This window comes from Pseudomonas hydrolytica (genome assembly GCF_021495345.1).
GTDB classification, from domain to species: Bacteria; Pseudomonadota; Gammaproteobacteria; order Pseudomonadales; family Pseudomonadaceae; genus Aquipseudomonas; species Aquipseudomonas hydrolytica.
In genome coordinates this window covers 4,172,508-4,227,163 of record NZ_CP099397.1, presented here as the reverse complement: position 1 = coordinate 4,227,163, position 54,656 = coordinate 4,172,508, and the positions used below count along the sequence as shown (strand labels likewise).

The following is a 54,656-nucleotide window of genomic DNA, read 5'->3' as shown; positions in this document are numbered from 1 at the left end:
TGTTCCCGGTGCTCGATGAGGTGCCTGCATGAGGCCGGGCCAGCCATTCACCGACCTGCCCGCGCTGGCCGCTCATCTGCGCAGCGAGCTGGAGAACAAGAAGACCATCCTGCTCTATGCCTACAACGGCACGGGCAAGACGCGGCTGTCCATGGCCTTCAAGGACATGGGCAAACAGGCCGAGGCCCGCGATACCCTGTATTTCAACGCCTTCACTGAAGACCTGTTTCACTGGAACAACGATCTGGCAGGCGATGCGGACAGGCGCTTGCTGCTCAACAGGGATTCGCGATTCTTTCAGGGGCTGTTCGATCTGGAGATGGATAACCGCATTCGCCCATTGCTGCGGCGTTACGCGGATTTCGACTTCCGGATCGACACCGAGGGCCCAGAGTGGGCGGTGCGCTTTTCGCGCTTGGCGGATGGCCAGACCGTTGACAACATCAAGGTGTCACGCGGCGAGGAAAACATCTTCATCTGGTGTTTTTTCCTGGCGGTGGTGGAACTGGCGATGGACGCCGATATCGAGGCGTACCAATGGGTGAAGTACCTGTATATCGACGATCCGATCTCGTCGCTGGATGAACACAACGCCATCGCCGTCGCCAATCACTTGGCGCAGTTGCTCAAGCGGCAGGACAATCGGCTCAGGACAGTGCTCTCCACGCACCACACCTTGTTTTTCAATGTGCTCTGTAACGAGCTGGGCAAGGCGCGCCGCTATGTGATTAACAAGCACCCGGCTAACGGCGGCTATCTGCTGCGGCCCGAAGAGGGCGATACGCCCTTCTTCCACCACGTTGCGGCCTTGGCGGAACTCTATCAGGCCGTGCAGGAAGACCGTTTGTTCACGCACCACTTCAACATGCTGCGCACGATTCTGGAAAAGACGGCCAGCTTCCACGGGCACAAGTACTTCTCGGCCTGCATCAAGCAAGACGATGATGATCCGGACGGCGTTTTGCACGCCCGTTTGATCAACATCCTCAGCCACGGCAACTACTCGCTGTATGAGCCGCAGCAGATGCTCGATGAGAACAAGGCTTACTTCAAGAAGATTCTGAACGATTTCCTGAATCGCTACCCCTTCAATCCCGATTTGTTCCCTCAAGTTTCTGAGGTTGCAACAGCAGGTACCCCATGACTGAGTTCGAAAAACAAAAACTGGGCAAGACCCTCTGGGCCATCGCCGACCAGCTGCGTGGCGCGATGAATGCGGACGACTTCCGCGACTATATGCTGGCTTTTCTCTTCCTGCGCTATCTGTCGGACAACTACGAGGCCGCCGCGCAAAAGGAGCTGGGGGCGGACTATCCAGAGCTTCCTTCCGATGTGTTGAGGCAGACCGGCGTGAATACGCCACTTCAAGCGTGGTACGAGGAAAATCTGGACGACGTACCCGAATTCGAGAAGCAGATGCGCCGCAAGGTGCATTACGTTATCGAACCCCAATACCTGTGGGGCAACATCGCCGAGATGGCGCGCACGCAGGATGCCGAGCTGCTGCATACCTTGCAGAAAGGCTTCAAGTACATCGAGGAAGAGTCCTTCGCCAGCACCTTCCGTGGCTTGTTCTCAGAGATCAATCTGGCGTCGGACAAGCTGGGCAAGACCTACATCGAGCGCAATGCCCGCCTGTGCAAGATCATCGCCGAGATCGCCAAGGGGCTGGGGCAGTTCTCTACTGACAGTGACACGCTGGGTGATGCCTACGAGTACCTGATCGGCCAGTTTGCGGCAGGCTCGGGCAAAAAGGCCGGCGAGTTCTACACGCCGCAGCGCATTTCAGACATCCTGTCGGCCATCGTCACGCTGGACAGCCAGGAGCCAGCCACCGGCAAGCGCTCGCATCTGGATAGCGTTTTCGACTTTGCCTGCGGCTCGGGCTCCTTGCTGCTCAACGTGCGCCGCCTGATGGGGCCGCACGGCATTGGTAAGATTTACGGCCAGGAAAAGAACATCACCACCTACAACCTAGCTCGCATGAACATGCTGCTGCACGGGGTGAAGGACTCGGAGTTCGAGATTTTCCATGGCGATACCCTGCTCAACGAGTGGGATATGTTGCGCGAGACCAATCCGGCCAAAATGCCGAAGTTCGACGCGGTGGTGGCCAACCCGCCGTTCAGCTACCGCTGGGAGCCAAGCGAGGCGCTGGGCGAAGACGTGCGCTTCAAGAATTACGGCCTGGCACCGAAGTCCGCCGCTGACTTTGCCTTCCTGCTACATGGCTTCCATTTCCTCAAGCAAGACGGTGTGATGGCGATCATCCTGCCCCACGGTGTGCTGTTCCGGGGTGGGGCCGAGGCGCGCATTCGCACCAAACTGCTCAAGGATGGGCACATCGACACCGTGATCGGCCTACCAGCCAACCTGTTCTTCTCCACTGGCATACCGGTGTGCATCCTGGTGCTGAAAAAGTGCAAGAAGCCGGACGACGTGCTGTTCATCAATGCCGCCGAGCATTATGAGAAGGGCAAACGCCAGAACCAGCTCTTGCCGGAGCACATTGACCAAATTATCGACACCTACCGCTACCGCAAGGAAGCGCCGCGTTACTCGCGCCGGGTGAGCATGGAAGAAATCGAGAAGAACGATTACAACCTGAACATCTCGCGCTATGTGAGCACCGCGCAAACTGAGGAAGAGATCGACCTGGCAGCGGTTCATGCCGACCTGGTTGCCACCGAGAAGAAGATTGCAGATGCCAAGGCGCGCCACAATCAGTATCTGGCTGAGTTGGGGTTGCCACTGTTGCCTTGAGCCAAATACTGATGCTGGAAGATTGGTTCAGTCTGCCGCTTACCTGGAAACCCTTTTCCCTTCCAGCAACAGTCTGCGGCAGTAGCTCCATTCAACGAGCTGCCCGTTGTTGAAGAGAATGAGCATGGCGCAGAGCATGGCAAGTGTCATGCTCTGCGACAAATCTGGCATCAAGCGCTGTGTTTGCTTGCTTGCGTCGCGCTGCTCTGCAGCATCTTTGGTGATTGTCTGAAAGTCATTATTGATTTTGCAGGCAACTCCCAACTTGCCCAGTTGATTCAGCAAGCTCGCACCCTGCAGACCTAGCAAAAGCCGCTCAGATGTGCTGGTAGACGTCTGCCGCATCCCGCCTATCAGCTCATCAACTTGGGCAGCCAGCTGTCGCATCAGTTTCTTTTGCTGTTGCAAAGGCATGCTGTGTTGAAAGGCATCATCGAGCAGCAGCTCATCTATTTCCGAAAGCAGCGCAATGCTATTGGCAACCCGGCGATAACTGTCGGCCAATTTTTCAAGCTTGCGTGTCCTTGGGCTGTGTGTCTCCACCGAACAGTTGTTGGTGCCGAAGAGGGTGAGTTCAGCTAACTTCTCAAAGAAGTTCGACTGAATTTCGTGTGGCAGCGCCTTGAAATCGCGATGTTGCTGAATTTTTGCAATCAGGCGCTCCCTGAATAGTGAGCGTCCTGCCTCCGTGTCGGGCAGGTACTCACTATGTTCTACTGACTTCACCTGTGCTCTCCCGCTTCCAGATTTCGAGCTTGTCTGCCCATGCCTGCATCATGTCCCGCCGCTCTTCGAGGTAGGTGGCATGGTTATAGGTACGGCGTACCGAGTTTGGTTCTGAATGGGCAAGCTGCGCTTCGATGGCGTCGGCGCGGTAGCCCATCTCGTTCAGACGGGTGCTGCCTGTGGTTCTGGTGCCGTGTGGGCTGTAGGTGCCGCTCCAGCCCAGCACCTTGAGCGCCTGCCGGATCGAATGCACCGACATCGGCCTGTTGCGGTCATCCCTGCCGGGAAAGAGGTGCGTCCGGTCGCCGCTGATGGCGTGCAGGCGGCGCAGCATGTCTACGGCTTGCGACGGCAGCGGCACAACATGCTCGCGGCGGGCTTTCATGCGCCGGGCTGGGATCGTCCAAAGCGCCGCATCGAGATCAAATTCAGCCCATTCCGCCTCTGCTGTCTCGCTCGGGCGTGCCAGTGTCCACCACATCAACTGGATGCAGAAATTGACCTGATAGCCGCAGCGGTGGTTGTCGAAGTCGTTGAGCAGCTTGCCGATCTGCGCGGTGGTCAGCGCCGTCTTGTGCTGCGTCTTGTTGGCGGGCAGCGCCTTGCGGACGGGCCAGACAGGATCGTTGTCTGCCCGCAAGGTGGCGACCGCCAATTCGAAGATGCCGGACATGGTGCGTTTGGCTTCGGCGGCAACGGTCGGCGCACCGCGCTTCACGGTCTTGGTGAGGATGTCGAGAACGTGCGCCGAGGTGATGTCGCGCACCGGGAGCTTGCCGATGCTGGGGAAGACCACCCGCTCCAGCATGTCCAGGCGGCGTTTCTTGGTGATGTCTTCCCAGTCCCGCAGAGCCAGCCACTCTTTGGCAACGGTCTCAAAGGTATTGGCGGAATCCTGTTCGCGCTTGAGGCGCTCAAGCTGCCGATGCTGGACGGGGTTGATGCCTTGCTTGACCAGCTTCCGCGCTTCCTCGCACTTGTCCCGCGCTTCGGCAAGGCTGACGGTGGGGTAGTCGCCCAGCGCAAACCACGACCCCTTACCGCCCAGCTTGAAGCGGTAGCGCCAAGCCTTCACCCCATTGGGCTTCACTTCGAGGTAAAGGCCGCGAAGGTCATTCAGGCGGTAGAGCTGCTCCTTCGGTTTGGCAGCACGGCAGTGGGCATCTGTCAGCACGGTGTCACGAGATCGGCAATGAGGAACGACAGAAGGATCATATACACCATCTGTCGCCTCGTCCAATCTCCGTATACACCAGCGTAGTCACTTTACGCGAGCAAGGTCGGGCAATCTCATGCAATCCATAGAAACGAAAAACCCCGGAATTTCCGGGGTTCTAGCGCTTCTTTCTGGGTTCTAAGCAATCTTGTGAAATGCTGAGAAATGGCTCTCTAGGGTCAGACGTTGAAGCGGAAGTGCATTACGTCGCCGTCCTTGACGATGTAGTCCTTGCCTTCCAGGCGCCATTTGCCGGCTTCCTTGGCACCGCCTTCGCCCTTGTAGGCGATGAAGTCGTCGTAGGCGACCACTTCGGCGCGGATGAAGCCTTTCTCGAAGTCGGTGTGGATCACGGCAGCAGCCTGCGGGGCGGTGGCGCCGACGCGCACGGTCCAGGCGCGCACTTCCTTCACGCCGGCGGTGAAGTAGGTCTGCAGGTTGAGCAGCGAGTAACCGGCGCGGATCACGCGGTTCAGGCCCGGCTCTTCCATGCCCATGGTTTCGAGGAACATCTGCATCTCTTCGAGATCGTCCAGTTCGGCGATCTCGGCTTCGATCTTGTTGCACACCGGCACGACGATGGCGCCTTCTTCCTTGGCGATGGCATTCACCACGTCGAGGTGCGGGTTGTTCTCGAAGCCGTCTTCGGCGACGTTGGCGATGTACATCACCGGCTTGGTGGTGAGCAGGTGGAAGGTCCTGGCCAGGCGCTTCTCGTCGTCACCCAGGTCCTTGAGCAGGCTGCGCGCCGGCTTGCCTTCGGTGAGGTGGGGGATGAGCTTTTCCAGCAGGGCCTTCTGCGCTACGGATTCCTTGTCGCCACCCTTGGCGGTACGAGCGACGCGCTGCAGTTGCTTCTCGCAGCTGTCGAGGTCGGCCATGATCAGTTCCAGGTCGATGATCTCGATGTCGCGCTTGGGGTCGACGCTGTTAGCGACGTGAATGACGTTCTCGTCTTCGAAGCAGCGCACCACATGCGCAATCGCATCCGTCTCGCGGATGTTGGCGAGGAACTTGTTGCCCAGGCCTTCACCTTTCGACGCGCCCGCCACCAGGCCGGCAATGTCGACGAATTCCATGGTGGTGGGGATGACCTTCTCGGGCTTGACGATCTCGGCCAGGGCATCCAGGCGCGGGTCGGGCATGGGCACGATGCCGCTGTTCGGCTCGATGGTGCAGAAGGGGAAGTTTTCTGCGGCGATGCCGGATTTGGTGAGGGCGTTGAACAGGGTGGACTTGCCGACGTTGGGCAGGCCGACGATGCCGCAGTTGAATCCCATGATGTGTCCCTCGGGGGAAAGGTGGTTACTTGGTGGCCTTCTGGCTATGCAGTTTGCGCATGGCCACGGTCCAGTCGCCGGCGAGTATTTCCGGCAGGACGTCCAAGGCGAAGTCGATGCTCTGATCAAGCAGTTCCTGTTCGCTGCGTGGGGCGCGTCCGAGCACGTAGCCGGAGACCAGGCTGGCGTGCCCCGGATGGCCGATGCCGAGCCGCAGGCGATGGAAGTTATTCTGGTTGCCGAGCTGGGCGATGATGTCGCGCAGGCCGTTGTGCCCGCCGTGGCCGCCGCCCTGCTTGAGCTTGGCGATGCCGGGTGGCATGTCGAGTTCGTCGTGGGCCACCAGGATCTCTTCGGGTTTGATCTTGAAGAAATTGGCCAAGGCCGCCACGGACTGGCCGCTGCGGTTCATGTAGGTGGTGGGGATGAGCAGACGAACTTCGCGCCCCTGGTGGTTGAACTTGCCCACCAGGCCGAAATACTTGCGATCGACAGCAAGGTTGACGCGCTGGCTCTCGGCCACGCGCTCAACGAAAAGGGCCCCTGCATTGTGCCGGGTCTGGTCGTATTCGGGGCCGGGGTTACCCAGGCCAACGATCAGTTGTACGGCAGTCATACAGGAGCCCTTTCGAGGAAATCGCCCGGCGTGATCGCCTGCCGGGCGGGTTCCGCGCTGCGATTACTCGGCAGCGCCTTCGTCTTCAGCCTTCACGCGGGAAGCGTGAATGTTGGAGACAGCCAGGTCGTTACCGTGAGCCAGAGCAACCAGCTCAACGCCTTTCGGCAGCTTCAGGTCGGACATGTGGACGGTCTGGCCAACTTCTACGGCAGCCATGTCGACTTCGATGAATTCCGGCAGGTCTTTCGGCAGGCAGGAAACTTCGACTTCGTTGATGGTGTGGGAGATCTCGCCACCCTGCTGCTTCACGCCAACGGCGGTTGCTTCGTTGATGAAGTGCAGCGGTACGTGGGCGGTCAGCTTCTGGCCGGCAACGACGCGCTGGAAGTCAGCGTGCAGGACGAAGCCTTTGGCCGGGTGGCGCTGCAGGGCCTTGATCACGACGTTTTCGGTAGCACCGGCAACGTTGACAGCCAGAACGTGGCTGAAAGCGGCTTCGTTTTCCAGCAGCTTGGCCAGGTCTTTGGCCAGCAGGCTGATGGATTGCGGGGCCTTGTCGCCACCGTAGATCACGGCAGGAACCATGGACACGTTACGACGCAGGCGGCGGCTCGCACCTTTCCCCAGGTCGGAACGCACTTCGGCATTCAGGGCAAAATCAGTCATTTCATTTCTCCAAAATAACCAAACCGCCTTATGGCTTGCGACCAGCCTCGGGCGGTAGGGCAAAAAGCCCCGCACGAGGCGGGGCGCATTACGTCAGCGGGTTCCTTAACGGAACATCGCGCTGATCGATTCTTCGTTGCTGATGCGGCGAACCGCTTCGGCGACGACCGGGGCGATGTCGAGCTGGCGAATGCGCGAGCAGGACTGCGCCGCAGCGGACAGCGGGATGGTGTTGGTGACCACCAGCTCGTCCAGGACGGAATTCTCGATGTTCTCGATGGCACGGCCGGACAGCACCGGGTGGGTGCAGTAGGCGTAGACCTTGGCGGCGCCGCGCTCTTTCAGCGCCTTGGCGGCGTGGCACAGGGTACCGGCGGTGTCGACCATGTCGTCGACCAGGATGCAGGTACGGCCTTCCACGTCACCGATGATGTGCATCACTTCGGACTGGTTGGCCTTCTCGCGACGCTTGTCGATGATCGCCAGGTCGACGCCCAGGCTCTTGGCCACGGCGCGGGCACGAACGACGCCGCCGATATCGGGGGAGACGATCATCAGGTTGTCGAAGCGCTGGTCTTCGATGTCGTCGACCAGGACCGGGGAGCCGTAGATGTTGTCCACCGGAATGTCGAAGAAGCCCTGGATCTGGTCAGCGTGCAGGTCGACGGTCAGCACGCGGTCGATACCGACCACGGTGAGCATGTCGGCCACGACTTTGGCGCTGATCGCCACGCGAGCGGAACGCGGACGGCGATCCTGGCGGGCGTAACCGAAGTAGGGGATGACCGCGGTGATGCGGGTAGCCGAGGAACGGCGGAAGGCGTCGGCCATCACTACCAGCTCCATCAGGTTGTCGTTGGTGGGTGCACAGGTCGGCTGAATCAGGAACACGTCCTTGCCGCGGACGTTTTCGTTGATTTCGATCATGACTTCGCCGTCGGAGAACTTACCGACCGAAGCATCGCCGAGGGGGATGTGCAGCTGACGAACGATCCGTCGCGCCAGATCGGGGTTTGCGTTCCCCGTGAAGACCATCATCTTGGACACGCGCAGTACCTGCCGGCTGGGGTATACCTGGATGGGTATGGAAAATGGCAGGGGCGGCTGGATTCGAACCAACGCATGGCAGGATCAAAACCTGCTGCCTTACCGCTTGGCGACGCCCCTATATTCTGTGTCGAATGCTGTTTGACCCGGTTTGCGATGCCTCCCGAGGGAGGTTATGGCAGGGGCGGCTGGATTCGAACCAACGCATGGCAGGATCAAAACCTGCTGCCTTACCGCTTGGCGACGCCCCTGTATCGTATAACCGAATGCTGAGCATTCACTTCTTGGCCAATGCTTGGAGCCTGCGGTGCAGCATCGAGATGTTGCGACCTTGAGCGACAAAGCTCGGCAGAGTGCCTGGAAGTTGGCGGGCGACTTTATCAGCATCGTCCCGATTTGGGAAGCTCCCAAATATGCAAGCTCCAGTGCCGGTCAATCTAGCTGAAACAAATTTGTTCAACAAGATCAAAGCGTTACGAACCTCTGGATAACGCTTCTCGACCACCGGTTGGCAGTCGTTTCGACCACCCCCCGCAAGAAGGCTGCGAACTTTAATGGGCGGCGTATCGCGTGTCAACTCGGGCGCGCCGAAAACTTCTGCTGTGCTTACAAAGACTTGCGGTACGGCGACGAGGAACCAGGGTTCCTCCAGTTCCACCGGTGTCAGAAGCTCGCCGACGCCCTCGGCGAAGGCCGCGCGGCCACGCACGAATACCGGCACGTCGGCGCCCAGGGCCAGGCCCAGTTCGGCCAGGCGCTCTTCGCCCAGGCGGGTGTGCCACAGGTGGTCGAGGCCGAGCAGGGTGGTGGCGGCGTCCGAGCTGCCGCCGCCGATGCCGCCGCCCATGGGCAGGCGCTTGTCCAGCCAGATATCGGCGCCCAGTGCTGTGCCGGACGCTTCCTGCAGTCTTTTGGCCGCGCGCACGATCAGGTTGCTGTCGTGCGGTATGCCGTCGATGGGTGTATGCAGGCGAATCTCGCCGTCCTGGCGAACGCTGAAGCCGAGCTCGTCGCCGTGGTCGAGGAACTGGAACAGGGTCTGCAGCTGGTGATAGCCATCGGCACGGCGGCCAAGGATATGCAGCATCAGGTTGAGCTTGGCCGGGGCGGGCAGGATCAGTTCGGCGTGGGCGGGAACGGCGGTGCTGGTCATGGCGATGTCGTTGGTGGGCGTTCGTAGCCGTGATGAAATCCGGGTGTTGTAGGGGGTAATGCTTTTCACATAATCGTCTGCCAAGCGCAATCAATCCCCTCGCCCCTTTGGGGAGAGGGGGCTTTCAGTGGCGCGGAGTGTTTGACCCTCTCCCCCAACCCCTCTCCCATAAATGGGAGAGGGGAGCAGGGCGCGTATGTCCCTAGGTGAGCGGCATCGAGGCGTCTTTCCCGGGTTGAATCCGGCCTACTGCCCCAACTGACGCGGCTGCCAGTCTTTGATCACCAGGGTCACTTCCAGGTCCTGGCCATAGAGCTTCAGGCGCTCCGGCAGGGCGTAGCCGTTCTGTTCGACATAGCGCTGGTACTCCACCTGCCAGCCGTCCTGCTCCAGGCGCGCCAGGTGGCTGTCGGCGTCGAGGGTCAGGCGGCTGCGGCTGTCGGGGGCGGGCAGGCCGCGAATCCACCAGAGCAGGTTGGACACCGGCAGGTCCAGGCGCAGTTGCTCGCGCAGCAGGGCCTCCGGGGACTCGGCCTTGAAGCGGCCGCGGTTGGACACTTCCAGCAGGATGTCGCCGGGACGGCCGGTCAGGCGGGCGGCACCGCCTCCGAGCGGGCCGGAGAGGCGAATGTCGTAGTAGTCCTGACGCTGCAGCCAGAACAGGGTGGCGCTGCCGGAGTCCTGCGGGGCGCGAATGCCGATCTTGCCGTTGATCTGCCAGCCGTCGAGCTGGCTGATCTGCTGTTTGTGGACTTGCCACTGGGCGGGGTTGCCCTGGCCTTCCAGCGCTTCGCGCGAGGTAAGGCCGGCGCAACCGGCGAGCAGGGCGATGAGACTGAAAACTAGGAGGTGACGAAGCATCAAAGGGTCTCGGAGCCGGTCAGGCGCAACAGCGTGTCGCGCAGAATGGTGCTGTCGGGCGTTTCGGCGAGGGCGTCGCGCCAGACGCGGCGGGCTTCGCGCTGCTTGCCCTGGGCCCAGAGCACCTCGCCGAGGTGGGCCGCCACCTCATGGTCGGGGAATTTCTCCAGGGCCTGGCGCAGCAGGCGCTCGGCTTCTTCCAGGTTGCCCAGGCGGTAGTTGACCCAACCCAGGCTGTCGAGAATGGCCGGGTCCTGCGGGCTAAGCTGGTGCGCCTTTTCGATCAGTTCACGGGCTTCCTCGTAGCGCGTGGTGCGGTCGGCCAGGGTATAGCCCAGCGCGTTCAGCGCCATGGCGTGGTCCGGCTCGCGCTCGAGGATGTAGCGCAGATCGGTTTCCAGCTGGCCCAGATCGTCGCGTTTTTCCGCCAGCATGGCGCGGGTATAGAGCAGGTTCAGGTCGTTGGGGAACTGTTCCAGGCCCTGGTTGATCGCGCTCCAGGCCGGTTCGATCTGGCGCCTGTTGCTCAGGCCTTCGGCCTCGATCAGGTACAGCTGGATGGCGTAGTCGGGCTGGGCATCGCGGGCTTTGGCCAGACGTGCGCGGGCTTCCTCGGTACGCTGCTGGCGCAGCAGCAGTTCGGCCTGGCGCTGCTGGGCTGGCAGGTAATCGTTGCTCGGGCCGACCAGGCTGTATTCCTGCAGCGCACTGTTGATGTCTTCCAGCGCCTCGTAGGCGCGGCCGAGGTTGAAATGCGCGGCGTCGACGTGGCTGCGGCGCTCGATCAGTTCTTCCAGGTAGACGATGGCCTCTTCCCAGGCCTCGGCCTCCAGGCACACCAGGGCCAGGGAGAAACGCAGGTCGTCGTCGTTGGGGTTTTCCTGCACCAGTTTGGAGAACTCGCCCTTGGCGTCGTCGAGACGGTCCTGCTCGACCAGCAGGCGGGCGTAGGTCAGGCGCAGGCGCTTGTCGTCCGGGTGTTTGCGAATGCCTTTCTGCAGCAGGGGCAGGGCTTCGTCGCCACGTTTCAGGCTTTGCAGCAGGCGTGCGCGCAGCAGCAGCGGCGACACCTCGGTCTGGCTGGCCGGTTGCGCTTCGAGCAGCTCCAGGGCCTCTTCGGCGCGGCCGTCCTGCTGCAGCAGAATGGCCTTGCCGAACAGCAGCTGGCTGTTGTCCGGGTGCTTGGTCAGCAGGCGGTCGAACCCTTGCAGCAGGCCGGCGCGGGTGTCCGGGTCGGTTTCCGCGGCGGACAGTGCGAGGAAATCGAAATGGGTGTCGCCCTGGCGCTTGAGCACGCTTTCCATGAACACCATGGATTCGTCATAGCGACTGGCACGGGCCAACTGCACGGCGGCGGCGCGCTGCGCGTCGATGTTGCTCGGCGCGTTCTCGGCCCAGATCAGCGCGGTGTCCAGCGCTGCCTGTTCGGCACCGAGGTATTCGGCGATGCGGAAGGCGCGCTCGGCGACACCGGCATCGCCGGTGGCCTGGGCCTGCTGCACGTAGTTGCCGAGGGCGATGTCGAAGCGGTTGCGCTGCCCGGCCAGTTCGGCGGTGAGCAGGGCGAACAGGGTTTCCTGGCTGAACGAGCCGTATTCGCTCGGTTCCAGTTGGGTGGTCTGGTCGGCTTCCTGCACCGGCGGCGTACCGTCCGGCTCGCTGGGGGCGAAGGTTTGGCAGCCGCTGAGGAAGGCGAGTGCGGTGACTAGCGCGAGGGGTCTGTTCATAGTGCCTTGTGCTGCGTTATTTCCGGGCGGCGGCCAGGTAGGCGCCTGCCCTGCGACGTTCGCGGCATCATGACACAAGCCTCGGAGCAAGCCCACAGGCCAGGACGATGCGGCGAACCGTCTATTGGGACAATAGGTCGCGGGAGTTGTTCTCGCCGGGGCGAAGTAGGACAATTGCCGGCTTCCGTACTGCCCCTCAGCGACCCTGCATGGCCTTTATCGCCCTCGGTATCAACCACAAGACCGCCTCGGTAGAGGTGCGCGAGCGCGTTGCCTTCACCCCGGAGCAGCTGGTCGAGGCGTTGCAGCAGCTGTGCCGGCTCACCCCCAGTCGCGAAGCGGCGATCCTCTCCACCTGCAATCGCAGCGAGCTGTACCTGGAACAGGACCAGCTGAGCAGCGACGAAGTGCTCAAGTGGCTGGCCGACTATCACCGCCTGAGCCTGGACGAGCTGCGCGCCTGTGCCTACGTGCACAGCGAGCAGGACGCGGTGCGCCATATGATGCGCGTGGCCTGTGGTCTGGATTCCATGGTGCTCGGCGAGCCGCAGATTCTCGGCCAGCTCAAGTCCGCCTATGCCGTGGCGCGTGAGGCCGGCACCGTCGGCCCGCTGCTCGGCCGGCTGTTCCAGGCCACCTTCAGTACCGCCAAGACCGTGCGCACCGACACCGCCATCGGCGAGAACCCGGTTTCCGTGGCCTTCGCCGCGGTCAGCCTGGCCAAGCAGATCTTCGCCGACCTGCACCGCAGCCAGGCGCTGCTGATCGGCGCCGGCGAAACCATCAGCCTGGTGGCGCGTCACCTGCACGATCAGGGCATCAAGCGCATCGTCGTCGCCAACCGTACCCTGGAGCGCGCCAGTCAGCTGGCCGAGCAGTTCGGCGCTCATGCCGTGCTGCTCTCGGACATTCCCGACGAATTGGCGCACAGTGACATCGTCATCAGCTCCACTGCCAGCCAACTGCCGATTCTCGGCAAGGGCGCGGTGGAAAGTGCGCTGAAAAAGCGCAAGCACAAGCCGATCTTCATGGTCGACATCGCCGTGCCGCGCGATATCGAGCCACAGGTGGGCGAGCTGGATGACGTCTATCTCTATACCGTCGATGACCTGCACGAAGTCATCGAGGAAAACCTCAAGAGCCGCCAGGGCGCGGCGCAGGCCGCCGAGGAGCTGGTGGCCGCCGGCACCGAAGATTTCATGCAGCGCCTGCGCGAGCTGGCCGCGGTCGACGTGCTCAAGGCCTACCGCCAGCAGGCCGAGCGGCTGCGCGACGAGGAACTGGCCAAGGCCCAGCGCATGCTGGTCAACGGTGCCAATGCCGAAGACGTACTGGCGCAACTGGCCCGCGGCCTGACCAACAAGCTGCTGCATGCGCCCAGCGTGCGCATGAAGAAACTCACCGCCGAGGGGCGCATCGACGCGCTCAGCCTGGCCCAGGAATTATTCGCCCTCGACGAGGGCGCGCCGCAGGACAAGGGTCTGCAATGAAAGCTTCACTGTTGAACAAGCTGGACAACCTCAGCGACCGCTTCGAGGAACTCACGGCGCTGCTTGGCGATGCCGAGGTGATCTCCAAGCAGACCCAGTTTCGCGCCTATTCCAAGGAATACGCCGAGATCGAGCCGGTGATCGCCACCTTCCGCGAGCTGCGCAAGGTGCAGAGCGACCTCGAAGGGGCCCAGGCGCTGCTCAAGGAAAGCGACCCGGACCTGCGCGAGATGGCCGAAGAAGAAGTGGCCCAGGCCAAGGAAGCGCTGACCACCCTGGAAGACAAGCTGCAGCGCATGCTGCTGCCCAAGGACCCCAACGACGGCCGCAACGTCTACCTGGAAGTGCGCGCCGGCACCGGCGGCGACGAGGCGGCGATCTTCTCCGGCGACCTGTTCCGCATGTACTCGCGCTACGCCGAGAAGCAGGGTTGGCGCGTCGAGGTGCTGTCGGCCAACGAGGGCGAGCACGGCGGCTTCAAGGAGGTCATCGCTCGCGTCGAGGGTGAGAACGTCTACGCCAAGCTCAAGTTCGAGTCCGGCGCCCATCGCGTGCAGCGCGTGCCGGAAACCGAATCCCAGGGCCGCATCCATACCTCCGCCTGCACCGTGGCGGTGCTGCCGGAGCCGGATGAGCAGGCCGCCATCGAGATCAACCCGGCCGATCTGCGCGTCGATACCTACCGCAGCTCCGGCGCTGGCGGCCAGCACGTCAACACCACCGACTCGGCGATCCGCATCACCCACATTCCCACCGGGACCGTGGTGGAATGCCAGGAAGAACGCTCGCAGCACAAGAACCGCGCCAAGGCCATGGCCTGGCTGGCGGCCAAGCTGCAGGACCAGCAGGAAGCGGCGGCGCACAAGGAAATCTCCGAGACGCGCAAGCTGCTGGTGGGCTCGGGCGATCGCTCCGAGCGCATCCGCACCTACAACTTCCCGCAGGGCCGGGTCACCGATCACCGCATCAACCTGACCCTGTATTCGCTGAGCGAAGTCATGGCCGGCGGCGTGGAGGCAGTGATCGAGCCGTTGCTGGCCGAGTACCAGGCCGACCAGCTGGCGGCGCTGGGCGATTGATTGCCGCGGTGCGCATGGCTCGCGCCGCGTAGGGTGCGCCGTGCGCACCGTAGCCCGGATGTAATCCGGGAAGAGCTGACAGCAAGCGCCAACGTAGCGCCGAACAGTCCCCTCTCCCCTCGGGGAGAGGGTTAGGGAGAGGGGGCGCAACGGCACACCCTCTCCCCCGGCCCCCGCTCTGCGCCCCAGCCCCTCGCAGAGCTCAGGGCGCTTGAGCGGGCGAAGCGATGCTTCGCTATTTCCGCTCAAGCCCCGCAAGCGGGAGAGGGGAGAAAAGCAGTCAGGATGAACCATGGCCACCATCGAATCCCTGCTCGACAACGCCGACCTGCCCGACTCGCCCACCCCGCGGCTGGACGCCGAGTTGCTGCTGGCGGCCGCGCTGGGCAAACCGCGCAGCTACCTGCGCACCTGGCCGGAGCGCGAGCTGGATGATGAGCAGCAGGCGCTATTCCAGGCGAATCTAATGCGTCGCCGTCAGGGCGAACCGGTGGCCTATATCCTCGGCCACCAGGGTTTCTGGAGCCTGGAGCTGGAGGTGGCGCCGCATACCCTGATCCCGCGCCCTGACACCGAGCTGCTGGTGGAAACCGCGCTCGAGCTGCTGCCGGCGACACCTTTGACCGTGCTGGACCTGGGCACCGGCACCGGCGCCATCGCCCTGGCCCTGGCCAGCGAACGTCCGACCTGGCAGGTGACCGGCGTGGACCGCGTCGAGGACGCCGTGGCCCTGGCAGAGCGCAACCGTCAGCGCCTGCAACTGGACAACGCTGCGTTCGTGCATAGCCATTGGTTCTCTGCCCTGAGCGGGCAGCGCTACGGTCTGATTCTGAGCAACCCGCCCTATATCCGCGCCGACGACCGCCACCTGAACGAAGGCGACGTGCGCTTCGAGCCGAGCAGTGCCCTGGTGGCCGGCAGCGACGGGTTGGATGACATTCGTGCCATCATCCAGGCCGCGCCGGCGCACCTGCTGACGGGGGGCTGGTTGCTGCTGGAGCACGGTTTCGACCAGGCCGAGGCGGTGCGCGGGCTAGTTGCCGCCGCCGGCTTCGCCGAGGTGCACAGCCGGCGTGACCTGGGCGGCCATGAGCGCATCAGTCTGGGACGTTTCGACCATGAGTGACGATATGCTGAGCGATGACGAACTGCTGCGCTACAGCCGGCAGATCCTGCTGAAACAGATCGATGTGGACGGCCAGTTGCGCCTGAAACACGGCCGCGTGCTGATCGTCGGCATGGGCGGTCTCGGCTCGCCGGTGGCGCTGTACCTGGCCGCGGCCGGAGTCGGCGAGCTGCACCTGGCCGACTTCGATACGGTGGACCTGACCAACCTGCAGCGGCAGATCGCCCACGACACCGCCAGCGTTGGCCAGGCCAAGGTGGACTCGGCCATGGCGCGCCTGGCCGCGATCAACCCGCAGATCACGCTGGTGCCGCATCGTCAGGCGCTGGACGCCGACTCGCTGGCCGCCGCGGTGAGTGGCGTCGATCTGGTGCTGGACTGCTCGGACAACTTTTCCACCCGCGAGGCGGTCAACGCTGCTTGCGTCGCAGCCGGCAAGCCGCTGGTATCCGGCGCGGCGATTCGCCTTGAGGGGCAGCTCTCGGTGTTCGATCCGCGCAACGCCGCCAGCCCCTGCTATCACTGCTTGTACGGTCATGGCAGCGAAGCCGAGCTGACCTGCAGCGAGGCCGGCGTGGTCGGCCCGCTGGTGGGCCTGGTGGGCAGCCTGCAGGCGCTGGAGGCACTCAAGCTGCTGGCCGGTTTCGGCGAGCCGCTGGTGGGGCGCCTGCTGCTGATCGATGCGCTGGGTACGCGCTTTCGCGAGTTGCGGGTCAAGCGCGACCCAGTCTGCGAGGTGTGCGGTGGGCGCTAAGGAAAGGCTGCGTAGTCGTGGGGATGATTTGAAATGAATCAGTCGCAGGCGCCGGTCGGCGTTTTCGATTCGGGGGTCGGCGGCCTGTCGGTGCTGCGCGAGATTCGCCAGCTGCTGCCCAATGAGTCGCTGCTCTATGTCGCCGACAGCGGCCACGTGCCCTATGGCGAGAAGAGCGCGGAGTACATTCGCGAGCGCTGCGTGCTGATCACCGAGCACCTGCTGGCGCAGGGCGCCAAGGCGCTGGTGCTGGCCTGCAATACCGCCACCGCGGCGGCGGCTGCCGAGCTGCGCGAGCGTTATCCGCAGTTGCCCATCGTCGGCATGGAGCCGGCGGTAAAACCGGCGGCGGCGGCGACGCGCAGCGGCGTGGTCGGGGTGCTGGCCACCACCGGTACCTTGAAAAGCGCCAAGTTCGCCGCGCTGCTCGACCGTTTCGCCAGCGACGTGCGAGTGATCACCCAGCCTTGCCCGGGGTTGGTGGAGTGCATCGAGGCTGGTGCGCTGCAGGCGCCGGCCACCCGCGAGCTGCTGCAGGGCTATGTCGAGCCGCTGCTGGCCGAGGGCTGCGACACGCTCATTCTGGGGTGCACCCATTACCCCTTCCTCAAGCCGCTGCTGCACAGCCTGGTGCCGGACTCGGTGAGCCTGATCGACACCGGTGCGGCGGTGGCGCGCCAGTTGCAGCGCCTGCTCGGGCAGCACGAGCTGCTGGCCACGCCGCCGGCGCAGGCGACCCGCTACTGGAGCAGTGGCGATATACAGCGCATGCAGGCGGTATTGCCGCTGCTACTGGGCGAACAGGCGCAAGTTCACGTATTTTAAATATGCGAACTAGTTTTATTGGGACCTTTGCTAACAACAGCGGTCTCTATGATTGCAATCTGGAACACTCGTTCAAGCTCACTTCTCGAGAAGGAATAGTTCATGAAGAAGCTATGCGCTGTGGCTGCCTTTGCAGCTTTGACCGTGGGGCAGTTGGGGGCAGTACAGGCTGCGGACGTGACCGCTGCCATCGGCCAGAGCGGCGATTCCACCATGGTGTATCGCCTGGGGGCTCAGTGGGACTGGGACAGCAGCTGGCTGCAGAGCAGCTATGGCCGCCTCACCGGTTATTGGGACCTGGGGTATACCTACTGGGACGGTGACGAGACGGCGAGCAACCACAGCCTGTCGTTCTCCCCGGTGTTCGTCTACGAATTCGCCGGGCAGAACGTGCGCCCGTACATCGAAGCGGGCATCGGTGTTGCCGCCTTCTCCAGCACCGAGCTGGAAAGCAACAAACTGGGCTCTTCGTTCCAGTTCGAGGATCGCATCGGCGTCGGCCTGCGTTTCGCTGGCCAGGAGATCGGCCTGCGCGCCGTGCACTATTCCAACGCCGGCCTGAAGAACCCCAACGACGGTGCCGAAGCGTACACCCTGCACTACCGCACCAGTTTCTGATCCGTTTCGGCAGACAAAAAAGGCCGGGCAGCGATGCCCGGCCTTTTTCGTTCGGCGTTCGTCAGCCCGGCGACGCTGGCATCACCTCTGCTGCAGGCGCAGGCGCTGTTCGTACTGCGCGCGATACAGCTTGGCGAAGCCGTGCAGCACCGGCATCACCACCGCCCAGACCGCGGCCAGAATGGCCAGGGTCGGCCAGGTGCCGAGCGGCAGGGTGACCCCGGCGATCTGCGCGCCACCGTAGTAGGCCAGTGGCGCGGCGACGGCGCCGAGCAGGCTGCCGCGCCACCAGGGCTGCGCGGTCCAGGCCAGGCAATGATTCAGGGTGGTGGCCAGCAGCAGCCAGAGCAGGGCCAGCCACAGCGGGATCAGCTGGCGCGGCTCGCCGAAATCGAACACGCCGAGGTTGAGCAGGAAGCTGTCCAGCGCGCTACCGGCGAGAAACACGCTGAGCAGCAGCTTGCCCTCGGCCGCCCAGCTACTGACCCACAGCAGGTGCACGGCAACGATCGCCGCCACCGGCAGCAGCCACAGGCTGTCGCCGGCAAACACGCAGATCAGCCAGCCGAGCTGGAACAGGAGGGCATTGGCGATCAGCTTAGGCATCGAAGTTTCCTAACAGGGGAGCAGGGCGAGCCGCCGGCTTGGCCAGCAGCAGTTGGGCGGTGCCAATGGTGCGTTCGAGGAAGCCTCCCTCGCAATAGCACAGGTAGAACTCCCATAGCCGGTAGAAGTAATCGTCGTAGCCCAGCTGCTCCAGACGCTGCCTGGCGTTGCGCAGGTTGTCGTGCCACTGGCGCAGGGTGCGCGCGTAGTGCAGACCGAAGTCCTCCATGTGGTGCAGGTTGAGGTCGGTATGCCGGGTCACCACTTCCAGCATCTTGTGCACCGAGGGCAGCGCGCCGCCGGGGAAGATGTAGCGCTGGATGAAGTCCACCGACCTGCACGCCTGCTCGTAGCGCTGATCGCGGATGGTGATGGCCTGCAGCAGCATCAGCCCCTGGGGCTTGAGCAGGCGCGCGCACTGCTGGAAATAGGTGGGCAGGAAGCGGTGGCCGACCGCCTCGATCATTTCGATGGAGACCAGCTTGTCGTACTGACCCTCGAGGTCGCGATAGTCCTCCAGCAGCAGGGTGATGCGGTCTTCCAGGCCCAGCTCGCGGATGCGCTTGTGGGTATGCGCGTGCTGCTCGCGCGACAGTGTGGTGGTGGTCACCCGGCAGCCGTAGCGGGTGGCGGCATGGATGGCCATGCTGCCCCAGCCGGTGCCGATCTCCAGCAGGTGGTCGGTGGGCTTGAGGTCGAGCTTCTGGCAGATGCGTTCGAGCTTGTTGAGCTGCGCCTGCTCCAGGCTGTCGTCCGCGCCGCGGAACATGGCCGCCGAGTACATCATGGTGGGGTCGAGAAACTGCTCGAACAGCTCGTTGCCCAGATCGTAGTGAGCGGCGATGTTGCGCCGCGAGCCCTGGCGCGTGTTGCGGTTGAGCCAGTGCAGGCCGCGAATCAGCGGGCGGCCGAGGCGGGCCAGGCCGCCTTCCATGGCGTCCAGCACATCGAGGTTGGCAACGAACACGCGGATTACCGCGGTCAGCTCCGGCGTGCTCCAGTAGCCGTGGATATAGGCCTCGCCCGCGCCGATGGAGCCATTGCCGGCCACCAGGCCCCAGACGGCCGGGTCGTTCACCCTGATCTCGGCACGCAGCTCGCTCTGCGGCGTGCCGAAATGCAGAGTTTCGCTGCCTTCCTGAATCAGCAGCTGGCCGTGGTGCAGGTTTTCCAGCTGGCGCAGGACGGCACGCCGCAGCAGGCTGGCACCAATGCCGTTGCCACTGCGTACCAGGCTTCTGGTGGGGGTCAGACTAGAGCTCTTCATGGGGCGAGTCCTTCACGTGCGGGCGGGCAACGCGGAAGCTGCCTTCCGCGGGGGAGTGGTCGAAGATCGGTATGCGCTTGAACAGCAGGCGCAGCGCCTGCCAGTAGATGGCCGCCAGGGTCTTGCCGGTCATCCAGGGAAAGCTGAGCAGATAGCGGTGCAGGCTGGCGCGATCCAGAGGCTGGCGGTGCAGGCTGAGGCTGGCGTCGAACAGCTTGGTCGCACCCTGCCAGTCGGCCATGTGCACGCCGAGGCGTTCGCCCACCGCGCTGAAGCTCATGCGGTACTCCAGCTCACGCGGCAGAAAGGGCGAAACGTGGAAGGCCTTGTCCACGCTGACCTGGTGGCGCCCCTCACCATCGGCCGGCAGCACGTAGTGATAACGCTCGCGCCATGGCGTATTGCTGACTTCGCAGAGGATGGCCACCAGGCGCTCTGCGGCGTCGTGACAGTAGAAGATGCTCACCGGGTTGAAGGCCAGGCCCCAGCTGCGCGGCTGCGTCAGCACGCAGATGCGACCTTGCGGGCGCGTGCCCAGTGCCTGCTCTACCCGATTGCGCACGGCCTCGTGCAGCGCCATGCCCTGGCGGGTGGACTCGGGCAGGTAGTCGGTTTCACGGAAGGCGAATGGCGCGAAGCGGCCGGCGCCGGCCAGCTTGGAGAGGGCGAACAGCTGCGCCTGTTCGCTCAGGTCGAGGTACAACAGACCCATGCGATAGCGAAAGGCATGGGCGCGCGGGGCGAAGCGGCGATGCTGCACCCAGCCGCTGTACAGGGCGCTGTGCATCACAGCGCCTCACCGAAGGCGCGGGCCACGCGCAGCGCACTGATCACCCCGTCCTCGTGAAAGCCGTTGGCCCAGTAGGCGCCGCAGTAGTAGCTGTGCTGGGCGCCGAGCAATTCTTCCCAGCGCGCCTGGGCGGCGGTGCCGGCCAGGCTGTATTGCGGATGGGCATACTGGAAGCGCGCGAGAATCTTGCTCGGGTCGATGGCGGCGGTCTGGTTGAGGCTGACGCAGAAGGTGGTATCCGCCGCGATGCCCTGCAGGATGTTCATGTTGTAGGTGACCGCGGCCGGCTGGCTGCTGGGACCGCCGAGGCGATAGTTCCAGCTGGCCCAGGCCAGCTTGCGGCTCGGCAGCAGGCGCGTGTCGGTGTGCAGCACCACGTCGTTGTCGGCGTAGGGCAGGGCGCCGAGGATGTCCTGCTCGTCCTGGCTGGGCTTGTCCAGCAGGGCCAGGGCCTGATCGCTGTGGCAGGCAAACACCACCTTGTCGAAGCGTTCGCTGCCGGCGGCGCTGTGCAGCGTCACCCCACTCTGGTCACGCTCGACTCGCGTCACCGGGCAGTTCAGGCGGATGCGTTCGGCGAAGCTGGCACTCAGCGGCGCCACGTAGCTGCGCGAGCCACCTTCGATCACCTGCCATTGCGGCCGGTCGTTGACCGACAGCAGGCCGTGGTTCTTGCAGAAGCGCACGAAGAACTGCAGGGGAAACCCGAGCATGTCCTGCAGCGACATCGACCAGATGGCCGAGCCCATCGGCACCACGTAATGCTCGATGAAGCGGCGCCCGTAGCCGTTGCGCTCCAGGTACGCGCCCAGCGTCAGATCGCTGCCGATGCGCCCGCTGGCGAGGTCGTCCTGGGTTTCGCGGTTGAAGCGCAGGATGTCGCGCAGCATGCCCCAGAAGGCCGGCGACAGCAGGTTGCTGCGCTGGGCGAACAGGGTATTGAGGCTGTGCCCGTTGTACTCCACGCCGCTGGCCGGATCGCTGACCGAGAAGCTCATCTCGGTGGGCTTGTAGCCGACCCCGATCTGTTCCAGCAGGCGGATGAAGTTGGGGTAGGTCCAGTCGTTGAACACGATGAAACCGGTGTCGATGGCGTAGCGCTGGCCATTCACCTCGACGTCCACGGTGTGGGTATGGCCGCCGACCCAGTCGCTGGCCTCGAACACCTGGATGTCGTGCTTGCGATTGAGCAGGTAGGCGCAGGTGAGCCCGGCGATGCCGCTGCCGATGATGGCGATCTTCATGGAGTGTCCTCGTTACGCGCCAGGCGACGGCCGATGGCCAGTTGCAGCCTGCTGGGCAGGCTGCCGAGCAGTTTCAGTACGGCGATGAAGGGAGTAGGGAAGGCGATTTCGTGCGGGCGCTTGTCCAGGCGTTCGGCGATGTACCGTGCGGCGCGCTCCACCGGCCAGCGCATGGGCATGGGGAAGTCGTTCTTCTGCGTCAGCGGCGTGTCGACGAAACCGGGGCTGACCAGGGTAACGTCGATGCCCTCGGCCGCCAGGTCGATGCGCAGGGTCTGCAGCAGGTAGCGCATGGCTGCCTTGGAGGCGCCGTAGGCTTCGGCACGGGGCAGCGGCATGAAGGTCACCGAGCTGCCGACGCCGACCAGATGCGGGCCTTCGCCGCGGCGCAGCAGGGGCAGGGCGGCCTCGATGCAGTAGCCGGCGGAGAACAGGTTGGCGCGCATCACCCGCTCGATCATCGCGGCCTCGAACTGGCGCACCTCGACGTACTCGCAGGTGCCGGCATTGAGGATCACGCAATCCAGGGCGCCCCACACCTGCTCGATGCGCTCGCCGATGGCGCGCACCTGCTCGGCGTCGGTCAGGTCGCCCGGGGCCACCAGCACCCGCTCGCCATAGCGGGCGGCGAACGCCTGCAGCGGGCCGCTGCTGCGCGCGCTGAGCGCCAGGCGGTGGCCGGCGCGCAGCAGTTCTTCCGCCAGTGCGGCACCGATGCCGCTGCTGGCGCCGGTCAGCCAGATACGTTTCATGCCAGCCTCCGTTTCAGCCAGGCGATCACGCTGCCGAGTACGGGCAGGTGCTCGTAGAGCAGGGCACCGGCGTCGAAGTAGTCGCGGTGCCGATAGACGCGGTCGCGCCAGAGCAGGTGCGAGCAACCCTCCACCGCGATCTCGGCGCCGCCGCGCAGACGCGGATGGCGGTAGCGCATGGTCCAGCGTAGGTAGCCTTCGCCTTCCGCCACCTGGTCGTAACCGTGGAACTCGAAGCGCAGCGCCTCGACATTGGCGTACAGCTCGGCGAAGTAGCGGCGCACGGCGGTGAGGCCGTGCACCTCATGCAGCGGATCGCGAAACAGCACGTCGTCGCTGTACAGCTCGCCGAGCAACTCGAGGTTGTCCTTGTTCAGCGCGGCGAAGCGCGTGGCGAAGCTGGCCAGGAAGTCGCTCATGCGGGCACCTCCTGGCCGAGGTTTCTGAACGCCGCCAGGGCGCGTTCGCGCGAGCGCGACAGATCGACGATCGGCCGTGGATAGCCGGCCGGGGCGAACAGCCCGCCGAGGCTGGCCGGGTCATGGATGTCGCGCTTGTTCAGGCCGGCCAGCTCCGGCAGCCAGTGGCGGATGAAGCGTCCCTCGGGGTCGAACTTCTGCGACTGGCTGATGGGGTTGAAGATGCGGAAGTAGGGCGCCGCATCGGTACCGGTGGAGGCGCTCCACTGCCAGCCGCCATTGTTCGCCGCCAGGTCGCCGTCGATCAGGTGGCGCATGAAGAAGCGCTCGCCCTCGCGCCAGTCGATCAGCAGGTTCTTGGTCAGGAACATAGCGACGATCATGCGCAGGCGGTTGTGCATCCAGCCGGTCTCGAGCAGCTGGCGCATGGCGGCATCGATGATCGGCAGGCCGGTGCGGCCCTGCTGCCAGGCGGCCAGTTCCTCGGGCGCGCGGCGCCAGGCCACGGCCTCGGTTTCCGGGCGGAAGGCGCGATGCCGCGAGACGCGCGGGTAGCCCACCAGGATGTGCTTGTAGAACTCGCGCCAGAGCAGTTCGTTGACCCAGGTGACGACGCCCGCATTGCCGCTGTCGAACTCGCCGCGGTTGGCGGCCAGTGCGGCGTGCAGGCATTGACGCGGCGACAGCACGCCGGCTGCCAGGTAGGGCGACAGCTGGCTGGTGCCGGGCAGCGCGGGGAAGTCGCGTTCATCCTTGTAGTAGCCGATCTGCTCGTCGGCGAAGCGCTCCAGGCGCTGGCGGGCGGCCTCTTCGCCGGCCGGCCAGAGGCTGCGCAGCTGCTCGCTGGGCATCGCGAAGCCGTCCACGGCCTGGGGAATCGCGTCGCTGGCGAGGGGCGTGGGCGCCTGCGCCACGGGCCGGGCGACCCGGCCGGGCAGGGCCATGTGCAGGTGCTCGTAGCAGACCTTGCGGAACTGGCTGTAGACCTGGAAGTAGCCGCCGGAGCGGGTCAGGATGCTGCCGGGCTTGAACAGCAGCTGGTCGAGATGGCTGTGCCAGGCGATGTCCTGCTGGGCCAGGTAGGCGGCCACGCAGCGGTCGCGCAGGCTTTCGTTGATGCCGTACTCCTCGTTGGCATGCACCGCGCAGACGTTGTGCTGGTGGCAGACCTCGGCGATCACGGCCGGCGCCTGGTTCCAGTCCTCGCACTGACGAATCAGCAACGGCACGTTGAGGGCGGCCAGCGCCCGGCTCAGCTGGGCCAGGTTGCGCAGCCAGAAGTCGACCTTGCACGGGGCATCGTCATGGCGCTGCCACTGGCCGGGGGTGACCAGGTACAGCGCTATGGTCGAGCCCCTGCTCATGGCCTGGCTCAGCGCGGTGTTGTCATCGATCCGCAGGTCGCTGCGGAACCACATCAGTTGCTGCATGAGTTTACCTCTCGGGCGCCGAGCAGGCCGTGACGCTGCAGCCAGGCGTGCGCGGCGAGCGGGTCGACCGCCGACTGCAGGTCGGCCAACGCGTCGCGGTGAATGTGGGCCGACGGGCCGGCGATCAGCACCGGTACCGGGCTCTGTGCGGCCAGGCGTGGCAGGTGGCGGCGCAGCAGAGCGCCGTCCAGCGTCTGCTCGGCGTACAGCAGCAGCGCGCGCGGGGCGATCTGCTCGACGGCGGTCAGCAGTTCGCCAGGCGGCAGCGGCCAGTCGAACACCTCCACCGGGCAATCGCTGGCGCTGGCCAGCCAGGCGCTGAGCCACAGCCCCGGCTCCATCGGCGCCTCGCCGAGGTTGATCAGCAGCAGCGGCGCCCCGCCGAGCTGACGGTTGCCGTGGTAGATGCGGGTGGCCAGCTTGCTGCGCAGCCAGGAGAAGAAGAACACCTGCTCCAGCCGTGCACCGAACTGGCCCTGCCAGCGCTGGCGCAGATCGCCGAACAGCGGCCAGAGCAGCTGTTCGGCCAGGGTGCTGGCCGGATACAGCGCCAGCGCGGCATTGAAGCGCTCGTCCAGACGCCGCTCGTTGAGCTCGGTGATGCACTCCAGCAGCTCGTTGCGCTGGCGGCTCCAGTTGTCGGTGCTCGGCGCCTGCGGCGTATGGCCGTGGTCGAGCAGGGCCTTGACCTGGCCCACCGCCACGCCCCGCGCCAGCCAGGCGAGGATGGCGTGGATGCGCTCGAGGTTGGCCGGTGAGTAGAGGCGGTGCCCCTTGGGCGTGCGGTACGGCACGATCAGGCCGTAGCGGCGTTCCCAAGCGCGCAGGGTGACGGCATTGATGCCGGTGCTGCGCGCCACCTCGCGGATGGGCAGGTAGCCCTGGTCGAGGATCTGCCGGTAGTCGTTGCCGGCTTCTTCGCCGGCCATGCTTTCGGTCGTCATGGGCATTACAGGGCGTTGCGCAGGCTGAGTGGTTCCGGATGCGGCTGCAGGTACGCCTGTTCGGCGATGTAGCGATGCGGATGGCGGCGGAAGTGATGCTTGAGCAGGGTCAGCGGCACCACCAGCGGCACGATGCCCTGGCGGTACTGACCGATCAGCTGCTGCATTTCCCGTTTGTCGTCGGCGGACAGCGCATGCTTGAGATAGCCGCTCAGGTGCTGCAGCACGTTGCTGTGGGTGCCGCGGGTGGCGCACTTCTTCAGCGCGCTCATCAGCTCGCTGAAATAGCGCGGCGCCAGTTCGGCCAGGTCATGCTGGTGCAGCTCGCCGAGCAGGCGGCCGAGCGTCTTGTAGCGCACCGGGTCGGTGGCCATCAGCAGGTACTTGTAGCGTGAGTGGAAGGCGATCAGCGCGTGGCGGCTGAGGCCCTGCTGCAGCAGTTGCTGCCACTCGGCATGGGCATAGACGCGGGTGATGAAGTTCTCTCGCAGCACCGGGTCGTTGAGGCGGCCGTCTTCCTCGACGGGCAGATCGGGGTGGCGGGCGCAGAAGGCGGCGGCGAAGATGCCGCGCCCCGGCTCGCTGGGCCGGCCGCCGTCCTGGTAGACCTTGACCCGCTCCAGGCCGCAGGACGGCGACTGCTGCATGAAGATGAAGCCGCTGATGCCCTGCAGCTCCGCGGCCATGCGCTCGCCGTAGGCGGCCAGGGCATCGGTGACATCGCGCGAGCGATCGACCGTGCCGACGGCGCGCGGCGCCTGCGGGTCGCCTACCAGGCGGATCGGCTCGCGTGGCACCGACATGCCGATGCCGACTTCCGGGCAGACCGCGACGAAATCGAAATGCTCGGCCAGGCTGCGGCTGCACAGCCGCGACAGCTTGTGACCGCCGTTGTAGCGTACCTCGGCGCCCAGCAGGCAGGCACTGATGCCCAGTTTGGCTTTGTTCGCAGGCATGGTTCGACCTCGATGAACTTGTACATTTGTTGGTGCATGTACAATTTCAGTCCATCATAGGTGTGTAGCTGTACAAGTCAAATGATTTGTACAGGTCTGGTATCGCTTTTGTTCGGTGCGAGATTTTGCCTGCGACCGGCCGCGAGGCGACGCATCGCGTCCGCAGGGTGGAGGCGATGGGCTATGGCGGAGAAAGGGGTGGGATGAACCTCAGAGCGCGCAGAGCAGGGCCGGCGCAGACGTGCTCAGCGCCAGCCTTGCTGCCAGCGCTCGGTGTCCTGCAACTGGCGCCAGTCCAGCTGCTGGCTGCGCCGGGTCAGCACGGCCTGCAGTTCCACGGCGAGGATGTTGTCCTCTTCGTCGCGGATCAGCTCGGTGACCAGAAAATGCCGTTCACGATTCTGCGGCCGTGCTGCCGTCCATTTCGACAGCAGCAGCTTGCGCGGGTTGAGGCGGCGCTTGTCGGCGCCGCTCATGCCAGGTGTTCGAGCAGACGGCGGGCGGCGTCCTGGCCGCTGAGCCAGGCGCCCTCGACCCGGCCCGACAGGCACCAGTCGCCGCAGGCGTACAGGCCCAGGTCGGCATCGGCCAGCGCCCCCCACTGGTGAGCCTGCGCCGGACGGGCGTAGAGCCAGCGGTGGGCGAGGGTGAAGCTCGGCGCCGGGACCGCACAGCCGATCAGCTCGGCGAAGGCGCCATGCAGATGCTCGATCACCGTCTCCTTGGCCAGGTCCAGATGCTGCCGGCTCCAGGCGCTGCTGGCATGCAGCACCCAGGTGTCCGGGTGATTGTCGCGGCCGGGCTTGCTGCGGTTGCGCGCCACCCAGTCGAGCGGACTGTCCTGGATGAAGCAGCCCTCGACGCGGGTATCCAGCGGCGTGTCGAAGGCCAGGGCCACCGCCCAGGTCGGTTCCATCACCACGCTGGCCGCCACGCCTGCCAGCTTCGGCGCGCAAGCTAGCAGCGCACTGGCCTGGGGCGCCGGGGTGGCGACTATCACGTGGCTGAAGGGGCCATGGCTGTTGCCGTCCGCGTCCTGCAGGCTCCAGTGGCTGCCGCCGCGGAACACCTCGGTGATGCGGCAGGAGAAGTGCACCGGCAGGGCGCCGAGCAGGGCGCGGCTGATGGCGCTCATGCGCGGCGCGCCGACCCAGCGGACCTGCTCGTCGGGTGAGGGGCTGAGTTGGCCGGCCTGGCTGTTGTACAGCTCCGGCGCCCAGGTTTCGGCCCAGCCGCGGTTCTGCCACTGCTGCACCACTTCGACGAAGCGGCGGTCGCGGGCGGTGAAGTATTGCGCGCCGAGATCCAGGCTCCCGGCATCGCTGCGCTTGCTGGCCATGCGCCCGCCGCTGCCGCGGCTCTTGTCGAACAGCTCGACGTCGTGGCCGGCGGCGTGCAGGGCCTGGGCGGCGGAAAGTCCCGCGATGCCGGTGCCGATGATGGCGATGGGTGCGTTCATGGTTACCTCGTCAGCGCTGAATGCATTACAGGCTACGGTTTGGACAAGAGCTATACAAGAATGTTTTCATGTACAGCTGTCGTGAGCGGCGCTCCCTCTTTCTTTAGGTTTAGGACAAACGCGGCGTTCGATAAAGGCACGTATGCCTGTCATAAACCAGACTAAAGGTGAAGTCTCATCAATTGCCATGCGAGGACGATGCCATGCATATCCTACTGACCGGCGGTACCGGCCTGATTGGGCGTGCGCTTTGCGCGCACTGGGTCGAGCACGGCCATCGCCTGACGGTCTGGAGCCGTGAGCCGGGCAAGGTAGCCGGCCTGTGTGGGCCTACGGTGCGGGGGATCGGGCGGCTCGAGGAGCTGGCCGAGGAGCCGCTCGATGCGGTGGTCAACCTGGCCGGTGCGCCCATCGCCGACCGCCCCTGGAGCAGCAAGCGCAAGGCGCTGCTGTGGGCCAGCCGCATCGGCCTGACCGAGCAGCTGCTGAACTGGCTCAAGAGCCGCGAGCAGCGTCCGGCGCTGTTGCTGTCGGGCTCGGCGGTGGGCTGGTACGGTGATGGCGGCGAGCGTGAGCTGCACGAGGACACGCCGCAGGTCACCGACGATTTCGCCGCGCAGCTGTGCGGCGCCTGGGAAGAAACTGCACAACGCGCCGAGGAGCTGGGTATGCGCGTGGTGCTGGTGCGTACCGGTCTGGTGCTGAGCGCGGACGGCGGCATGCTCAAGCGTCTGCTGCTGCCGTTCCGGCTCGGGCTGGGCGGGCGTCTCGGCGACGGCCGGCAGTGGATGCCGTGGATCCATATCGCCGACCAAATCGGCCTGATGGATTTTCTCTTGCAGCAGGAGGCCGCCCAGGGTCCCTATAATGCGTGCGCGCCGTTGCCGGTGCGCAACGCCGAGTTCACCAAGGCGCTGGGCCAGGCGTTGAGCCGGCCGGCCATTCTGCCGGTGCCGGCGTTCGCCCTGCGTGCCGGTCTTGGCGAGTTGTCCGAGCTGCTGCTTGGCGGCCAGCGCGCCGTGCCGAAGCGTCTGCTCGAGGCCGGTTTCAGTTTCCGCTTCACCCATCTGGATGTGGCCCTGGCCGATCTGCTGGGCCACCCCTGACTAGGATTTCGCATGACCGATCACGCATTGTTGCTGGTTAACCTGGGTTCGCCCGCGTCCACCGAAGTAGCCGATGTCCGCCGTTACCTCAATCAGTTCCTGATGGATCCCTACGTGATCGATCTGCCGTGGCCGCTGCGCCGCCTGCTGGTGTCGCTGATCCTGATCAAGCGTCCGGCAGCGTCGGCGCATGCCTATGCCTCGATCTGGTGGGATGAAGGCTCGCCGCTGGTGGTGCTCAGCCGCCGCCTGCAGGAGGCGATGAAGGCGCATTGGTCGCACGGCCCGGTGGAGCTGGCCATGCGTTATGGCGAGCCGTCCATCGAGGCGACCCTGCAACGCCTGGCCGACCAGGGCATTCGCCAGGTGACCCTGGCGCCGCTCTACCCGCAGTTCGCCGACAGCACCACCACCACGGTGATCGAGGAGGCCAAGCGCGTGGTGCGTGAGCGCGGCCTGAACCTGCGCTTCTCCGTCCTGCCGCCGTTCTACGACCAGCCGGAATACCTCGATGCCCTGGTGGCCAGTGCCAAGCCCTATCTGGAGCAGGGCTTCGACCACCTGTTGCTGAGCTTTCATGGCCTGCCGGAGCGCCACCTGCACAAGCTCGACCCCAGCGGCCATTGCCTGAAGGGCGACGACTGCTGCCGCACCGCCTCACCTGCGGTGCTCGCCACCTGTTACCGCGCGCAGTGCCTGCGCAGCGCCGAGCTGTTCGCCGAGCGCATGGGCCTGCGCCCGGAGCAGTGGTCGGTGAGCTTCCAGTCGCGTCTGGGGCGCGCCAAGTGGATCGAGCCCTACACCGAGACCCGCCTCGACGAACTCGCCGCGCAGGGGGTGAAGAAGCTGCTGGTGATGTGCCCGGCCTTCGTCGCCGATTGCATCGAGACCCTGGAGGAGATCGGCGACCGCGGCCGCGAGCAGTTCGTCGAGGCCGGTGGCGAGAGCCTGCAGCTGGTGCCCTGCCTGAACGACCACCCGGACTGGGTGGCGGCACTCAAGGTCCTCTGCGAGCGGGCGCCGCAAGCCCTCTGATGCATGCCTCTGCCCGCCGTGGTGAAGCATTCGCTGCGGCGGGTATGAAGCATTCGCCCGCCTGATAACACCTTCGAGCGATACTCAGCGCCGTTTATATCGTCCTAAGCTGACGCCACTTTCAACCGCCGCGCACCGCGTCAGCGGTGCCGAGGAGAGCGTCCGTGCATAACAACAATAACGGCTATCCCTCCAGTGCCCGCGCCTGGGTCACTGTCGCCATCCTGATGGTGGCCTACGTGCTGTCCTTCGTCGATCGGCAGATTCTCAACCTGCTGGTCGAGCCCATCCGCCGCGACCTGATGATCAGCGACACGCAGATGAGCCTGCTGATGGGCCTGTCCTTCGCCCTGTTCTACACCGTCTGCGGCATTCCCCTTGGCCGCGTCGCCGACACCCGCAGCCGGCGCGGGCTGATTGCCGTGGGCATCCTGTTCTGGAGCGCCGCCACCGCCGCTTGCGGCATGGCCAAGATGTACTGGCAGTTCCTGCTCTGCCGCATCGGCGTCGGTGTGGGCGAGGCGGCGCTGTCGCCGGCTGCCTATTCGCTGATCGCCGACAGCTTTCCCGCCGAGCGCCGGGCCACGGCCATCAGCGTCTATTCCATGGGCGTCTACCTGGGCTCGGGGCTGGCCTTCCTGGTCGGTGGGCTGGTCATCCAGTTCGCCTCGGCGCAGGGCGACGTGACCCTGCCGGTGCTGGGTGAAGTGCGTCCCTGGCAGCTGATCTTCCTGATTCTCGGCGTCGCCGGCGTGCTCTTCACCCTGCTCATGCTGGCGGTCAAGGAGCCCGCGCGCCGCGGCGCCGGTGCCGGCGTGGCGGTACCGCTCAGCGAAGTGGGGCGCTACATTCGCGCCAACCGCCGCACCGTGCTGCTGCACAACTTCGGTTTCGCCGGCCTGGCCTTCGCCGGCTACGGCAGCGCCGCCTGGGTGCCGACCTTCTACATCCGCACCTACGGGTGGGACGCCGGCCAGGTGGGCATCGTCTATGGCTGCATCGTCGCGGTGTTCGGCTGCCTGGGCATCGTCTTCGGCGGGCGTCTGGCCGACTGGATGGCCAAGCGCGGGCGCAGCGATGCGAACATGCGCGTCGGTCTCTACGCTGCCCTGGCCGCGCTGCCGCTGGTGCTGCTGTTCCCGCTGATGGACAGCGCCCTGTGGGCCAGCGTGCTGCTGGCGCCCACGGTGTTCTGCCTGAGCATGCCGTTCGGCGTGGCGCCGGCGGCGATCCAGGAGATCATGCCCAACTCGATGCGCGGCCAGGCCTCGGCCATCTACCTGTTCGTCATCACCCTGATCGGCCTGGGAATAGGCCCGACCGCCGTGGCCCTGGTCACCGACTTCGTCTTCGCCGACGACAACGCGCTGCGCTATTCGCTGCTGATCGTCACCACCCTGGCGGTGCTGATGTCCATCATCCTGTTGGCCAAGAGCCTGAAACCCTACCGCGAGAGCGTGACGCGTCTGGAGCAGTGGGCGGCGAGCCCGGCCTGAGTCGGCCCGGTCGCGGCGGCGGATGGTGCTTTCATGCGTTGCCGCACGGGCCAGATGGAAATTTTGCGCTTTACTGAGCTTCTGAGTGATGCCCGCGCCAATCCGGCCCGGGCTAGCCAGGGAGCCAGAGGATGGGAGCGAGGCCTGGGCCTGCCGTCTGGGGCGGGCAAGCGAAGGCGGTTGCGTATTGGCAACGGTGCTTGCCCGGGCTGGCTTTGCTCCTGCTGATCGGCGGTTGCAGCGGTCGCCTGGACAACGACTCGATCCTGCATACGCGCAGCCCGGTGAAACCGGCCGAGCTGCTGCAGACCGACGTGGACCGCATGGCCACCCTGGCCATGCGCAACAACCTCAACAGCCTGTACCGGCTGATGAACAAGCTGTACCAGCGCAACCCGCGCGAATGGCGCAAGAATGCGCACCCCGACAGCGCCGCCGCCGAGCGCGCCATCCAGCATGCCATCGAACACAACCTGGACTGGCCGACCCTGGGCGGCCGGCGCGACGTCGCCGCGCTCGACTACGCCCTGAGCCCGGGCTTTCAGGGCGACCGGGTGGCGGCCTTCACCTATGCCATCGGCAGCATGCTGGTGACGGCGCATGGCGGGCGCACCGAGTTCTACCTGACCGACAGCTTCAATGCGCAGTTCATCCACAATGCCGCGCGCAATCTGGAAAAGGCCGCCTGGATGCTCGGCCAGCGCCGCGACGCCAGTGGCCAGCCGCTGCTGCTCTCCAACGAAGTGTCCGAGCAGGGCAGCAACCTCAGCTATGCGGTGGAGTTCGGCAAGATGGTGGCGCGTCTGGACCTGCTCACCCACGTGCTGGAAGAACGCTATCGACGCATGGGGGCCAATTATGCGCAGAGCCTGTTCCTGCTGAACTTCCTGCCGGTGCAGTAGCGGCGCTCACGGCGCCCAGCGCTGCTGGATTTCATCCAGCTTGCCGGCATTGCGCAGGCGTACCAGCGCCTCGGAGAATTGCCGGGCACGTTCGATGTCGCCCTTGGCGAAGGCGACGAAGCGCGGCATCTGGATCAGCGGGCGAGGCAGGATGCGCACCTGATCCTGGGCGCGCTGCTCATGCACGAAATACTGCAGCTGCACGCGGTCGCCGACGATGATGTCGATGCGGCCGGCCAGCAGCATCGAGACCAGCTGGCGCGGATTCTGCGCGCTGGTGTCGCGCGCCAGGTCGGCGCGGTCGAAGTGCTCTTCGTAGACATAGCCGCGGACCTGGCCGATGACATAGGGGGCGAAATCGTCCAGCGTCTGCCAGTCGCTGATGGCGGTCTTGGCGGTGGTCATGAACACGGTCGAGCCGCTGCGCAGCGGGCCGACCAGCTCGTACTGTTCCTGACGCTGCGGGGTGCCGGCGAACTGAAAGGCCATCTGCACCTCGCCGCGATCGAGCATGCGCTTGACCCGTTCCCAGGGGTAGAGGCGGATTTCGTAGGCGACCCCGGCCTCGCGCAGCACCGCATCGACCAGTTCCACGTCCAGGCCGTGCGGCGTGTCGTCCGCGTCGGTGACGAAGCTGTAGGGCGCGAACTGTTCGTCGCCCACCACCCGCCAGGGTTGCGCGGCAGGCAGCGTTGTAGTCGACAGCAGCAGAGCGAGCAGCAGATGGCGCATGGCGGTTCCCTCGTGAATGGCCTGTGTTCAGGCTAGCCAAGTTCCGTGAGGGTGTGGGGCCGCATGCGCCCTTTGCGAGTCAGACCTTGCGCACGAACTCCGACTTGAGCTTCATCGCGCCGATGCCATCGATCTTGCAGTCGATGTCGTGATCGCCATCCACCAGGCGGATGTTCTTCACCTTGGTGCCAACCTTGACCACCAGCGACGAGCCCTTGACCTTGAGGTCCTTGATCACGGTCACGCTGTCGCCGTCCTGCAGCGCATTGCCCACCGAGTCCTTGATCACACGGCTTTCGTCGGCTGCTTCGGTGCCGTCGCCGGCTTGCCACTCATGGGCGCATTCGGGGCAGACCAGCTGGTCGCCGTCCTGGTAGGTGTATTCGGAGTTGCACTTGGGGCAGGGTGGCAGGGTGCTCAAGGGGTGTCCTCGGTGACGTTTTAAGAAACCGCATAGTGTATAGGGTTTTATCCTCGGCCGCCCGCGCTGCCGTGAGGGATGCCGGTCTGCATTGTTAAAAATATTGGACTTTCAGGCGGGGCGCTTATGCCGCCCTGTCCGCTGTGTGCGCCGTTTCATGGGGTTATAGGCTGAGCGGTGCGGCAAGTTTGTTTAACGAAACCCTGCTTATTTGTTTGACATATTTTACGGCTCGGGCAGACTGGCAGCAGATTCCGTTGCCGAACCGGGTAACGGGCAGCCCTGCTGCGGCCCCTCTCTGGATGGAGCTGACCCGGTTCGAGCCGCCGTCGGAAGGCGGCACCCTGGCTCAGGAGGAGCTGCGGTGCACGGGGTTAGCCAAACAGGCCTCAAGTGCGGCAGCAGCGACGTTCTGCTGGCCACGGGTCTGCACAGCAACGACAGGCCCGGCCTGTCCCAAGGTGACGTATGTCCGACAACAAGATCCGCAATACCCCTCGCAAACCCGTCGTGTTGATGTCCATGGGCGCTCAGGAGCGCAAGGGCCACGACTATCAGGTAATGACCCACAAATACATCCGCCCTCTGGTCGAGCTCTCCGGTTGCGTGCCGGTGCTGGTACCCACCTGCTGCGGTACGGATGACCTCGAGCAGTATCTGGACATGGCCGACGGCGTGTACCTGACCGGTGCCGGCAGCAACATCGATCCGGCGCTCTACGGCCAGGAGAACGAAACCCCGAACAAGGGCCAGGATCGCGATCGCGACCTGTTCGACCTGCCGCTGATCCGCGCGGCCATCGCCCGTGGCCTGCCGATCTTCGGCATCTGCCGCGGCATGCAGGAGATCAACGTGGCCCTGGGCGGCGACATCTTCCAGAAGGTCTATGCCGAGCCCGGCTACAACGACCATCGGGAAAACCCGGACGACCCGGTGGAGGTGCAGTACGCACCGCGCCACGCGGTTTACCCGGTGCCCGGCAGCTGGTTCGCCGAGTTGCTCGGCCAGCCGGAGATTCGCGTGAATTCCCTGCATGGCCAGGCCATCCGCAATCTGGGCCAGGGCCTCGAGGTGCTGGCCAGCGCCGAGGACGGCCTGATCGAGGCCATTCACGCCCCCAGCCTGTCGCCGTTCCTGTTCGCCGTGCAATGGCACCCGGAATGGCAGGCGGCGAGCAACCCGGATTCGGTGAAGATCTTCCAGGCCTTCGGCGAAGCCTGCCGCCGCCGCGTAGCCGAACACGGCTGAGCGGCGCAGGGCGTCCGGGACTGCTGATTCAGCGGCCCGGGGTGTCCGCAACGGGCGCGCTGTCCTGGCGCGCCTGCAACCGACTTCCCATCGCTGACCCGGACGGGCGCCGCCCCGGCCACGCACCCAGCGCAATCGCGCCGAGCACCAGCACCATGCCCAGGGCGTGGCTGGCGGCGAAGCGCTCGCCCAGTGCGAATACCCCTACCAGCGCCGCGCTCAGCGGCATCAGGCCGATGAACAGGCCGGCGACATTGGCCGCTACCCGGCTGATGCCGGTGTACCACAGCAGGAACGACAGCACGCTGGCGCTGAGGCTGTAGAAGCCCAGCAGCTGCCAGGTGGTGGAACTCGGGGCCTGCCAGTCGAAGCTCATCGCCTGTGGCCAGGCCAGCGGCAGAAACAGCAGCAGCCCCGCCAGATTGACGCCAAAGGCCATGGCCCAGGGATGCAGGCTCAGCGACAGGCGCCGCGAGTAGATGGCGAACAGCGCCTCGGACAGCACCGCCCCCAGCACCAGTGCGTTGCCCAGCAGGCTGGCGCTGCCGCCCTGGCTGCTCTCGAGCAGATTGAGCAAGGCCATGCCGGCTATCGCCAGGCCGATGGCCAGGCTGTTGCGCGCGGCGATGCGTTCGCCCAGCAGCAGCCACGCCAGCAACGCCACCAGGCTGGGGGTGATGCTCAGCACGATGCCGGCACTGGTGGCCGAGGTCAGCCGTACCCCGTGGAGGATGAACAGGCTGAACAGGAAGCAGCCGAAGAACGCCTGCAGGAACAGGCCGCCCGCCGCCTGGCGATCCAGTTGCCGCCGTACGGCGGGCAGCAGCATGCCGGGGGCCAGCACCAGGCAGGCGATGGCGAAACGCAGCAGGGCGAAGAGAAACACCGGCAGCTCATCGAGTATCGCCTTGCCGACGGCGATGTTGCCGCCGACCAGCAGCATCGACAGGGCCAGGCAGGTGTAGGCGAGTGCCGCGGGCATGCTGTGCATCCTTGCCTGATGAGTCATTCGGCCTTGAGTGCGAAACCGACGCCGAAGCGGTTCCAGGCGTTGATGGTGGCCACCGCCAGGGTCAGGTTGGCGATCTCGGCGTCGTCGAAATGCTCACCCAGCTCGGCATATTCGGCGTCGCTCGGGTGCTGGCTGCTGAGGCGGGTGAGGCTCTCGGTCCAGGCCAATGCCGCTCGTTCGCGAGCGGTGAAGTGCGCGCTTTCGCGCCACACGCAAACCGTCTGCAGACGCGCCTCGCTGGCGCCACCGCGACGGGCGTCATTGGCATGCATCTGCACGCAGTAGGCGCAGCCGTTGAGCTGCGAGGCGCGCAGACGCACCAGCTCCAGCAGGGGCAGTTCGAGGCCGCTCTGTTCGAGCACCGCTTCCAGGCCAAGCATGGCCTTGTAGGCCTGGGGCGAGGCCTTGCTCCAGTTCAGTCGCATCAGCTGTCTCCTTGATCCCGCTCGCGCCATGCGAGCACTGCAGCCAGGGTAGTGGGCGCTACGGACTGCAGAAATAGCCAATTTCGTTGAAATTCAGGAGGCCAATCTGTTGTGCTAGGGCCGTCACACCGGAGCCCGACATGGACCTGCACCTGAGCATCGACCCTGACCAGCCCCTCGCCGCCCAGCTGTATCGCCAGTTGCGCGAGGCCATTCTTGGCGGCCGCCTGCAGGCGGGGGAACGCCTGCCGCCGAGCCGCTACCTGGCCGAGCGCCTGCAGGTGTCGCGCAAGACGGTCAGCGAGGCATACGAGCAGCTGCTTGCCGAGGGTTTCACCAGCACCCGGGTCGGCAGTGGCACCTTCGTCAGCAGCCTGGCGCAGTCGGCCGCACCCACGCGCAGTGCCGCCACCAGCCTGCTGCAACCCGCGGCGCGCTGGCGGCGTCTGCCCGTGGCGCCGTTCGACAGCCCGGTGCAGGGCTGGCGCTACAACTTCGCCGGCGGCACGGTGAGCATGCGCCGCTTTCCCCTCGCTGCCTGGCGCACCAGCCTGCAGTACGCGCTGCGCCAGATGAGCCAGGGCAGCGGCTTCTATGCCGGCGTGCAGGGCCAGCCGGCGCTGCGCCAGGCCATTGCCCGCTATCTGGCGCTCAACCGCGCGGTGCGCTGCGACTGGCAGGATCTGCTGGTGACCCAGGGCGCGCAGCAGGGCCTCAGCCTGCTGGCCCAGGTGATGCTCGAGCCCGGCGATCGGGTGGCCATGGAGGAACCCGGTTACACCCCTGCGCGCAGCTGTTTCCAGAGTGCCGGGGCCGAGGTGATCGGCGTGCCGGTGGATGACGAGGGGCTGCGCGTGGACCTGCTGCCGGCCAACGTGCGCCTGGTCTACGTCACACCTTCGCATCAGTTTCCGCTGGGCATGCCGATGAGCCTGGCGCGGCGCCTGGCGTTGCTGGAGTGGGCGCGCGAGCACCGGGTGCTGATCATCGAGGACGACTACGACGGCGAGTTCCGCTTTCAGGGGCGGCCGCTGGAGGCGCTGCAGAGCCTGGATCGTCACGGACTGGTGGCCTATCTGGGGACCTTCTCCAAGACCCTCTATCCCCAGCAGCGGGTCGGCTATCTGCTGATGCCGCCCGGGCTGCACGAGGCGCTGGTGCAGGCCAAACTGCTTGGCGACCGGCACGGCGACAGCCTGCAGCAACTGGCGCTGGCGCATTTCATGGAACGTGGCGAGTTCGCCCGGCATACCCGACGCATGCAGCGGCTGTATGCCGAGCGCCGCGAGCATCTGCTGCTGCGTCTGCAGGGCGATCTGGCGACCTGGCTGCAGCCCATAGTACCGATGGCCGGCATCCATCTGGCGGCGCTGCTGCGTCCAGGTGTCGATCCCGAGCGGCTGGCGAGCGAGATGCGCAGCCGCAGCATTGGCCTGGATTCGCTGGCCGCCTTCTATCAGGGGCCGGCGCAGGCCGGACTGCTGTTCGGTTTCGGCTGCATCGAACTCGACGACCTGCAGGCCGGGCTGGACGAGCTGCGTCTGGCGCTGCAGGCGGCCTGTCAGTAGCCGCGCGGCGGCTCCGGCCAGTCCAGGGTGCCGCTGTCGCTGAAGCGGCGGGTGCCGAACAGGCCGCCGGCCAGCTTGCCGCGCAGCACGTAAGGTAGGCCCTGGCCCGGCTGGTAGCCGCTGGCGCCCCAGGCCTGGCGCATGGCCGAGAAGGCGGAAATGCTCACCGGCACGCTGACCAGGGTTTCGCCGAAACGCGGCACGCTGCCACGCTGGTCGCTCACCCCGCTGGCCAGCGGCCGGCCGTTGACCTCCAGATCCAGCGCCACGCCGTTGAAGTCCACTGCACGGTCGTTGGGGTTCTGCACCCGCAGCTTGACCGCGAAGCGTACCTCCAGGCCCTGGCCGGGCAGGGGCTCAAGGCCGACCAGGTCGATACGCAGCGGGTCGCGCTCGGTGAAACTGGCGCAGGCACCCAGCGCAGCGGCGAGCAGGACGACGAAACACAGACGAAGCAGGCGAGGCATGGCGATCTTCCCTGGCGGATTGGACTACAGCATAGAAGACCGCGGTCAGCCGCTTTAGCTCCCGGCGCGTTGCCGGCTGCCGAGCACCAGGGCGATGCCGCCGAGCACCGCGGCGGCGCTGAGCGTCAGGCGCAGCGTCAGGCTCTCGCCCAGCAGCAGGCTGCCGCCGAGCGCCGCCAGGATCGGCACGCTGAGCTGGACGGTGGCAGCCTGGCTGGCGCGCAGACCGGGCAGGGCGCTGTACCAGATGGCGTAGCCGACGCCCGAGGTGACCGCGCCGGACAGCAGCGCGTAGAGCAGGCCCGGGGCATCCCAGTTCAGCTGCGGCAGCAGCGCCAGCACCAGCGGCGCGGCCAGCGGTGCGGCGCGCAGGAAGTTGCCGGCGGTCATCGCCAGCGCGTCGCCCTGGCCACGGCCAAGCAGCGAGTAGCCACCCCAGGCGACACCGGCCAGCAGCATCAGCAGCGCGGCCGTCAGCGGCGGTGCGCTGGCACCTGGCAGCAACAGGGCGAGCAGGCCGCCTGCTGCCAGGGCGGTACCCAGCGCGGCGGCAAGGCCGAGGCGTTCTCCGCGCCACAGGCCCCAGGCCAGCATGCTCAGCTGCACGGCACCGAACAGCAGCAGGGCGCCCACGCCGGTTTCCAGCTGCAGGTAGGCGAAGGAGAACGCCGCGGCGTAGGTGAACAGGGCCAGCGCGCCCGCCCAGTTGCCCGCCAGCGCCGGCCTTGGGTTGCGCAGGCGCAGCAGCAGCCATAGCACCAGGGCGCCGGAGACCAGGCGAAGGGCGGTGAAGCTGGCGGCGTCGATGGCCGTCTCGCGCAGGGCCAGGCGGCACAGCAGCGAGTTGCCGGCGAAGGCCAGCATGGCCAGGGCAGTGAGCAGCAGTATGCGCGGCGACATCGACCGTCCTTGTGTGGGGATGGCGGTCAGCTAAACACAGCGCTGGGCCGGCTGGGATTGGCCGAAGGTCGCAAACGTGACGGCGATCAGTCGTACTCGGCCTCGGCATGTTCGCCCAGCAGGCGCCGCTGGCGCGGCGTGCAGGCGGCCAGCACCGCCGGGTCGAAGCGAAACGCGAGATAGGGCGAGAACTTCTGCGCCACCATGCGCCGGCCATAGTGGATCTGCAGCATGTAGCGGCTGCGCGTGGGGCTCAGGTTGGGGCTGCCGGCATGCCACAGCTCGCTGCGAAAGAACAGCAGGTCGCCGGCGCGGCAGAAGATCGGCTCGGGCTCGCGGCCGCGCCAGTCACGCTCGCCGGCCACGGGCGGTCGTCCGGCGCGGTGGCTGCCGGGAATCACCCGGGTGGGGGCGAGCTCGGCGTCGATGTCGTTCAGGTAGAGCTGGGCGGTGCAGATCTGCATCGGCAGCTCGAAGGCCGGGTCGTCCAGCAGGCTTGGTGGCAACGCCATGGGCAGATGGTCCAGATGCAGCTCGCTGCCGACGAAGCCCGGATGACAGCGCCAGGCGGTCTGACCGATCACGTGGCAGTCGTCGCCCAGCGCCGCTTCGGCCAGCTCGATCACCGGCGGCAGGTCGAGGTAGGGCAGCCAGAACGGGTTGCGGTTGAACACGCACTTGTAGTGATCGAGGCTGCCCTGGTAGTCCCAGTGGATGGGGCGCAGGGCGTCGATGGCGGCGCGCACTGCCGCGACGCGCGGCGCATCCAGCACGCCGGGCAACAGCACGAAGCCCTGCTGGTGCAGGGCCTGCAGTCGTTCGGCGGTCTGGCTGTCGGTGGTTTCGCTCATCGCAGCGCTCCGGCATCTGGCCCGTCCAGGCTGGCATCCGTGTGGCGGCGCTGCAAGCCCGTGCCGCTGTCTGCGATTCGACTGGCGGTGCGGCGCGGCTCAGGGGCGGCGTTTGCGTGGGCGACGCGGCGCGCGCTCGGTGCCCGGGACGTGCAGGTAGGCCATGACGCTCTCGGTCAGTTCCTGAGCCAGGCTCACCGCCTCCTTGTTGCGCGCCATGACACCTGCCACCAGGGCTTCGATCAGGGCCAGCACGGCGGCATTGGAGCTGATCAGCACCGGGTGTTCGGCGGGGGCGAACAGGCTGTACTCGGCGATCTCCACCAGCGGCGAGGCGGGCGAGTCGGTGATGGCCAGCACGCAGGCGCCGCGTTCGCGGGCAAAACGCGCCAGCTGCAGGGTGTCCAGCGAATAGCGCGGCAGGGAGATGGTCAGCAGCACGTCGCGCTCGGTGATGGCGGCCAGGCGGTAGGCGGCGTTTTCGTTGCCGCCTTCCATGCTGATGGCGGTGGCGTCATCGCAGAAGGGCACCAGGTTGGCCGCAGCCAGGCCGGCCATGTAGGCGCTGTTGCCGAAGCCGAGAATGTAGATGCGGCGCGCCCCGAGCAGGCGTCCGATCACCGCCTCGAACACGGCGGCGTCATTGTTGCTGGCCGCCGCACCGAGATTGCTGCTGGCGATCTGCAGCTGTTCGTGCAGGCCGAAGGCCCCGTCCGGGCGCTGCGCCAGCTCGTCGCGCAGCTTGTCCACCGGCGACACCATGTCCTGCAGGGTGGCGACCAGCTCGGCCTTCAGGCTGATGTAGCCGCGCAGCTCCATGGCCTTGGCCAGGCGATTGACCGCCGCCGGCGAGGTGTGCGTGGCCTGCGCCAGCTCTTCGATGGTCAGGGTTGCGGCCTTCAGCGGATGGCGCAGGATGAAGTCGGCCACCTTGCGCAGCGAGGGCTGCAGCTGTGGCGCGACCTCGGCCAGCTTGCGCAGGATGGGGGCGCTGTAAACGGTGGCGGAAGACGACGAGCTGCTCGGCATGGCTGGGCTGATCCGGTCTGGCGATGGCGCGCAGTGTATCCGAAGCCGCCCGCCGTGCGCTGTTTCGCTTACTTGAGGCTGCCGCAGAGGAACTGCTGCAGGCGCTCGGACTGCGGGTTGGCCAACACCTCGCGCGGGTGGCCCTGTTCTTCCACCAGGCCCTTGTGGAGGAACACCAGCTGGTTGGACACCTCGCGGGCAAAGCCCATCTCGTGGGTCACCACCACCATGGTGCGGCCTTCGCTGGCCAGGTCCTGCATCACCTTGAGCACCTCGCCGACCAGCTCCGGGTCGAGGGCCGAGGTGGGCTCGTCGAACAGCATCACCTCCGGCTCCATGGCCAGGGCGCGGGCGATGGCCACGCGCTGCTGCTCGCCGCCGGACATGTGCGCCGGGTAGGCGTCCTTGCGGTGCGCCACGCCGACCTTGGCCAGGTAGTGCTCGGCCCTGTCGCGCGCCTCGGCCTTGCTCTGGCCGAGTACGTGCACCGGCGCTTCCATGACGTTGTCCAGGGCGCTCATGTGCGACCACAGGTTGAAGTTCTGGAACACCATCGACAGGCGCGAGCGCATACGCTGCAGCTGCTTGGCGTCGGCGGCCTTGAGCGCGCCGCCGCGATTGGCGACCAGCCTGAGCTCTTCGCCATTGAGCTGGATGCGGCCGGCATGCGGCTGCTCCAGCAGGTTGATGCAGCGCAGGAAGGTGCTCTTGCCCGAGCCGCTGGAGCCGATGATGCTGATCACGTCGCCGGCCTTGGCAGCCATCGATACGCCGCGGATCACCTCGTGGCTACCGTAGCGTTTGTGCAGATCCTGAACTTCGAGTTTGTACATGTTGTTGTTCTCTTAAGGCATGAATCAGTCGCTGAGCAGGCGACCCTGGCGAATGGGCGTTGCCCCGGCGACCTTGGCCAGCCACAGGCCGGGGCGGGCGAAGCGCATGCGCTCGCGGGCATAGAGCACGCCGCAGGTTTCGGCGCGGACGATGCTGTGCTGCTCGCTCAAGGGGTCGATCACCTCGAACAGCGCCTCGCCGCGTTCGACCCACTCGCCCGGCTGCTTGAAGAAGCTGACCACGCCCGGATGCGGGGCGAGGGCGTACTGCGCGCCGGCAAAGGGCGTGGCCTCGCAGCAGCGTTCCGGCGCTGCCGGCCAGTCGCCGGCGATCAGTCCCTGCTCGGCGAGGAAGGCCAGAATCGCCTCGGCGCTGGCTACCGCGCGTTCGGCTTCGGTGTCGGCCATGCCGCCCAGCTCCACGGTGGTGGCCAGGCAGGCCAGGGGAATTTCGGCTTCGGGAAAACGCTGGCGCAGGCGCTGCCAGGGCATGGCGCAGGCCTCGTCGAACGAGCTGCCGCCGGAATCCTCGGCCAGCAGCACCGCACCGGCCTGCAGGCGCGCCGCCAGAGGGCGCAGCGCCTGCCAGTGCTGCGGCGCGCTGTACAGGTGCACCGCGGCCTCGAAGTCGCAGTGCAGGTCGAGCACGACGTCGGCATCGCAGGCGTGACGCAGCAGCAGACGCTGCATGCCTTCCAGCTCCGAGGCCGGCGCGGGCAGGGCGTCCAGCGCCTCGATCATGGCGCGGCGAATCAGGCGTACGTTGCTCGGCCCGTCGCTGCCCAGGTGGCCTTCCACATGCGCGGCGACCGCGGCGGCCAGATCGACGAAGTCGCGATTGAAGTTTCTGCCGCTGGCGAATTCGAAGCGGCCCTGGACCGCCGCCTGGAACAGCTGGCTCAGGCCGATGGGGTTGGCCACCGGTACCAGCTCGATCACGCCGGTCAGGCGTCCGGCGCTTTCCAGCTGCTGCAGGCGACGCCTGAGCTCCACCGCCACGCGCATGCCCGGCAGCTCGTCGGCATGCAGGCTGGCCTGGATGTAGGCCTTGCACGGGCCGCTGCCGTAACGCAGCACGCTGAGGTGACGGCTGGTTCCGGTCGGGCTCCAGGGCAGTGGGTGGTCGATACGTTGCATAGGGCTTCCTTGTTAATGCTTGCGTGGGGTCAGGTGGGCCAGCCAGCGCAGTTCGGCGTATTTGAACAGACGCACCAGGCCCACCGTCAGCACCAGATAGAACAGGCCGGCGGTGATGAAGGCTTCGAACGGCATGTAGTACTGCGAGCTGATGGTGCGGGCTGCGCCGGTGAGGTCGATGAGCGTCACCAGCGAGGCCAGCGAGGTGGTGTGCAGCATCATGATCACCTCGTTGCTGTATTGCGGCAGCGCGCGGCGCATGGCCGAAGGCAGCAGGATGCGCCGGTAGAGCTGAGCGCGCGACATGCCCATGGCCCTGGCCGCCTCGATCTCGCCGGGCGGTGTGGCCTTGAGGCTGCCGGCCAGAATCTCCGCCGTGTAGGCGCTGGTGTTGATGGCGAAGGCCAGGCAGGCGCAGAAGGTGGCGCTGGAAAAGTACGGCCACATGAAGCTGTCGCGGATGACGTCGAACTGGGCCAGGCCGTAGTAGAGCAGAAACAGCTGCACCAGCATCGGCGTGCCGCGAATCACATAGGTATAGAGCCAGGCCGGGAAGTTCACCAGCGGCGAGCGCGATACCCGCATCAGGGCCAGCGGCAGAGCCAGCAGCAGGCCCAGGGCGAGGGCGATCAGCAGCAGCTCGAAGGTGACCAGCAGGCCGCTGGCATACAGCGGCAGGCTGGAGAGGATCAGGTTGAAGTCGAGCATGGGGCAGTCCTTCAGAGTTCGGCCAGGCGGGTGCCGACCGAATAGCGTCGTTCGACGGCCCTGAGCGCCAGCAGCGAAACGCTGGTCAGCAGCAGGTAGAGGGCGGCGACGGCGAGGTAGAACGTGAAGGGTTCACGGGTGGCATCGGCGGCGTTCTTGGCCTTGAACATCATGTCCTGCAGGCCGACCACCGAGATCAGCGCGGTGGCCTTGGTCAGCACCAGCCAGTTGTTGGTGAAGCCGGGAATGGCGAAGCGGATCATCTGTGGCACCAGGATGCGAAAGAACACCTGGGCGCTGCTCATGCCGTACGCCGCACCAGCCTCCGCTTGACCTTTCGCGATGGCCATGAAGGCGCCGCGGAAGGTCTCCGACAGGTAGGCGCCGAAGATGAAGCCCATGGTGAACACGCCGGCGACGAAGGGGTTGATGTCGATGTAGGCGGTGTAGCCCAGACTGGGCGCGATGCGGTTCACCAGGTCCTGACCGCCGTAGAAGATCAGCAGAATCAGCACCAGGTCGGGAATGCCCCGGATCAGCGTGGCGTAGGCGTCGCCCAGATTGGCCAGCCAGCGCAGTGGCGAGAGGCGCAGCGCCGCGCCGGTGAGGCCGAGCAGGATGGCCAGCGCCATGGAACACAGAGCCAGGGTCAGGGTCAGCCAGGCGCCCTCGACAATGATCGGGCCGTAGCCTTGCAGCATGGTGGGAAACCTCGTGGAGCGCAGGAAAGCCGGCGCCCGAGGCGGGCGCCGGTGAGAGCGGCGGATTAGCGGCCGTAGATGTCGTAGTCGAAGTACTTGGCTTGTACCTCGGCGTACTTGCCGTTGCTGCGGATGGCGTCGATGGCGGCGTTGAGCTTCTCGGCGGTGGCGGCATCGCCCTTGCGCACGGCGATGCCGGCGCCGCGACCGAAGTAGCGCGGGTCATTGAAGTCCGGGCCGACCAGGGCGAAACCCTTGCCGCCGTCGGTTTTCAGGAAGCCCTCGTCAATGTTCACCACATCGGCCAGCACCGCGTCCACACGGCCTGCCAGCAGGTCGAGGAAGGCTTCGTTGTTGGAACCGTAGCGCACCACGTTGACGCCGGCCGGGGTCAGTTCGGCGGTGGCGTAGCGATCGTAGGTGGAGGCGCGCTGCACGGCGACCTTCTTGTCCTTGAGGTCGACGCTCGGGTCCTGGATCTGGCTGTCTTCCTTCATCACCAGCTTGCCGGGGGTGTGGTAGTACTTCTTGGAGAAGTCCACCGACTTCAGGCGGTCTTCGGTGATGGACATGGAGGACAGCACGGCGTCGACCTTGCGCACCTTGAGCGAGGGAATCAGACCGTCGAACTCCTGCTCGACCCACTGGCATTTGACCTGCATCTGCGCGCACAGCTCGTTGCCGATGTCGTAGTCGAAGCCGGCGATCTTGCCGTCGGCGGTCTTGAACGCGAAGGGCGGGTAGGCCGCTTCGATACCGATGCGCAGCGCCGGCTCGGCGGCGACGGCGAAGGTGCCGAAGGTGGACAGCGCCAGGGCGCCGAATAGAGCGATCTTGTTCATCTTGTTACTCCAGTGGATGGCGGTTGGTTGAGACAGCTTCCGTCGCGACAGGCGGCGGCTGGTTGAACGTTACGCCGACTGTTGCCAGGCGGCGCCGGCAAGGCCTTGTGAGCCTTGACCGGTGGGCGATGGGGTAGAACGCCCGGGCAGATGCATGAATACCTTTGACGTGTTTTTTTTCACGAATCTACGTTTAAGAAATATTTCTGTCAAACCTGGCTTGAGGTGCTTGTGCCTCGATTATGCCTGGTATATAAATTTTCACGTGGCTCGATAGTGAAAAAAACATTTCATCCCGCTGCGCCTGCTGTCACCCCGTTTCAGTTGGCCGGCGAGCAGGGCACACCGCTTTCGACTTCTAATAAGAGCAATAACAATGAACAAGCAGCGCAACCTTCGTGGCCTTCTCGCCGCGCTCATCCTCTGCGGCAGTGCCGAGCAGGTACTGGCCGACGGCAATCTCCTCGCGGTCGGCGGCATGCTGCGAGCCAGCAACAGCCTGGTCTACGAGAAACTCATCGAACTGGCGGGCGGCGCCGAGCAGGCGCGCATCGCCATCATGCCCACCGCCAGCGGCAGCCTGGGCTCCAGCAAGCGCTTTCAGGCCGAACTGGAAGCCCTGGGCGTGCCCGCCGAGCACATCCGCATCGTCGGCATCGACCGCCACAACTATCAGGACACCATGAACGACCCTGCCGTGGTCGCGCCGCTGCGCGAGGCCAGTGCGGTGTGGTTCGTCGGCGGTGATCAGGCGCGCATCGCCCGCGCGCTGTTCAACGCCGACGGCAGTCCGTCGCTGGCCATGCAGGCCGTGCAGGCGATCTACGACAAGGGCGGCGTGGTGGCCGGTACCAGCGCCGGGGCCAGCATCCTCGGTGCGCGCATGCCCACCGCCTACGGGGTGGTCATGGATACCCTGGATTTCGGCGTGGCCACTGCCGAGGGGCGACGCGGCACCGCCCTGCTCAGGGGCGCTGGCCTGTTCAAGGCCGGCGTGATCGACCAGCACTTCGACAAGATCGAGGAAACCAGCAGCGGGCGCGCGGCGCGCATGGCCAGCTACCTGCTGGAGCAGCCGGCTCCGGGCAAGGGCTTCGGTCTGGATACCAACACCGCCATGTGGATCAAGCCCAGTGGCGAGCTGGAGGTACTGGGCGAGGGCTACCTGACCATCATGGACCCTGCCGCGGCGAAGAAGAGCTTCGGGCTCTACGGCACGCGCATCGACGACATGCGCCTGGCCATGCTCGGTCATGGCGATCGCTACGACCTGGCCTCGGGCGAGATCCGGCCGGATGCCGGCAAGCAGCCGATCGAGCCTGGCAACGAGTACCTGGTGGGCAACCGCCTGCTCACCGACCTGTCGGCCGTGTCGGCGATCAACCGGGCGGTGCTCTATGGCCTGGCCGACAACACGGCGAGCCGTCAGCTCGGGCTGATGACCCGCTACAACCCGGCCAACGGCTACCACTACGGCTATCGCTTCGAGTTCAGCAAGCGTGCGGACTTTGCCGCCCACAGCCGCTTCCACGATTCGCAGACCAACTACAGCGTCAGCGGCGTGCGCCTGGACATCCGTCCGGTGACCGCCGATCTGCGCGAGCCGGCCGCCGGCGCCCCGCGTGATGCCGGCAACGGCCGCCGCGGCGACGCCATTCGTGCGGTGACCTTCCGCGGCCTGATGACCCTCAACGCCGAGGGCGCCTTCGAGGCGGAGCGCCCGATCACCCGCGGCGAGCTGGCCAATGCCCTGCAGATGACCCTGGCTGCGGAGCCCAACCTCAAGGCCCTGCCGACGCTGAGCGACGTACCGGCCGAGCATCCGCTGCGCGAGCATATCGAGGTGGTGGTTTCCAACGGCTGGATGGATGGTGCCGAGCGCTTCGATGCCCAGCGGCCGGCCAGCCGCGCGGACTGGGCGCTGGCCTGCAAGACGCTGGTCGAGCGCTTCAGCGGGACCACGCTGAACAAGACCGTGGCGCTGCAGGACGTCGCCGGCCTCGCTGCGCCGAACGCCGAGGCTGCCGCGCAGACCGTGGCCGAAGGTTGGCTGAGCGCCAACCAGGGACGCTTCGAGCCCGCTGCGCCGGTCAAGCGCGCCGAGGTCGCCGAGACCCTGGCGCGCATCATCGGCCTCTAGAGCCTTTTTCTACCTCTACCCCCAGCCCGCCTGCAGCGTTCAGGCGGGGTGGGTACGGCTGCGCCGGAGAAACGAGCCATGCAATTGAACCGAGTGGAAGTCTTCGCCCTGCACAAGCTGCTGCAGGGCAACGCCCAGGTGGCGCTGACCGCGACCGCACCGAGCGTGCGGGTGCTGGAGCGGGTGCAGACCGGCGCCGGCTTCTTCTCGGTGATTCGTCTGCCGCGCCGGCTGGAGGTGAGCAGCGAGCTGCGCGAGCGGCGCTGGCCGTTTCGCCTCAAGCGCCGGCGCGGCGCCGGCTACTTCGTGTGCTGGCTGGAGGACAGTTCGCTGTGCCTCGAGGCCGTCATCGAACGCGGCGAATGCCCCGCCGATCTGGTTCCCGAGCTGTTCACCTGAGCGGCTGCGAACACCGCCCGCACTGCGGGCAACCCATACCAATAAAACCAATGGAGTAAGGCATGAACATTCTCAAACTCAGCTGTCTCGCCCTGGCCATCGGTGCCGTGGCCTCGCAGGCTGCCGTCGCTGGTCAGCAGCAGGAAGCCAAGGGGTTCATCGAGGACAGCAGCCTGCAGCTGATCAACCGCAACTTCTACATGAACCGCGACTACCGTCATGGCGGCAGCAACAGCCAGGGCATCAACCGCGCCAAGCCGGCCAACGAGCGTAATGGCTATCGCGAAGAGTGGGCACACGGTGCGCAACTGAACTTCAGCTCCGGTTTCACCCAGGGTACCGTCGGTGTCGGCGCCGATGCCTTCGCCTATGGCGGCGTCAAGCTCGATACCGGCCGCGGTCGCGTGGGCAACGGCCTGCTGCCGATCAGCAACAACCGCACCGCCGATGCCGAGGTGCCGGACAGCTACGGCCAGATCGGCGGTGCGGTGAAGATGCGCGCCTCTTCCACCGAGCTGAAGTACGGCGAGATGCGCCCGACCGCACCGGTGTTCGCCACCGGCGATTCGCGTCTGCTGCCGGAGACCGCCACCGGCTTCCAGATTTCCAGCAACGAGTTCGACGCGCTGTCCTTCGAGGCCGGCCACTTCACCTCGATCAACCGCCGCAACTCCACCAACTCCGATGACGACATGACCAGCGAATACGCCGAGGTGGAGGCGCGCAGCGTCGACTTCGCCGGCCTCAGCTACGCGGTCAATGACGATCTGAGCCTGATGTTCTATGCCAGCGAGGCCAAGGACGTCTGGCGTCAGTACTTCGCCAACCTGAACTACAACATCCCGCTGGCCGATAGCCAGGCGCTGAACTTCGACCTGGTGGCGTACAAGACCCGCGACGAGGGCGAGGCGCGTGCCGGCGAGCTGGACACCCTGACCTGGTCGCTCAAGGGTGCCTACAGCTTCGGCGCGCACAAGCTCAGCCTGGCCTATCAGAAGGTGCGTGGCGACGAGTTCTTCGACTACATCGGCGGCGACTCCATCTGGCTGGCCAACTCGGTGCAGTACTCCGACTTCAACGCCCCCAACGAGCGCTCGGTGCAGATCCGCTACGACCTGAACATGAAGCACTACGGCGTTCCCGGCCTGACCTTCATGGCGCGCTACATCAAGGGCGACGACATCGACGGCACCAAGGCCGATCCGAATGGCGCCTTCGCCGGCTGGGCCGGTGACGACGAGAAGCATTGGGAACGCGATCTGGAAGCGCGCTACGTGTTCCAGGAAGGCGCGGCCAAGGACCTGTCGCTGCGTCTGCGTCACGCCACTCACCGCTCCACGGCATTCGACGACGACCTCGACGAGGTGCGCCTGATCATCGAGTACCCGCTGAGCATCCTGTAACGGCATTCTCCGGGCGGCGACAGATCCCGGGCCGTCCGGAGCTTTTTCTTCAAGGTCAGCTCCCACGCTCCTTTGGCCTTAAGGCGTCGCCAGCGGCGCCTTCTTTTCCGCCAGGAGACCTGACCCCCTGGCCCCGCGCGGGCAAGGAGTCGAAATGCTACGCATGCTGTTGTGTCTGTTCGCTGTGCTGCTCGCCCAACCGGGCACGGCAGGACCGTTGCGGGTCGCCATGGAGGGACAGTTCCCGCCTTTCGAAGAACTCGATGCGCAGGGCAATCTGGTCGGCTTCAACGTCGACATCGCCAATGCCCTGTGTCAGCGCATGCAGCGCGAATGCGAACTGCAGCGCTTCGCCTGGGATGACCTGATCCCGGCACTCGACGCGGGACGCACGGACCTGATCCTGGCGTCCATGTCGATCACCGCGGCGCGCGCCGAACGGGTGGACTTCACCGCCCGCTATGCGCAGACCCCGGCCTTTTTCTTTGCCCGCAAGGGCCATATCAATCAGATGCTGATCACCCCGCGGCGCATCGCCGGCAAGCGCGTCGGCGTGCAGCAGGGCACCACCTACGAGCGCTTTCTCGAGGCCCGCTTCGCCGAGCATGTGCAGCTGCTGCGCTATCCCAGTGCCGCCCAGGCCTACCGGGCGCTCGCCGGCGGCGAGCTGGATCTGGTGCTCGACGACGCCGTTTCCGGTTACTTCGGTTTCCTCCTGACCGAACTGGGCCGCGACTTCGAGCAGGTCGGCGGCCCCGTGGTGGCGCCGCAGTTCTTCGGCCAGGGGCAGGGCATCGCCGTGCGCAAGGGCGACGACGAGCTGCGCGAACAGCTCGATCGGGCGCTGGCCGCGATCCTTGCCGACGGCACCCACAAGCGCATCGAGAAACGCTACTTCAAACAGTTTTCCGTTTACTGAGGCCGGCCCGCCGACTGCGCTCTGGCTCCCAATCACCGTTCCCCAACCAGCGTCACCAACCGTGCCCGTGCGGCACCTGCGGAGAAATCGAAATGATCGGATCGGTTATTCGTTACACCCTCATGCTGGCTCTTCTGTTACCGCTGCCGGCCCTGGCGGCCGGCCCGCTGCTGCTGGTGGGCGGCGGGCTCAAGGACGACAACGCGGTCATCTACCAACGTCTGGTGCAGCTGGCCGGCGGCAGTCAGGCGCGCATCGGCGTGATCACCGCCGCCTCGATTCCACCGAGCCAGGACCCCGACGCCGGCACGGCCAACGCGCGCAACTCCAAGTCCAATGGCGAGTTCTACGCGCAGCTGCTGAAGACCTACGGCGCCCAGGATGCCCAGTGGATCCCCATCGACCTGGACAGCATCGGCAACAACAGCAACCCGCAGGTGATCGCGCAGATCAACGGCATGACCGGCTTCTTCTTCGGCGGCGGCGACCAGGCGCGCCTGACCCAGACGCTGCAGACCGCAACGCGCGCCGACACGCCGGCACTGGCCGCGATTCGCGCCCGGCACGCTGCCGGCGCCGTGCTCGCCGGCAGCAGTGCGGGAACCGCGATCATGGTCGGCGGGCCGATGATCACCGGCGGCGAGAGCTATCCCGCTCTGCGCTACGGCGTCTACACCACCCCGGGCGGTGATGACCTGTCCTACGACATGCAGGGCGGTTTCGGCTTCTTCAGCCACGGCCTGCTCGACACCCATTTCAGCGAGCGCGGCCGTCAGGGGCGCATCGTGCGCCTGGCCGACTACACCAACGTGCCGTTCGCCTACGGCGTCGACGAGGACACCGCGCTGCTGGTGCAGCAGAACCCCAGCCTCGGCCAGGTGGAGATGGAAGTGCTCGGCAGCAACGGCGTGTTCATCTTCGACCTGCGCAACAAGCAGCGTGGCACCGGCAGCAGCTACGCCCTCTACGACGTGCTGGCCAGCTACCTGACCGCCGGCGACCGCTACCGCCCGGCCAATCAGCAATTCGTGATCGCCAGCGGCAAGACCAGCCTGCGTGGGCGCGAGTACTACAGCTCGGCGATGACCGCCACCGGCGACATCTTCAGCAGCCCGAACAACAGCGGTGCCAACGGCCGACGCAACCCGCGCGAGTTCGTCAAGGTCAGCACCGACCTGTTCGACAGCCGCTCGACCAGCACCCTGGGCCGCACTTACGAAAGCAATCCGCGTTTCCGCGTCGACCTGATCAAGAGCACCACCTTCGACAGTCACGGCTATCAGGGGGTTATCAACGGCAAGCGCCTGACCTCCTATCTGCGTCTGCGCGTGGATATGCGCCCCAACTGAGAAAGTGCCTCCCTCGCGCTGCCTGCTCCTGCCCAGGCAGCGCCGCTGTCAGGCCGCGCGCAGTGCTGCGCGCGGCTTCTTTGCGACTCCCGTACGAACCTTTCCCGCCAGACGGTCGCTGCGCAAAGTGCTTGACGAAGCTATATGAAGGTAGTCATATAAGTGGTTAAGATTATGACCGTAATCTAACTGGATCGCCCACTTTTATCCCTTTCCCGGAGACTTCCATGAGCACTGCAAGCAAGCCCGCTACCGCCCTGATCACCGGCGCCTCGTCAGGCATCGGCGCCACCTACGCCGAGCGCCTGGCCCGGCGTGGTCATGACCTCCTGCTGGTGGCGCGCGATGCCCAGCGCCTGCAGGCCCTGGCCGAGCGCCTGGGCGGCGAATATGGCGTCGCCGTCGAGGTGCTGCCGGCCGACCTGACGCAGAAGGCCGACATCCTCAAGGTCGCGCAACGCCTGCGTGAGGATGCCGGTATCGGCTTGCTGGTGAACAACGCGGGCGTGGCGATGAACGGCAAGCTGGCCGACGCCGATCTGGAGCAGGCCGAGGCGATGATCCAGCTCAACGTGGTGGCACTGACCCACCTGGCGGCTGCGGCTGCGGCCAACTTCTCCGCGGCGGGGCGGGGCGGCATCATCAACCTCGGCTCGGTGGTGGCGCTGGCGCCGGAAATGTTCAACGCCGTCTACAGCGCGACCAAGGCCTATGTGCTGAGCCTGACCCAGACCCTGGCTGGCGAACTGCGTGGTTCGGGCGTGCAGCTGCAGGCGGTGATGCCGGGCGTGACCCGCACCGAGATCTGGGAGCGCAGCGGCACCGACGCCTCGGCGCTGCCGCCGTCGATGATCATGGAAGTGGGCGAGATGGTCGACGCGGCGCTGGCCGGCTTCGATCAGGGCGAACTGGTGACCATACCCTCGCTGCCGGATGCCGCCGACTGGAACGCCTTCGTCACCGCCCGCGAGGCATTGTTGCCGAACCTGTCGCGCAACCAGGCGGCGGCGCGTTACAAGTGATCGGGACGGGCGCCGAGGCGTTGGGTGCGCCGTGCGCACCGCGGGTGGCGCTGGTCTTCGAATGGCCAGAAAGCCCGCCTGGGCTCGTGTGGAAAGCTGGTGCGCACAGCCTAGGCGGCCCCGCGACACCCTACGGTCAGGTCGTCGCCGAACGCGTAGGGTGCGCCGCGCGCACCGCGGGTGGCGCTGCTCTTCGAATGGCCACGAAACCCGCCTGGGCTCGTGTGGGAAGCTGGTGCGCACAGCCTAGGCGGCCCCGCGACACCCTACGCTCAGGTCGTCGCCGAACGCGTAGGGTGCGCCGTGCGCACCGAGGGCGGCGCTGATCTTCGAATGGCCAGGAAGCCCGCCTGGGCTCATGGGGAAGGCTGGTGCGCACAGCGCACCCTACGGGGAGTAACGTAGGGTGCGCTGTACGCCCCGCCTGTCTGGCCGTTATCGGCCCTGCGCCTGTTCGATCAACCGGCGGCGGGTGGTCTTGAGCAGGCGGTCGGACAGCTCGGGGTCCTTGACGCTGCGCGACAGCAGCAGGGCGCCGACCATGGCCGAAAGCAGCAGCACGCTCTGCTCGGCGGCGTCATCTCCCGGAAGGTTCTCTTCGATCAATGCCAGGCGGTCGCGGATCAACGCATCGGTGATTTCGCTGGCTTCGCCACGCTGGCCCAGCTCGGCCGACATGGTCGGCAACGGGCAGCCTGCGCCCGGGTTGGCACGGTGCGCGCTGGACAGGTAGCTGGCGATAAAGCGCGTCAGCGGCTCCTCGGCATCCTTGGCTAGGGCCTCGCTGGTGGCGGTGAGCTCCTCTGCGGCGTGGCGCAGGGCGGTCTCCACCAGATCGTCCTTGGACTTGAAGTGGGCGTAGAAGCCGCCGTGGGTCAGGCCCAGGGCCTTCATCAGCGGCTGCAGGCCGGTGGCGCCGATGCCGTCGCGGCGAAAACGCAGCGCGGCCTCGTCGATGATGCGTTGGTGGGTCTTGGCCTTGTGGTCTTCCGAATAGCGCATGCCATGCTCCGGATGATTCAGATGTTGGCTGTCATCTTACACCCACCTCGCGGTTCTGGCGCGTGCCGTTCATGTCGAGGATCAGGCAGGTGGTGTAGCCCTGGCCGGGCTTGAGCAGGGTGTGCACCGCGCAACCCATGCAGGAGTCGAGCAGGGTGGCGATATAGCCACCGTGCACGCTGCCCAGCGGGTTGTAGTGGCGACCGTCCGGCGTGCCCTGGAAGACGAAGCGACCGCGGGACCATTGCAGCGGCACGAAATCCAGCAATTGGCCGAAGGGCGGGCTGGGCAGTTCGCCGCGGCCGATGGCGTCGAAGAAATCCAGCGGCGCCATGCCAGCCACTTCCGCCAGGGCCAGGGTGCCCGGGGCGGCGAGTCGGTCGCGCGCGGCCTGTTCCTCTGCGATCCAGGCGGCCAGGCGGGTATCACGGTTGTGCTCGTTCATCGGAGGCTCCAGTTTTTATGATGGACGACATCTAATGTTTCATATTATGGTCGAAATATAAATGGCCGATACCGGAAACCCACCATGCGCCCGTCCCGCCTGCTGCTTTTGATCCTGATGCTGCTCACCGCGCTGGGGGAAATCTCCACGCAGTTGCTGATTCCCGCCCTCGGCGCCCTGGAGCGGGGGCTGCATGCGGTACCCGGCAGCAGCCTGCTGGCGCTGACGCTGTTCGTCGCCGCCTTCGGCCTCGGCCAACTGTTCTTCGGGCCGTTGTCCGATCGCCTCGGTCGGCGCCCGGTGCTGCTGGCCGGGTTGTCGCTGTACCTGCTGGCGAGCCTGGGCATGCTGCTGGCGGAGAACATCCAGATGCTGATCGCCGCCCGCGTGCTGCAGGGCTTCGGCGCCTGTGCTGCGCTGGTGCTGGCGCGCGCCATCGTGCGTGACGTGTGGCAGGCCGAGGCGGGTCCGGCCCTGGCGCTGACGGTGCTGGGGATGTTCACCGCCATCGTCCTGTCGCCGCTGCTCGGCGGCCTGCTGACCCAATACGGCGGCTGGCGCGCGCCGCTGGTGGCCAGCCTGGTGGTCGGTAGCGTGGCCCTGCTGGCAGTGCTCGGCGGCTATCGCGAGAGCCATGTGCAGCGCGACCCACAGGCCGGGCGGCTGAGTCGCCTGGCGGGCGATTACCGCGATCTGCTGCGCAGCTGCCGGGCTCTGGGGCTGACCATCGCCGCCACCTACGGTGCC

General features: G+C 65.9%; 57 protein-coding genes and 2 tRNA genes (2 of these 59 cut by a window edge). 22 read left to right on the top strand and 37 right to left on the bottom strand.

What is annotated here, in order from left to right:
* The 3 genes in view from L1F06_RS19825 to L1F06_RS19815 are tightly spaced (each overlapping or abutting the next) and all read left to right on the top strand, a layout consistent with a single transcriptional unit that may run on beyond the window.
* A protein-coding gene (locus L1F06_RS19825) for a restriction endonuclease subunit S (RefSeq protein WP_047362881.1) crosses the window boundary here: on the top strand, positions 1-32 show its end. The gene continues 1,201 nt to the left of window position 1, outside the view; only the last 32 of its 1,233 coding nucleotides appear in the window; the start codon falls outside the window, past its left edge; it ends in the stop codon at positions 30-32.
* Complete coding sequence (locus L1F06_RS19820) at positions 29-1,144, top strand: AAA family ATPase (protein ID WP_046720600.1); 1,116 nt, start codon at positions 29-31, stop codon at positions 1,142-1,144. The genes L1F06_RS19825 and L1F06_RS19820 overlap by 4 nt, the downstream gene beginning before the upstream one ends.
* A complete protein-coding gene (locus tag L1F06_RS19815; protein ID WP_023109359.1) occupies positions 1,141-2,763 on the top strand; it encodes a type I restriction-modification system subunit M in 1,623 nt (540 codons plus the stop codon). The genes L1F06_RS19820 and L1F06_RS19815 overlap by 4 nt, the downstream gene beginning before the upstream one ends.
* Before the next feature lie 39 nt (positions 2,764-2,802).
* On the opposite strand, the gene L1F06_RS19810 is transcribed toward L1F06_RS19815, so the two are convergent.
* The 11 genes from L1F06_RS19810 to L1F06_RS19760 all read right to left on the bottom strand — a co-directional run bounded on the left by L1F06_RS19810 (position 2,803) and on the right by L1F06_RS19760 (position 12,058).
* The gene (locus L1F06_RS19810; RefSeq protein WP_023109358.1) at positions 2,803-3,489 is read right to left on the bottom strand and encodes a hypothetical protein; all 687 of its coding nucleotides are present in this window, start codon (positions 3,487-3,489) and stop codon (positions 2,803-2,805) included.
* Positions 3,470-4,663: a tyrosine-type recombinase/integrase gene (locus tag L1F06_RS19805; RefSeq protein ID WP_033962716.1), complete on the bottom strand. Its 1,194-nt coding sequence runs from the start codon at positions 4,661-4,663 to the stop codon at positions 3,470-3,472. Before L1F06_RS19805 ends, L1F06_RS19810 begins: the two co-directional genes overlap by 20 nt.
* Positions 4,664-4,884: 221 nt before the next feature.
* Positions 4,885-5,985: a redox-regulated ATPase YchF gene (gene ychF / locus L1F06_RS19800; protein WP_129481795.1), complete on the bottom strand. Its 1,101-nt coding sequence runs from the start codon at positions 5,983-5,985 to the stop codon at positions 4,885-4,887.
* A gap of 25 nt (positions 5,986-6,010) precedes the next feature.
* A complete protein-coding gene (gene pth / locus L1F06_RS19795; RefSeq protein ID WP_129481794.1) occupies positions 6,011-6,601 on the bottom strand; it encodes an aminoacyl-tRNA hydrolase in 591 nt (196 codons plus the stop codon).
* Positions 6,602-6,664: 63 nt separating this feature from the next.
* Positions 6,665-7,270: a 50S ribosomal protein L25/general stress protein Ctc gene (locus L1F06_RS19790; protein ID WP_003244665.1), complete on the bottom strand. Its 606-nt coding sequence runs from the start codon at positions 7,268-7,270 to the stop codon at positions 6,665-6,667.
* Between the two features lie 105 nt (positions 7,271-7,375).
* Positions 7,376-8,317, bottom strand: a complete 942-nt coding sequence (locus L1F06_RS19785; RefSeq protein WP_003244667.1) for a ribose-phosphate pyrophosphokinase — start codon at positions 8,315-8,317, stop codon at positions 7,376-7,378.
* A gap of 45 nt (positions 8,318-8,362) precedes the next feature.
* Positions 8,363-8,437, bottom strand: a tRNA-Gln gene (locus L1F06_RS19780).
* 56 nt (positions 8,438-8,493) lie between these two features.
* A tRNA-Gln gene (locus L1F06_RS19775) sits at positions 8,494-8,568 on the bottom strand.
* A gap of 26 nt (positions 8,569-8,594) precedes the next feature.
* On the bottom strand, positions 8,595-9,470 hold the full coding sequence (gene ispE, locus L1F06_RS19770; RefSeq protein WP_129481828.1) for a 4-(cytidine 5'-diphospho)-2-C-methyl-D-erythritol kinase: 876 nt from the start codon (positions 9,468-9,470) through the stop codon (positions 8,595-8,597).
* Between the two features lie 246 nt (positions 9,471-9,716).
* On the bottom strand, positions 9,717-10,334 hold the full coding sequence (gene lolB, locus L1F06_RS19765) for a lipoprotein insertase outer membrane protein LolB (protein WP_129481793.1): 618 nt from the start codon (positions 10,332-10,334) through the stop codon (positions 9,717-9,719).
* Positions 10,331-12,058, bottom strand: a complete 1,728-nt coding sequence (locus L1F06_RS19760; RefSeq protein WP_129481792.1) for a tetratricopeptide repeat protein — start codon at positions 12,056-12,058, stop codon at positions 10,331-10,333. Before L1F06_RS19760 ends, lolB begins: the two co-directional genes overlap by 4 nt.
* Positions 12,059-12,267: 209 nt before the next feature.
* Between L1F06_RS19760 and hemA the strand changes: the two genes are divergently transcribed.
* The 6 genes from hemA (at position 12,268) to L1F06_RS19730 (ending at position 17,950) form a co-directional block, all read left to right on the top strand.
* Positions 12,268-13,548, top strand: coding sequence for a glutamyl-tRNA reductase (gene hemA / locus L1F06_RS19755; RefSeq protein ID WP_129481791.1), 1,281 nt, complete (start codon positions 12,268-12,270; stop codon positions 13,546-13,548).
* The gene (gene prfA / locus L1F06_RS19750; RefSeq protein WP_129481790.1) at positions 13,545-14,627 is read left to right on the top strand and encodes a peptide chain release factor 1; all 1,083 of its coding nucleotides are present in this window, start codon (positions 13,545-13,547) and stop codon (positions 14,625-14,627) included. The genes hemA and prfA overlap by 4 nt, the downstream gene beginning before the upstream one ends.
* A gap of 292 nt (positions 14,628-14,919) precedes the next feature.
* The gene (gene prmC, locus L1F06_RS19745) at positions 14,920-15,753 is read left to right on the top strand and encodes a peptide chain release factor N(5)-glutamine methyltransferase (protein ID WP_129481789.1); all 834 of its coding nucleotides are present in this window, start codon (positions 14,920-14,922) and stop codon (positions 15,751-15,753) included.
* Positions 15,754-15,757: 4 nt separating this feature from the next.
* The gene (locus tag L1F06_RS19740; RefSeq protein WP_129481827.1) at positions 15,758-16,507 is read left to right on the top strand and encodes a molybdopterin-synthase adenylyltransferase MoeB; all 750 of its coding nucleotides are present in this window, start codon (positions 15,758-15,760) and stop codon (positions 16,505-16,507) included.
* Positions 16,508-16,540: 33 nt separating this feature from the next.
* Positions 16,541-17,332: a glutamate racemase gene (murI, locus tag L1F06_RS19735; protein WP_129481788.1), complete on the top strand. Its 792-nt coding sequence runs from the start codon at positions 16,541-16,543 to the stop codon at positions 17,330-17,332.
* A gap of 102 nt (positions 17,333-17,434) precedes the next feature.
* Positions 17,435-17,950: an acyloxyacyl hydrolase gene (locus L1F06_RS19730; RefSeq protein WP_003246979.1), complete on the top strand. Its 516-nt coding sequence runs from the start codon at positions 17,435-17,437 to the stop codon at positions 17,948-17,950.
* Between the two features lie 81 nt (positions 17,951-18,031).
* Here the strand turns inward: L1F06_RS19730 and L1F06_RS19725 are convergent, their stop codons facing one another.
* From L1F06_RS19725 to L1F06_RS19675, 11 genes are all read right to left on the bottom strand, one after another.
* A complete protein-coding gene (locus L1F06_RS19725) occupies positions 18,032-18,556 on the bottom strand; it encodes a DUF2878 domain-containing protein (RefSeq protein ID WP_011921128.1) in 525 nt (174 codons plus the stop codon).
* Positions 18,549-19,823, bottom strand: coding sequence for an SAM-dependent methyltransferase (locus tag L1F06_RS19720; RefSeq protein ID WP_003246977.1), 1,275 nt, complete (start codon positions 19,821-19,823; stop codon positions 18,549-18,551). Before L1F06_RS19720 ends, L1F06_RS19725 begins: the two co-directional genes overlap by 8 nt.
* On the bottom strand, positions 19,810-20,610 hold the full coding sequence (locus L1F06_RS19715; RefSeq protein ID WP_129481787.1) for a DUF1365 domain-containing protein: 801 nt from the start codon (positions 20,608-20,610) through the stop codon (positions 19,810-19,812). The genes L1F06_RS19720 and L1F06_RS19715 overlap by 14 nt, the downstream gene beginning before the upstream one ends.
* A complete protein-coding gene (locus L1F06_RS19710; protein ID WP_129481786.1) occupies positions 20,610-21,857 on the bottom strand; it encodes an NAD(P)/FAD-dependent oxidoreductase in 1,248 nt (415 codons plus the stop codon). The genes L1F06_RS19715 and L1F06_RS19710 overlap by 1 nt, the downstream gene beginning before the upstream one ends.
* Positions 21,854-22,609 carry an SDR family NAD(P)-dependent oxidoreductase gene (locus tag L1F06_RS19705; RefSeq protein WP_129481785.1) on the bottom strand — a complete coding sequence of 252 codons (756 nt, stop codon included), beginning with the start codon at positions 22,607-22,609 and terminating at the stop codon, positions 21,854-21,856. Before L1F06_RS19705 ends, L1F06_RS19710 begins: the two co-directional genes overlap by 4 nt.
* Positions 22,606-23,028, bottom strand: coding sequence for a nuclear transport factor 2 family protein (locus L1F06_RS19700; protein ID WP_003246973.1), 423 nt, complete (start codon positions 23,026-23,028; stop codon positions 22,606-22,608). Before L1F06_RS19700 ends, L1F06_RS19705 begins: the two co-directional genes overlap by 4 nt.
* Positions 23,025-24,458, bottom strand: a complete 1,434-nt coding sequence (phrB, locus tag L1F06_RS19695) for a deoxyribodipyrimidine photo-lyase (RefSeq protein WP_129481784.1) — start codon at positions 24,456-24,458, stop codon at positions 23,025-23,027. The genes L1F06_RS19700 and phrB overlap by 4 nt, the downstream gene beginning before the upstream one ends.
* Positions 24,446-25,402 carry a MerR family transcriptional regulator gene (locus tag L1F06_RS19690; protein ID WP_129481783.1) on the bottom strand — a complete coding sequence of 319 codons (957 nt, stop codon included), beginning with the start codon at positions 25,400-25,402 and terminating at the stop codon, positions 24,446-24,448. Before L1F06_RS19690 ends, phrB begins: the two co-directional genes overlap by 13 nt.
* A 5-nt stretch (positions 25,403-25,407) precedes the next feature.
* Positions 25,408-26,358, bottom strand: a complete 951-nt coding sequence (locus tag L1F06_RS19685; protein ID WP_003246970.1) for a YbgA family protein — start codon at positions 26,356-26,358, stop codon at positions 25,408-25,410.
* Between the two features lie 245 nt (positions 26,359-26,603).
* Entirely contained in the window at positions 26,604-26,834 is a 231-nt protein-coding gene (locus tag L1F06_RS19680; RefSeq protein ID WP_003246969.1) for a TIGR02450 family Trp-rich protein, read from the bottom strand.
* Complete coding sequence (locus L1F06_RS19675) at positions 26,831-27,817, bottom strand: NAD(P)/FAD-dependent oxidoreductase (RefSeq protein WP_129481782.1); 987 nt, start codon at positions 27,815-27,817, stop codon at positions 26,831-26,833. The genes L1F06_RS19680 and L1F06_RS19675 overlap by 4 nt, the downstream gene beginning before the upstream one ends.
* Before the next feature lie 203 nt (positions 27,818-28,020).
* Here L1F06_RS19675 and L1F06_RS19670 point away from each other — a divergent pair, with 203 nt between their 5' ends.
* From L1F06_RS19670 to L1F06_RS19655, 4 genes are all read left to right on the top strand, one after another.
* Positions 28,021-28,923, top strand: coding sequence for a TIGR01777 family oxidoreductase (locus tag L1F06_RS19670; RefSeq protein WP_003246967.1), 903 nt, complete (start codon positions 28,021-28,023; stop codon positions 28,921-28,923).
* Between the two features lie 12 nt (positions 28,924-28,935).
* Complete coding sequence (gene hemH, locus L1F06_RS19665; RefSeq protein ID WP_129481781.1) at positions 28,936-29,958, top strand: ferrochelatase; 1,023 nt, start codon at positions 28,936-28,938, stop codon at positions 29,956-29,958.
* 164 nt (positions 29,959-30,122) lie between these two features.
* Positions 30,123-31,454, top strand: a complete 1,332-nt coding sequence (locus tag L1F06_RS19660; protein ID WP_003246965.1) for a spinster family MFS transporter — start codon at positions 30,123-30,125, stop codon at positions 31,452-31,454.
* A 131-nt stretch (positions 31,455-31,585) separates the two neighbouring features.
* Positions 31,586-32,356 (top strand): hypothetical protein, encoded by a 771-nt coding sequence (locus tag L1F06_RS19655; protein WP_011921137.1) that lies wholly within the window; start codon positions 31,586-31,588, stop codon positions 32,354-32,356.
* A gap of 6 nt (positions 32,357-32,362) precedes the next feature.
* On the opposite strand, the gene L1F06_RS19650 is transcribed toward L1F06_RS19655, so the two are convergent.
* Together L1F06_RS19650 and L1F06_RS19645 are read right to left on the bottom strand one after the other, a co-directional pair.
* On the bottom strand, positions 32,363-33,088 hold the full coding sequence (locus L1F06_RS19650) for a substrate-binding periplasmic protein (protein ID WP_129481780.1): 726 nt from the start codon (positions 33,086-33,088) through the stop codon (positions 32,363-32,365).
* Between the two features lie 79 nt (positions 33,089-33,167).
* On the bottom strand, positions 33,168-33,509 hold the full coding sequence (locus L1F06_RS19645) for a zinc ribbon domain-containing protein YjdM (protein WP_003246962.1): 342 nt from the start codon (positions 33,507-33,509) through the stop codon (positions 33,168-33,170).
* A 468-nt stretch (positions 33,510-33,977) separates the two neighbouring features.
* Here L1F06_RS19645 and L1F06_RS19640 point away from each other — a divergent pair, with 468 nt between their 5' ends.
* Positions 33,978-34,757: a gamma-glutamyl-gamma-aminobutyrate hydrolase family protein gene (locus L1F06_RS19640; protein WP_011921140.1), complete on the top strand. Its 780-nt coding sequence runs from the start codon at positions 33,978-33,980 to the stop codon at positions 34,755-34,757.
* 28 nt (positions 34,758-34,785) lie between these two features.
* On the opposite strand, the gene L1F06_RS19635 is transcribed toward L1F06_RS19640, so the two are convergent.
* Positions 34,786-35,739: a DMT family transporter gene (locus L1F06_RS19635; RefSeq protein ID WP_129481779.1), complete on the bottom strand. Its 954-nt coding sequence runs from the start codon at positions 35,737-35,739 to the stop codon at positions 34,786-34,788.
* 23 nt (positions 35,740-35,762) lie between these two features.
* Positions 35,763-36,194, bottom strand: coding sequence for a carboxymuconolactone decarboxylase family protein (locus tag L1F06_RS19630; protein WP_129481778.1), 432 nt, complete (start codon positions 36,192-36,194; stop codon positions 35,763-35,765).
* A gap of 140 nt (positions 36,195-36,334) precedes the next feature.
* Between L1F06_RS19630 and pdxR the strand changes: the two genes are divergently transcribed.
* On the top strand, positions 36,335-37,762 hold the full coding sequence (pdxR, locus tag L1F06_RS19625; protein ID WP_129481777.1) for a MocR-like pyridoxine biosynthesis transcription factor PdxR: 1,428 nt from the start codon (positions 36,335-36,337) through the stop codon (positions 37,760-37,762).
* Here pdxR and L1F06_RS19620 read toward each other — a convergent pair.
* The 9 genes from L1F06_RS19620 to L1F06_RS19580 all read right to left on the bottom strand — a co-directional run bounded on the left by L1F06_RS19620 (position 37,756) and on the right by L1F06_RS19580 (position 45,230).
* Positions 37,756-38,229: an LEA/WHy family protein gene (locus tag L1F06_RS19620; RefSeq protein WP_129481776.1), complete on the bottom strand. Its 474-nt coding sequence runs from the start codon at positions 38,227-38,229 to the stop codon at positions 37,756-37,758. The two genes, pdxR and L1F06_RS19620, sit on opposite strands and share 7 nt — an antisense overlap.
* Before the next feature lie 54 nt (positions 38,230-38,283).
* Positions 38,284-39,129, bottom strand: coding sequence for an EamA family transporter (locus tag L1F06_RS19615; protein ID WP_129481775.1), 846 nt, complete (start codon positions 39,127-39,129; stop codon positions 38,284-38,286).
* Between the two features lie 86 nt (positions 39,130-39,215).
* On the bottom strand, positions 39,216-39,980 hold the full coding sequence (locus L1F06_RS19610; protein ID WP_129481774.1) for a phytanoyl-CoA dioxygenase family protein: 765 nt from the start codon (positions 39,978-39,980) through the stop codon (positions 39,216-39,218).
* A gap of 99 nt (positions 39,981-40,079) precedes the next feature.
* Positions 40,080-41,009, bottom strand: a complete 930-nt coding sequence (locus L1F06_RS19605; RefSeq protein ID WP_003246955.1) for a MurR/RpiR family transcriptional regulator — start codon at positions 41,007-41,009, stop codon at positions 40,080-40,082.
* A 68-nt stretch (positions 41,010-41,077) separates the two neighbouring features.
* On the bottom strand, positions 41,078-41,842 hold the full coding sequence (locus L1F06_RS19600) for an ABC transporter ATP-binding protein (protein WP_011921146.1): 765 nt from the start codon (positions 41,840-41,842) through the stop codon (positions 41,078-41,080).
* A gap of 24 nt (positions 41,843-41,866) precedes the next feature.
* Positions 41,867-42,979, bottom strand: coding sequence for a succinylglutamate desuccinylase/aspartoacylase family protein (locus L1F06_RS19595; protein WP_012017776.1), 1,113 nt, complete (start codon positions 42,977-42,979; stop codon positions 41,867-41,869).
* Between the two features lie 12 nt (positions 42,980-42,991).
* Entirely contained in the window at positions 42,992-43,687 is a 696-nt protein-coding gene (locus L1F06_RS19590) for an ABC transporter permease (RefSeq protein WP_003246332.1), read from the bottom strand.
* Between the two features lie 11 nt (positions 43,688-43,698).
* The gene (locus L1F06_RS19585) at positions 43,699-44,388 is read right to left on the bottom strand and encodes an ABC transporter permease (RefSeq protein WP_012017777.1); all 690 of its coding nucleotides are present in this window, start codon (positions 44,386-44,388) and stop codon (positions 43,699-43,701) included.
* A gap of 65 nt (positions 44,389-44,453) precedes the next feature.
* Positions 44,454-45,230 (bottom strand): ABC transporter substrate-binding protein, encoded by a 777-nt coding sequence (locus tag L1F06_RS19580; RefSeq protein ID WP_129481773.1) that lies wholly within the window; start codon positions 45,228-45,230, stop codon positions 44,454-44,456.
* A gap of 376 nt (positions 45,231-45,606) precedes the next feature.
* On the opposite strand from L1F06_RS19580, the gene L1F06_RS19575 reads away from it, so the two are divergent.
* From L1F06_RS19575 to L1F06_RS19550, 6 genes are all read left to right on the top strand, one after another.
* Positions 45,607-47,370, top strand: a complete 1,764-nt coding sequence (locus L1F06_RS19575; RefSeq protein ID WP_129481772.1) for a cyanophycinase — start codon at positions 45,607-45,609, stop codon at positions 47,368-47,370.
* A gap of 78 nt (positions 47,371-47,448) precedes the next feature.
* Positions 47,449-47,769, top strand: coding sequence for a hypothetical protein (locus tag L1F06_RS19570; RefSeq protein ID WP_003246324.1), 321 nt, complete (start codon positions 47,449-47,451; stop codon positions 47,767-47,769).
* Between the two features lie 62 nt (positions 47,770-47,831).
* A complete protein-coding gene (locus L1F06_RS19565; RefSeq protein WP_012017779.1) occupies positions 47,832-49,172 on the top strand; it encodes an OprD family porin in 1,341 nt (446 codons plus the stop codon).
* A gap of 154 nt (positions 49,173-49,326) precedes the next feature.
* On the top strand, positions 49,327-50,091 hold the full coding sequence (locus tag L1F06_RS19560) for an ABC transporter substrate-binding protein (RefSeq protein WP_096825711.1): 765 nt from the start codon (positions 49,327-49,329) through the stop codon (positions 50,089-50,091).
* 92 nt (positions 50,092-50,183) lie between these two features.
* A complete protein-coding gene (locus tag L1F06_RS19555; RefSeq protein ID WP_012017781.1) occupies positions 50,184-51,440 on the top strand; it encodes a cyanophycinase in 1,257 nt (418 codons plus the stop codon).
* Positions 51,441-51,667: 227 nt separating this feature from the next.
* The gene (locus L1F06_RS19550) at positions 51,668-52,462 is read left to right on the top strand and encodes an SDR family NAD(P)-dependent oxidoreductase (RefSeq protein WP_012017782.1); all 795 of its coding nucleotides are present in this window, start codon (positions 51,668-51,670) and stop codon (positions 52,460-52,462) included.
* A 435-nt stretch (positions 52,463-52,897) separates the two neighbouring features.
* Here the strand turns inward: L1F06_RS19550 and L1F06_RS19545 are convergent, their stop codons facing one another.
* Together L1F06_RS19545 and L1F06_RS19540 are read right to left on the bottom strand one after the other, a co-directional pair.
* Positions 52,898-53,464 carry a TetR/AcrR family transcriptional regulator gene (locus tag L1F06_RS19545; protein WP_012017783.1) on the bottom strand — a complete coding sequence of 189 codons (567 nt, stop codon included), beginning with the start codon at positions 53,462-53,464 and terminating at the stop codon, positions 52,898-52,900.
* Positions 53,465-53,495: 31 nt separating this feature from the next.
* The gene (locus L1F06_RS19540) at positions 53,496-53,909 is read right to left on the bottom strand and encodes a PaaI family thioesterase (RefSeq protein ID WP_129481771.1); all 414 of its coding nucleotides are present in this window, start codon (positions 53,907-53,909) and stop codon (positions 53,496-53,498) included.
* Between the two features lie 84 nt (positions 53,910-53,993).
* On the opposite strand from L1F06_RS19540, the gene L1F06_RS19535 reads away from it, so the two are divergent.
* Positions 53,994-54,656, top strand: partial view of a Bcr/CflA family efflux MFS transporter gene (locus tag L1F06_RS19535; protein WP_129481770.1) — the 5' portion only. The gene runs 537 nt beyond the window's last position; only the first 663 of its 1,200 coding nucleotides appear in the window; its start codon is at positions 53,994-53,996; its stop codon lies off the right edge, out of view.

Excerpts from the sequence above, each read along its gene's own strand:
- L1F06_RS19555 (WP_012017781.1), top strand. The coding sequence starts at position 50,184 with ATGATCGGATCGGTTATTCGTTACACCCTCATGCTGGCTCTTCTGTTA.
- L1F06_RS19740 (WP_129481827.1), top strand. The coding sequence starts at position 15,758 with ATGCTGAGCGATGACGAACTGCTGCGCTACAGCCGGCAGATCCTGCTG.
- L1F06_RS19635 (WP_129481779.1), bottom strand. The coding sequence starts at position 35,739 with ATGCCCGCGGCACTCGCCTACACCTGCCTGGCCCTGTCGATGCTGCTG.
- L1F06_RS19550 (WP_012017782.1), top strand. The coding sequence starts at position 51,668 with ATGAGCACTGCAAGCAAGCCCGCTACCGCCCTGATCACCGGCGCCTCG.
- murI (WP_129481788.1), top strand. The coding sequence starts at position 16,541 with ATGAATCAGTCGCAGGCGCCGGTCGGCGTTTTCGATTCGGGGGTCGGC.
- prfA (WP_129481790.1), top strand. The coding sequence starts at position 13,545 with ATGAAAGCTTCACTGTTGAACAAGCTGGACAACCTCAGCGACCGCTTC.
- L1F06_RS19595 (WP_012017776.1), bottom strand. The coding sequence starts at position 42,979 with ATGCAACGTATCGACCACCCACTGCCCTGGAGCCCGACCGGAACCAGC.
- L1F06_RS19605 (WP_003246955.1), bottom strand. The coding sequence starts at position 41,009 with ATGCCGAGCAGCTCGTCGTCTTCCGCCACCGTTTACAGCGCCCCCATC.
- L1F06_RS19580 (WP_129481773.1), bottom strand. The coding sequence starts at position 45,230 with ATGAACAAGATCGCTCTATTCGGCGCCCTGGCGCTGTCCACCTTCGGC.
- L1F06_RS19620 (WP_129481776.1), bottom strand. The coding sequence starts at position 38,229 with ATGCCTCGCCTGCTTCGTCTGTGTTTCGTCGTCCTGCTCGCCGCTGCG.
- L1F06_RS19585 (WP_012017777.1), bottom strand. The coding sequence starts at position 44,388 with ATGCTGCAAGGCTACGGCCCGATCATTGTCGAGGGCGCCTGGCTGACC.
- L1F06_RS19670 (WP_003246967.1), top strand. The coding sequence starts at position 28,021 with ATGCATATCCTACTGACCGGCGGTACCGGCCTGATTGGGCGTGCGCTT.
- L1F06_RS19540 (WP_129481771.1), bottom strand. The coding sequence starts at position 53,909 with ATGAACGAGCACAACCGTGATACCCGCCTGGCCGCCTGGATCGCAGAG.
- L1F06_RS19790 (WP_003244665.1), bottom strand. The coding sequence starts at position 7,270 with ATGACTGATTTTGCCCTGAATGCCGAAGTGCGTTCCGACCTGGGGAAA.
- L1F06_RS19690 (WP_129481783.1), bottom strand. The coding sequence starts at position 25,402 with ATGACGACCGAAAGCATGGCCGGCGAAGAAGCCGGCAACGACTACCGG.
- L1F06_RS19680 (WP_003246969.1), bottom strand. The coding sequence starts at position 26,834 with ATGAGCGGCGCCGACAAGCGCCGCCTCAACCCGCGCAAGCTGCTGCTG.
- L1F06_RS19575 (WP_129481772.1), top strand. The coding sequence starts at position 45,607 with ATGAACAAGCAGCGCAACCTTCGTGGCCTTCTCGCCGCGCTCATCCTC.
- L1F06_RS19720 (WP_003246977.1), bottom strand. The coding sequence starts at position 19,823 with ATGAAGAGCTCTAGTCTGACCCCCACCAGAAGCCTGGTACGCAGTGGC.
- L1F06_RS19590 (WP_003246332.1), bottom strand. The coding sequence starts at position 43,687 with ATGCTCGACTTCAACCTGATCCTCTCCAGCCTGCCGCTGTATGCCAGC.
- L1F06_RS19640 (WP_011921140.1), top strand. The coding sequence starts at position 33,978 with ATGTCCGACAACAAGATCCGCAATACCCCTCGCAAACCCGTCGTGTTG.
- pdxR (WP_129481777.1), top strand. The coding sequence starts at position 36,335 with ATGGACCTGCACCTGAGCATCGACCCTGACCAGCCCCTCGCCGCCCAG.
- L1F06_RS19610 (WP_129481774.1), bottom strand. The coding sequence starts at position 39,980 with ATGAGCGAAACCACCGACAGCCAGACCGCCGAACGACTGCAGGCCCTG.
- L1F06_RS19675 (WP_129481782.1), bottom strand. The coding sequence starts at position 27,817 with ATGAACGCACCCATCGCCATCATCGGCACCGGCATCGCGGGACTTTCC.
- L1F06_RS19715 (WP_129481787.1), bottom strand. The coding sequence starts at position 20,610 with ATGCACAGCGCCCTGTACAGCGGCTGGGTGCAGCATCGCCGCTTCGCC.
- L1F06_RS19700 (WP_003246973.1), bottom strand. The coding sequence starts at position 23,028 with ATGAGCGACTTCCTGGCCAGCTTCGCCACGCGCTTCGCCGCGCTGAAC.
- L1F06_RS19560 (WP_096825711.1), top strand. The coding sequence starts at position 49,327 with ATGCTACGCATGCTGTTGTGTCTGTTCGCTGTGCTGCTCGCCCAACCG.
- hemA (WP_129481791.1), top strand. The coding sequence starts at position 12,268 with ATGGCCTTTATCGCCCTCGGTATCAACCACAAGACCGCCTCGGTAGAG.
- L1F06_RS19710 (WP_129481786.1), bottom strand. The coding sequence starts at position 21,857 with ATGAAGATCGCCATCATCGGCAGCGGCATCGCCGGGCTCACCTGCGCC.
- L1F06_RS19655 (WP_011921137.1), top strand. The coding sequence starts at position 31,586 with ATGGGAGCGAGGCCTGGGCCTGCCGTCTGGGGCGGGCAAGCGAAGGCG.
- L1F06_RS19565 (WP_012017779.1), top strand. The coding sequence starts at position 47,832 with ATGAACATTCTCAAACTCAGCTGTCTCGCCCTGGCCATCGGTGCCGTG.
- L1F06_RS19615 (WP_129481775.1), bottom strand. The coding sequence starts at position 39,129 with ATGTCGCCGCGCATACTGCTGCTCACTGCCCTGGCCATGCTGGCCTTC.
- hemH (WP_129481781.1), top strand. The coding sequence starts at position 28,936 with ATGACCGATCACGCATTGTTGCTGGTTAACCTGGGTTCGCCCGCGTCC.
- L1F06_RS19820 (WP_046720600.1), top strand. The coding sequence starts at position 29 with ATGAGGCCGGGCCAGCCATTCACCGACCTGCCCGCGCTGGCCGCTCAT.
- pth (WP_129481794.1), bottom strand. The coding sequence starts at position 6,601 with ATGACTGCCGTACAACTGATCGTTGGCCTGGGTAACCCCGGCCCCGAA.
- phrB (WP_129481784.1), bottom strand. The coding sequence starts at position 24,458 with ATGCAGCAACTGATGTGGTTCCGCAGCGACCTGCGGATCGATGACAAC.
- prmC (WP_129481789.1), top strand. The coding sequence starts at position 14,920 with ATGGCCACCATCGAATCCCTGCTCGACAACGCCGACCTGCCCGACTCG.
- L1F06_RS19730 (WP_003246979.1), top strand. The coding sequence starts at position 17,435 with ATGAAGAAGCTATGCGCTGTGGCTGCCTTTGCAGCTTTGACCGTGGGG.
- L1F06_RS19600 (WP_011921146.1), bottom strand. The coding sequence starts at position 41,842 with ATGTACAAACTCGAAGTTCAGGATCTGCACAAACGCTACGGTAGCCAC.
- L1F06_RS19705 (WP_129481785.1), bottom strand. The coding sequence starts at position 22,609 with ATGAAACGTATCTGGCTGACCGGCGCCAGCAGCGGCATCGGTGCCGCA.
- L1F06_RS19630 (WP_129481778.1), bottom strand. The coding sequence starts at position 36,194 with ATGCGACTGAACTGGAGCAAGGCCTCGCCCCAGGCCTACAAGGCCATG.
- L1F06_RS19725 (WP_011921128.1), bottom strand. The coding sequence starts at position 18,556 with ATGCCTAAGCTGATCGCCAATGCCCTCCTGTTCCAGCTCGGCTGGCTG.
- L1F06_RS19760 (WP_129481792.1), bottom strand. The coding sequence starts at position 12,058 with ATGAACAGACCCCTCGCGCTAGTCACCGCACTCGCCTTCCTCAGCGGC.
- ychF (WP_129481795.1), bottom strand. The coding sequence starts at position 5,985 with ATGGGATTCAACTGCGGCATCGTCGGCCTGCCCAACGTCGGCAAGTCC.
- L1F06_RS19685 (WP_003246970.1), bottom strand. The coding sequence starts at position 26,358 with ATGCCTGCGAACAAAGCCAAACTGGGCATCAGTGCCTGCCTGCTGGGC.
- L1F06_RS19650 (WP_129481780.1), bottom strand. The coding sequence starts at position 33,088 with ATGCGCCATCTGCTGCTCGCTCTGCTGCTGTCGACTACAACGCTGCCT.
- ispE (WP_129481828.1), bottom strand. The coding sequence starts at position 9,470 with ATGACCAGCACCGCCGTTCCCGCCCACGCCGAACTGATCCTGCCCGCC.
- L1F06_RS19570 (WP_003246324.1), top strand. The coding sequence starts at position 47,449 with ATGCAATTGAACCGAGTGGAAGTCTTCGCCCTGCACAAGCTGCTGCAG.
- L1F06_RS19545 (WP_012017783.1), bottom strand. The coding sequence starts at position 53,464 with ATGCGCTATTCGGAAGACCACAAGGCCAAGACCCACCAACGCATCATC.
- L1F06_RS19815 (WP_023109359.1), top strand. The coding sequence starts at position 1,141 with ATGACTGAGTTCGAAAAACAAAAACTGGGCAAGACCCTCTGGGCCATC.